Below are 54,365 nucleotides of genomic sequence, written 5' to 3'. Positions count from 1 at the left end.
CCGCCCACGCGGGCCAGGGCCACCACAGTCAACAGCGGCAGGCCGACACCGGTCAGCAAAAAACCAATGGCGGCAGGAAGCAGGTTCTCCCCCGCAGCCAGGCCGGCACTAGGCGGGAAGATGATATTGCCTGCGCCGAGAAACAACGCAAATGTCATGAAGCCGAGGGCCAGGAGGTCCGAGCCTTTCAAACGAGTCATAAAGGGAAATACCACAGACAGGAAATCGAAAAGTTGCGGGGTTTCCTTGAGGGATCGGGGAAACGTCGCCCGAGCGTTTGGCTCGAACCACTGTAGGCATCGCCAGGCGCTTGTGGCGCAACGGACACGATAAGGCGCGCATACTAACGAAAAGCGCCCATCAACAGCACAGTTGACGGACGAGCTGTCGAACTGGCGTAACTGACTGTCGCATCGACAAAAAACATCGAAAATCTGACCACCACACTTGCGAAACTCTGCCGCCGTCACCGGAAACGCCAGTAACAGACTCAGCAACTCACTCGCAACGTAGAAGTCATCTCAGCGACAAAGGCCGCTTTCCAGCGGCCTTTGTCGCTGAGCATCACCCTTACTCGGCCAGGCGCCAGGTGGTGCCGCCCTTGCCGTCTTCCAGCACCACGCCCATGGCAGTGAGCTGGTCGCGGATGCTGTCGCTTTCTGCCCAGTTCTTGTCGGCACGGGCCTGCAGGCGCGCGGCGATCAGCGCCTCGACTTCGGCGGCATCGACCTTGCCGGCAGCTCCGGCCTGGAGGAATGCATCGGGTTCGAGCTGCAGCACGCCAAGCACGCTGGCCAGTTGCTTGAGCTGGGCGGCCAGGCCAGCAGCAGCCTGCACGTCGGATTCACGCAAGCGGTTGACCTCGCGGATCATCTCGAACAACACCGCACAGGCTTCTGGTGAATTGAAATCGTCGTCCATCGCCGCGCCGAAACGCTCGACGAAGGCTTCTCCACCAGCAGGCGTAGCTTCCGGCAGGCCTTTGAGGCCGTTGTAGAAACGCTCCAGGGCGCCCTTGGCTTCCTTGAGGCTCTCCTCGGAGTAATTGATCGGGCTGCGGTAGTGGCTGGACACCAGCAGGTAGCGCACCACCTCCGGGTGGTACTTCTCCAGCACCTCACGGATGGTGAAGAAGTTGCCCAGGCTCTTGGACATCTTCTCGCCATCCACACGGACCGCGCCGGCGTGCATCCAGGCATTGGCGTACTGCTTGCCGGTGGCCGCCTCGCTCTGCGCGATTTCGTTCTCGTGGTGCGGGAACACCAGATCCGGGCCGCCGCCGTGGATGTCGAAGGTCTCGCCCAGGCAGCAGGTGGACATCACCGAGCACTCGATATGCCAGCCCGGGCGCCCTGCGCCCCAAGGCGACTCCCAGCTCGGCTCGCCCGGCTTGACGCCCTTCCACAGGACGAAGTCCAGCGGGTCTTCCTTGGCCTCGTCGACCTCGATGCGCGCACCGATCTTCAGGTCTTCGATCTTCTTGCGCGACAGCTTGCCGTAACCAACGAACTTGCCGACGCGGTAGTACACGTCGCCATTACCCGGCGCGTAGGCAAAGCCCTTGTCGATCAGGGTCTGGATCATCTGGTGCATGCCGGCGATATGGCCGGTGGCGCGCGGCTCGATGTCCGGGCGCAGTACGTTCAGACGACCTTCGTCCTCGTGCATCGCCGCGATCATGCGCTCGACCAGCGCCTCGAACGGCTCGCCGTTCTCGTTGGCGCGTTTGATGATTTTGTCGTCGATGTCGGTGATGTTACGCACATAGGTCACCTCGTAACCGCGCTGACGCAGCCAGCGGGTGACCACGTCGAAGGCGACCATCACCCGGGCGTGACCAATGTGGCAGAAGTCATAGACAGTCATGCCGCACACGTACATGCGCACGCTGTTGCCTTCTAGCGGCTTGAACGGCTCTTTGACCTTGCTCAGGGTGTTGTAGATGGAAAGTGCCATTTACTGTCCCCAGGAATCGCGCAGGGTGACGGTACGGTTGAACACCAACGCATCGGCAGTCGAGTCCTTGTCCAGGCAGAAGTAGCCTTCGCGCTCGAACTGGAAACGATCCTCGGCCGCTGCCTTGGCCAGCGACGGCTCGGCGCGGCAACCGGTGAGCACCACCAGCGAATCCGGGTTGATGTTGTCGAGGAAGCTACCGCCCTCTTCCGCTTTCTCGGGGTTGGCCGAGCGGAACAGACGATCGTACAGGCGCACTTCGCACTCAACGCTCTCGGCCGCCGGCACCCAGTGGATCACACCCTTGACCTTACGGCCTTCGGGGTTCTTGCCCAGGGTGTTCTCGTCGTAAGAGCAACGCAGCTCGACGATATTGCCGGCAGCGTCCTTGATGGCCTCGTCAGCACGAATCACGTAGCTGCCACGCAGGCGCACCTCACCACCTGGGATCAGGCGCTTGAAGCCGTCCGGCGGGGTTTCCTCGAAATCGCTGGCGTCGATGTAGATCTCGCGGGAGAACGGCAGCACGCGGGTGCCGATGTCCTGCTTGGGATGGCGCGCCAGCTCCAGGTTCTCCACCTTGCCTTCCGGATAGTTGGTGATCACCACTTTCAGCGGCTTGAGCACGCACATGGCGCGCGAGGCGTTGGCGTCCAGATCGTCACGGATGGCGAATTCCAGCATACCGATGTCCACCAGGCCGCCGGCGCGGTTGACGCCGATCATGTCGCAGAAAGCGCGGATCGAAGCCGGGGTATAGCCACGGCGACGGTAACCGGACAGCGTCGACATGCGCGGGTCGTCCCAACCGCTGACGTGCTTCTCGTCCACCAACTGCTTGAGTTTGCGCTTGCTGGTGATGGTGTAGTTCAGGTTCAGCCGGGCGAATTCGTACTGACGCGGCTGCGCCGGTACCGACAGGTTGGTCAGGAACCACTCGTACAGCGGGCGATGGTCCTCGAACTCCAGGGTGCAGATGGAGTGAGTGATGCCCTCGATGGCGTCCGACTGGCCGTGGGTGAAGTCATAGCTCGGGTAGATGCACCACTTGTCACCGGTCTGGTGGTGATGGGCGTGGCGAATGCGATAGAGAATCGGGTCGCGCAGGTTGATGTTCGGCGAAGCCATGTCGATTTTGGCACGCAGCGAACGGGCGCCATCGGGAAACTCACCGGCCTTCATGCGGGCGAACAGGTCGAGGTTCTCTTCGACGCTGCGCTCACGGAACGGGCTGTTCTTGCCTGGCTCGGTCAGGCTGCCGCGATATTCGCGCATCTCTTCGGCATTGAGGTCGCAGACGAAGGCCTTACCGGCCTTGATCAGCTCGATGGCCCAGGCATGCAGTTGCTCGAAATAATCGGAGGCGTAACGCTCCTCACCGGCCCACTTGAAGCCCAGCCACTCGACGTCGGCCTTGATGGCGTCGATATATTCCTGGTCTTCCTTGGCCGGGTTGGTGTCGTCGAAGCGCAGGTTGCACTGGCCGCCGAACTCTTCGGCCAGGCCAAAGTTCAGGCAGATGCTCTTGGCATGGCCGATGTGCAGGTAACCGTTAGGCTCCGGCGGGAAGCGGGTCACGATCTTGGCGTGCTTGCCGCTGTCCAGATCAGCCTGGACGATGGGGCGCAGGAAGTTGGCAGCTTTTTCGACGGTAGGCTTGCTCATGGTGTCCTTAACAATACTGGCGCGGCACAGGGTAGGCCGCTTCGGGCAAAGTCCGTATCATAACCAACCTGTCAAGCCCCTGACAGGGTGCATACCACCCTGACAAGCGCTGTTCACCCCCGAGCCATCGGCTCGAACCTGCCCCATCACGGATACGATCATGATCAAACTGCACACCAACCACGGCGTCATTACCCTGAACCTGTTCGCCGACAAGGCCCCGGAAACCGTAGCCAACTTCGAGCAATACGTGAAGGAAGGCCATTACGACGGCACCATCTTCCACCGCGTGATCGGCAACTTCATGATCCAGGGCGGCGGTTTCGAGCCGGGCATGAAGCAGAAGCCGACCCGCGCACCGATCAAGAACGAAGCCAACAACGGCGTCGCCAACAAGATCGGCACCGTCGCCATGGCCCGCACCATGGAGCCTCACTCGGCCAGTGCGCAGTTCTTCATCAACGTTGCCGACAACGCCTTCCTCAACCACAGCGCGCCGACCGTTCAGGGCTGGGGCTACGCCGTATTCGGTGAAGTGGTCGAAGGCATGGACGTGGTCGAGAAGATCAAGGGCGTCGCCACCACCATGAAATCCGGCCACCAGGACGTACCGGTGGACGACGTGATCATCGAGAAGGCTGAAGTCGTAGCCGAGTAAGTCGATGATCCTGCTGATCTCCGATCTGCACCTCGAAGAGAAACGCCCGGACATCACCCGGGCGTTTCTGCATTTTCTCGCCACCCGCGCGCGTCAGGCCGAGGCGCTGTACATCCTCGGTGACTTCTTCGAGGTCTGGATAGGCGACGACGGCATGACGCCCTTCCAGCACGAGATCGCCCGTGCCCTGCGCGAACTGAGTAATGCCGGCACGCGCATCTACCTGATGCATGGCAATCGCGACTTCCTTATCGGCAAGGCGTTCTGCCGCGCGGCGGGCTGCACCTTGCTGAGCGACCCGCACAAAGTGCAGATGGGCGGCGAGTCGGTCCTGCTGATGCACGGCGATAGCCTGTGCACCCTCGATGTCGGCTACATGAAGCTGCGCCGCTGGCTGCGCAATCCGCTGTCGCTGCTGATCCTGCGTAACCTGCCGCTCACTACCCGGCAGAAGCTGGCGCGCAAGCTACGCAACGAAAGCCGCGCACAGACGCGGATGAAAGCCAGCGAGATCGTCGATGTCACGCCCGAGGAAGTGCTCAAGGTGATGGACGAATACGGCGTGCGCACGCTGATCCATGGCCACACCCATAGGCCAGCCGTGCACGAACTGGAAGTGAACGGCCAACCGGCACGCCGTATCGTGCTGGGCGACTGGGATCGTCAGGGCTGGGCATTGCAGGCCGATGAACAGGGCTTCAACCAGGCACCGTTCGAGCTCACGCCTGCAAACGTCTCCAAGCCGTAGCCCATAAAACGGTTGCAGGAGCGGCTTCAGCCGCGAAAAGCCACGATGTAGGGCGGGTGAAACCCGCCATTTCCCTCGCGGCGGGTTTCACCCGCCCTACTACCCGTCTATTGCAGTGTTCGCGGCTGTTTTATGCGGGCACGCCACTATGGAAACGGAACTGCTCATCTGGCGTAGTGATCAGTTCCTGCTCCACCGCGCGCACCACCTCGATACGCGCATCCACGTCGGCAGCATCACCATACAGATAGGCAAGCTTGAGGTAACCGCGGTAGTGGCGCCCTTCGCTCTCCAGCAATCCGGCGTAGAACTTGGCCAGCTCGGCATCCAGTCGCGGCACCAGCGCGGCAAAGCGCTCGCAGGAGCGCGCCTCGATGAACGCACCGACCACCAGCACATCCACCAGCCGCTCCACTTCGCCACCACGCAACAGCGCACGCAGGCCGGCGGCGTAGCGCGAAGCGGATACATGGCGGACCTCGATACCGCGCCCGCGGATGATCTTGCTCACCTGCTCGAAGTGCACCAGTTCCTCACGGGCCAAACGCGACATTCTCGCGGTCAATTCGGTCTTGGTCAGGTAGCGCCCCATCAGGCTCAGTGCCGTCTGTGCCGCTTTGTATTCCAGGTTGCGGTGATCGAGCAGGAGGATCTCCTGCTGGCGCAGGGCCTCGTCCAGCCAGGTCTCAGGGGTAGCGACGCCACCGAGAAACTCGAGAATTTCCTGCAGGATCGTTACAGGTTCCTCGCCATTACTCGGAACATGCTTGGTAATTGACATCATATTTGAAGCGCTCTCGGTGCTGGCGAGGTTGGAAATGGCGGGCCATTATACGAGTGGCAGGCCGGACGACCAGCATGCTGTTGATACAGGTCAACATGCCGCTGATAACGACCCGCCTATAGTTGGATAACTGCCATTCACGCTCAGGGAGATGACCATGCAAGCGATCCGCAGCATTCTGGTGGTGATGGATCCCCAACACCCAGAAGCCCTCGCACTGAAACGGGCAAAACTGATAGCCGGGGTAACCCAATCACACCTGCACCTGCTGGTCTGCGAGAAGAAAGGCGACCACAGCGCGTGGCTCAACGATCTCAGCAGCAGTCTCGCCGGGGAAGGTTTCAGCGTCTCCACCCAGCAGTCCTGGCATGAAAACCAGCACCAAACCATCATCGCCGTGCAGCAGGCCGAGGGCTGCGGCCTGGTGATCAAGCAGCACCTGCCGGACAACCCGCTGAAAAAGGCCCTGCTCACCCCGGAAGACTGGAAGTTGCTGCGCTATTGCCCAGGCCCGGTGCTGATGGTCAAGACCGAGCGCCCCTGGACCGGCGGCAACATCCTCGCTGCCGTGGACGTCGGTAACGCCGATGGCGAGCACCGCACCCTGCATGCCGGCATCATCAGCCATGGTTACGATATCGCTGGCCTGGCTAAGGGCACGCTGCACGTGACCACCGCGCATCCGACCCCGATGCTGTCGGCTGCCGATCCGACCTTCCAGCTCAAGGAAACCATCGAGGCCCGCTATCGCGAGCAATGCCGCAGTTTCCAGGCCGAATACGACATCAGCGACGAGCGCCTGCATGTGCTGGAAGGCCCAGCTGACGTGGTAATTCCGCAAGTTGCCCACCAGCTCGATGCGGCTGTCACGGTGATCGGCACCGTGGCGCGCACCGGGCTCTCCGGCGCACTGATCGGCAATACCGCCGAGGTCGTACTCGACGCACTGGAAAGTGACGTGCTGGTGCTCAAGCCTGACGAGATCATCGCCCACCTCGAAGAGCTGGTGGCGCAACGCTGAGCCAGCTCCCGAAACGAAAATGCCGCTCTGCATGAGCGGCATTTTTCTTTCCCTCCGGGCCGGACTAGACTCGCAGCTCCAGACCTTCCCGCAGAAACTTCGGCGCGATGTAACGCTCGTAGTGCGCTTCAGAGAGCAGGAAGAATTCGCGATCGATGGCGTCACGCAATTCGGGCAGCGCCCAATTGCGGAACTCAGGCAGTACGACCATGCCGTACGCCTCCAGCTGATTGATCATCCGCGCACCACGTGCGATCAGCTGATAGGCCCAGCAGTAAGGCGACTGTTGCGGTACGAAACGAATCTGCCGCTGCTCCAGCTGACTACGTAGACGCTGCTCATCGAATACCTCGACCTTGCCCGCCATCACCTGCACCAGCAGCACTTCCAGACGCGTCCAGACGGCGCGCTTCTCATCGTCGTTGTAGCTGTTCCAGTTGATCACCTCATGATGGAAGCGCTTGCAACCACGGCACACGACATCGCCGTAAACGGTTGAGCACAGCCCCACGCAGGGCGTCTTGATGCGCTGATTGGACATGGCGAAACAACATAAACAGCAAAACGGCCTGGCATCTTAGCCCTTTGTCTAATCCAGATCACCCCTGCCGATACGGGGACATCGACTTAACTTTATTCGCGTTTTCCATTAGAATCGGCCCGCCTTTTAAGGCGCCAATGTCCGTTGGAAGCTGTTTTCAAAGCGTCACGAGCACAGTCGATCCTGCAGGTACGATGGCGGCGCAGCCACTTGGAGTCCCCCCGAGCGTCTGCGTCAGCCCTCATCAGAAACCGTCCTGCCGGCGTAAAACTTTGAAAGCAGCTTCTACAAGAGACTCATGAAACCTCGGCTGCTCGGCTCATAAAGTCGAAAAGCGCCTGGTTCATGAGTATCTGGATCGCGTCCCGGACAACCCTTTGGGACCACTGATGAGGGTAATAACTGTGCTTGAAGCCTATCGCAAACACGTAGCAGAGCGTGCCGCTCAGGGTATCGTGCCCCAGCCGCTGAACGCCGAACAAACCGCAGGCCTGGTCGAGCTGCTGAAAAACCCGCCGGCTGGCGAAGAAGAATTCCTCGTAGACCTGATCACCAACCGCGTACCGCCAGGCGTCGATGAAGCCGCCTACGTCAAGGCCGGTTTCCTCTCTGCCGTTGCCAAGGGCGAAGCCACTTCCCCGCTGATCAGCAAGCAACGCGCCGTTGAGCTGCTGGGCACCATGCAAGGCGGCTACAACATCGCCACCCTGGTCGAACTGCTGGACGATGCCACCCTGGGCACCGTTGCCGCCGAACAACTCAAGCACACCCTGCTGATGTTCGACGCCTTCCACGACGTCGCCGAGAAAGCCAAGGCTGGCAATGCCAACGCCAAGGCCGTGCTGCAGTCCTGGGCCGACGGCGAGTGGTTCACCGCCAAGCCAGCCATCGCCGAGAAATACAGCCTGGCTGTGTTCAAGGTGCCTGGCGAAACCAACACCGACGACCTGTCCCCTGCCCCGGACGCCTGGTCGCGCCCTGACATCCCGCTGCACGCCCTGGCCATGCTGAAAATGGCTCGCGACGGCATCGTGCCGGAGCAACAAGGCGCCATCGGCCCGCTGAAGCAGATCGAAGAGATCAAGGCCAAGGGTTTCCCGGTCGCCTACGTCGGTGACGTGGTCGGTACCGGTTCTTCGCGTAAGTCCGCCACCAACTCGGTGCTGTGGTTCTTCGGTGACGACATTCCGTACGTTCCGAACAAGCGCGCTGGCGGCTTCTGCTTCGGCACCAAGATCGCCCCGATCTTCTACAACACCATGGAAGATGCCGGCGCCCTGCCGATCGAGTTCGACGTGTCGAACATCAACATGGGCGACGTGATCGATGTCTACCCCTACGCCGGCAAAGTCTGCAAGCACGGCACCGACGATGTCATCACCACCTTCGAACTGAAGACCCCGGTGCTGCTCGACGAAGTCCGCGCTGGCGGCCGTATCCCGCTGATCGTCGGCCGTGGTCTGACCGAGAAAGCGCGTGCCGAATTGGGCCTGGGCGCTTCCGATCTGTTCAAGAAGCCGGACCAGCCTGCTGCCAGCACCAAGGGCTTCACCCTGGCACAGAAGATGGTCGGCAAGGCCTGCGGCGTCGAAGGCGTACGTCCGGGCACCTACTGTGAACCGAAGATGACCACCGTCGGCTCCCAGGATACCACCGGCCCGATGACCCGCGACGAGCTGAAAGATCTGGCGTGCCTGGGCTTCTCGGCTGACCTGGTGATGCAGTCTTTCTGCCACACCGCGGCCTATCCGAAGCCGATCGACGTCACCACCCACCACACCCTGCCGGATTTCATCCGCACCCGTGGCGGCGTGTCGCTGCGTCCAGGCGACGGCATCATCCACAGCTGGCTGAACCGCATGCTGCTGCCGGACACCGTTGGTACCGGTGGTGACTCGCACACCCGTTTCCCGATCGGCATCTCCTTCCCGGCCGGTTCCGGCCTGGTCGCCTTCGCCGCTGCCACTGGCGTCATGCCGCTGGATATGCCGGAGTCGGTGCTGGTGCGCTTCAAGGGCAAGCTGCAACCGGGCATCACCCTGCGTGACCTGGTACACGCCATCCCTTACTACGCCATCCAGAAGGGCCTGCTGACCGTCGAGAAGAAAGGCAAGATCAACGCCTTCTCCGGCCGCATCCTGGAAATCGAAGGCCTGGACGAACTGACCGTCGAGCAAGCGTTCGAACTGTCCGACGCCTCTGCCGAGCGCTCCGCTGCAGGTTGCACCATCAAGCTGCCGGAAAAAGCCATTGCCGAGTACCTGAAGTCGAACATCACCCTGCTGCGCTGGATGATCAGCGAAGGCTACGGCGATGCACGCACCATGGAGCGTCGTGCCCAAGCAATGGAAGCATGGCTGGCCAACCCGGTCCTGCTCAGCGCCGACAAGGACGCTGAATACGCCGAAATCATCGAAATCGACCTAGCCGACGTCAAGGAGCCTGTGCTCTGCGCGCCGAACGACCCGGACGACGCGCGTCTACTGTCGACCGTTCAGGGCGAGAAGATCGACGAAGTGTTCATCGGTTCGTGCATGACCAACATCGGCCACTTCCGCGCTGCCGGCAAGCTGCTGGACAAGGTCAAGGGTTCCATCCCGACCCGTCTGTGGCTGTCGCCGCCGACCAAGATGGACGCTCACCAGCTGACCGAAGAAGGCTACTACGGCATCTACGGCAAGGCCGGTGCCCGCATGGAAATGCCGGGTTGCTCGCTGTGCATGGGTAACCAGGCACGTGTGGCGGCGAACTCCACCGTGGTATCGACCTCGACGCGTAACTTCCCGAACCGTCTGGGTGATGGTGCCAACGTGTACCTGGCTTCCGCCGAGCTGGCCGCTGTCGCGTCCATCCTGGGCAAGCTGCCGACCGTCGAGGAGTACATGGAGTACGCGAAGAACATCGACAGCATGGCTGCCGACGTTTACCGCTACCTCAGCTTCGACCAGATCGCCGAGTTCCGCGAAGCCGCGGCGAGCGCCAAGATCCCGGTCGTTCAGGCCTGATCAAAGCGCAGTGAAAGGAGCCCCGCCTAGTGCGGGGCTTTTTATATTTAAGCCAAATGGCCTTTTGCCGCCCCCGGCTTGCAGCCGATGCGCCACCGTCTACCTTCTGAAATGGGGAATTCCCCAGAGAACCATTCAGGAGCCCATCATGAAGTCATGGATCATCGTCGCCCTGTGCCTATTTGGACTGGCCGGCTGCGCCAGCGAATACATCATCACCACCACCGATGGCCAGATGCTAACCAGCGATGGCAAGCCGGAACTGGACAAGGACACCGGCATGCTCGAATTCACTGATAGCGAGGGTCGCAAGCAACAGATTCCGCAAAGCAGCGTCAAGCAGATGCTCGAGCGCTGAGGTCTGAACGCGCACTGGCATATGCCTTGCTTTATCTCACTGCAAAAGGCCCTTCCAACGTCGGAAACGGCTTGATCGACAACGGCGTCGTATCGAATCCCGGAGCTTTCGCGCCTGGATCTGGTACGACGCTTTTTTATGGGCAGCCGCCCATGAATCAACGTTTTTTGCGTGAAGGTAAGGAAGCAGCATGAGCGAACACGACACCCCGCGCGACGATGCCCTGGCCTGGGCCTGGGGCAGCGACGCCCCGGAGAAGAGCATGCTGAACATCGGTTTCATGGCACTGAGCGATTCAGCCTCGGTGATCGTCGCCGCGACTCAGGGCTTTGCCGAGAAGTACGGTCTGAGCCTCAGGCTGCAACGTCAGACGTCCTGGGCCAGCTCGCGCGACCGCCTGCTCAGCGGCGAGCTGGACGCCGCCCACAGCCTGTATGGGCTGATCTATGGCGTGCAGCTGGGCCTTGGCGGTGCCGCGGCCACGGATATGGCCGTGCTCATGGGGCTGAACCAGAACGGCCAGAGCATCAACCTGTCGCACACCCTGCAAGCCGCCGGCGTGACCTGCGGCGAAGCACTGCGCCAATACGTGCACCAGCATGAAGCACGCCTGACCTTCGCCCAGACCTTTCCCACCGGCACCCACGCGATGTGGCTTTACTACTGGCTGGCCAGCCAGGGCATTCATCCACTGCGCGACGTCGACAGCGTGGTGGTGCCGCCGCCGCAGATGGTCGAGCACCTGGAGGCCAAGCGCATCGATGGTTTCTGCGTTGGCGAACCCTGGACCGCCAAGGCCGTCGATGAACAGCTCGGCTGCACCGTCACCACCATTCAGGCGATCTGGCCGGATCACCCGGAAAAGGTGCTGGGCTGTACCCGCGCCTTCGCCGAGCAGAACCCCAATACCGCCCGAGCCCTGATCATGGCGGTGCTCGACGCGGCACGCTTCATCGATGAGAGCGAAGAAAACAAACGCAGCACCGCCCTGCTGCTCAGCGGTAGCGAATACGTCAACGCACCGGTTTCGGCGATCACCCCGCGTTTTCTCGGCCACTATCAGGACGGCCTCGGCCATGCCTGGCAGGACGAGCATCCGCTGCGCTTTCATGCCGGCGGGCTGGTCAACCACCCCTATCTGTCCGACGGCATGTGGTTCATGACCCAGTTTCGTCGCTGGGGCCTGCTGCGTGGCGATCCCAACTATCTGGGGGTGGCCCGCCAGGTCCAACAACTGGCCCTGTACCGCGAGGCCGCGTCGACGCTGGGCATACCGGTGCCGGGCGAAATGCGCAGTTCCATCCTGCAGGACGGCACGTGTTGGGACGGCAGCGACCCGGCCGCCTACGCGCGCAGCTTCCGCCTCCATGCCCTGGCCGACAGCCCGGCTGTCGCCCTGTAATTACCGGGAGAGCGTCCGATGCTGCGTATCCTTCTGATCAACGACACCCCGAAGAAGGTCGGCCGCCTGAAATGCGCCCTGATCGAAGCGGGTTTCGAGGTGATCGACGAATCCGGCCTGACCATCGACCTGCCTGAGCGGGTCGAGGCGGTGCGCCCTGACGTCATCCTGATCGACACCGAATCACCCGGCCGCGACGTGATGGAACAGGTGGTACTGGTCAGCCGCGACCAGCCACGGCCGATCGTGATGTTCACCGACGAGCACGACCCCGGCGTGATGCGCCAGGCGATCCAGAGCGGCGTCAGTGCCTATATCGTCGAGGGCATTCACGCCCAGCGCCTGCAGCCGATCCTCGACGTGGCCATGGCCCGCTTCGAGAGCGATCAGGCGCTGCGTGCACAGTTGCAGGCGCGCGACGCACAGCTGGCCGAACGCAAGCGCGTGGAGCTGGCCAAGGGGCTGCTGATGAAGATGAAGAGCTGCAACGAGGAAGAGGCCTACACTTTGATGCGGCGCCAGGCCATGAGCCGCCAGCAGAAACTGATCCAGGTGGCCGAGCAGATCATTGCGATGCACGACATGCTCGGCGGCTGAGCAACTGTACCGCTGAAACAGTTCACTGTATCGGTACGGACTGTATCACTCGGGCAACTGTTGCAGCCGCCTTCGTTGGCGCCTGTGTATGCCGCGCTCTGCAGGGCTCGGCTAGGGTAGACAGCCCCTAGCCGAGGATTCCCTCATGACCGAACACGACCTGCTGGCCGAAGCCGACCGCCGCGCCCTGGCCTACCTCGACGGCATTCCCACGCGCCGGGTCTTCCCCGACGCCTCAGCCATCGCCGCCCTGGCCACCTTCGACCAGTCCCTGCCAGAGCAAGGCCACGCTGCCGATCAGGTACTCTGCCAGCTCGACGAAATTGGCTCACCGGCTACCGTGGCAAGTAATGCCGCGCGTTACTTCGGTTTCGTCATCGGCGCGACACTGCCAGTGGCAGCAGCTGCGGAACGCCTGGTACTGGCCTGGGATCAATGCGCCTCGTCCTTCGACAATTCGCCAGTCACTGATCGGCTGGAGAGGATTGCCGGACGCTGGGTCTGCCAAGCACTGGGGCTACCGGATCAGAGCGCCGTGGGGTTTGGCACCAGTGCGACCGCCTGCACCCTGGCCTGTATTTCTGCCGCACGGCGCGTGTTGCTGGCACGCCAGGGCTGGGATTTTGATGGCGACGGATTACTCGGCGCACCGCAGATCCGCGTCGTACTCGCAGAAACGGCGCACATCACGGTGAAGAAAGCACTGCGCGTGCTCGGCTTCGGCATGAACCACCTGCACTATGCGCCAGTGGACCAGTACGGGCGTATCGACCCGGCCCGACTGCCTGAGCTGGATCAACGCACGCTATTGATATTGCAGGCCGGAGAGGTCAACACCGGCGAGTTTGACCGTTTTGCCGAACTGATTGCCATCGCCCACGAGGCTAACGCCTGGGTGCATGTCGATGGCGCATTCGGTCTATGGGCACGAGCCTCATCCTCAGCGCATTTGCTTGAGGGCGTCGAGTTGGCAGATAGCTGGACGACCGATGGACACAAGTGGCTGAACACCCCTTACGACAGTGCCATGGCGATCTGCCGTGACGCCGATGCACTGGCCGCCGCGATGAACAGCGATGCTGCCTACGCCTCGGCAAGCAAGGATGCGCAGAAGAACCTGACACTGGAGTTCTCTCGCCGCGCCCGTGGCATCGCCATATGGGCGGCTCTGGCCAACCTGGGCCGCACCGGCCTGCAAGCGATGATCGACCGCCATATCCGCCAGGCTGAAGAGCTGGCCAGCACATTACGCAACGCCGGCTATCAGGTACTAAACCGGGTTGTGCTGAACCAGGTACTGGTGCGTGGCGACACGGACGAACAGACCATCGCCATTCGCCAAGCAGCCCAGGCATCTGGCGAAGTCTGGTTCGGCCCCACTGTCTGGCAGGGCCGCCCCGCCTTTCGCCTGAGCCTCTGCTCCTGGCGCACCGAAGACGCCGATGTGGAGGCACTGGGTGCCTTGCTGCTGCGCTTGAAAGATGAGTTGAGCTGAAGCGACTGATTCGCTGTTTTAGCCCGCAACTGCGCTGGACAGCGCAGTTCGGCAGCCCTTATCTTTAGCGCCGGCCACCGCAGTGGCCAACGTCGCTCGGACGGTTCCGGGCGCTTACGTATCCGAGGAAATCATGGCTGACAACGCCAAGCGTCGCTTTGCGCGCATCGATCGTCTCCCCCCCTACGTCTTCAACATCACCGCCGAACTGAAGATGGCCGCACGCCGTCGCGGTGAAGACATCATCGACTTCTCCATGGGCAACCCCGACGGTGCGACTCCGCCGCACATCGTCGAGAAGCTCGTGCAGGTCGCCCAGCGTGAAGACACCCACGGATACTCCACCTCCCGCGGTATTCCTCGCCTGCGCCGTGCTATCTCGCGCTGGTACAAGGACCGCTACGACGTGGAGATCGATCCGGAAAGCGAAGCCATCGTCACCATCGGCTCCAAGGAAGGTCTGGCGCACCTGATGCTGGCCACCCTGGACCACGGCGATACCGTGCTGGTGCCCAACCCCAGCTACCCGATCCACATCTACGGCGCGGTGATCGCCGGCGCTCAGGTGCGCTCCGTACCGCTGGTGCCGGGCGTGGACTTCTTCGCCGAGCTGGAACGGGCGATTCGCGAGTCGATTCCCAAGCCGAAGATGATGATCCTCGGCTTCCCCTCCAACCCCACCGCACAGTGCGTGGAGCTGGATTTCTTCGAGCGCGTAGTCACCCTGGCCAAACAGTACGACGTACTGGTGGTGCACGATCTGGCCTACGCCGACATCGTCTACGACGGCTGGAAAGCGCCGTCGATCATGCAGGTACCGGGCGCCAAGGACATCGCGGTGGAGTTCTTCACCCTGTCCAAGAGCTACAACATGGCCGGCTGGCGGATCGGCTTCATGGTCGGCAACCCGGAGTTGGTCAGCGCCCTGGCGCGGATCAAGAGCTACCACGACTATGGCACCTTCACCCCGCTGCAGGTGGCGGCCATCGCCGCGCTGGAAGGTGACCAACAGTGCGTGCGCGATATCGCCGAACAGTACCGGCAACGCCGCAACCTGCTGGTCAAGGGCCTGCACGAGATCGGCTGGATGGTGGAGAAGCCCAAGGCCTCGATGTACATCTGGGCCAAGATTCCCGACGCCTACGCTCATCTTGGCTCGCTGGAGTTCGCCAAGAAGCTGCTGGCAGAAGCCAAGGTCTGCGTCTCGCCTGGCCTGGGTTTTGGTGACTATGGCGACGACCATGTGCGCTTCGCCCTGATCGAGAACCAGGACCGCAGCCGCCAGGCACTGCGAGGCATCAAGGCAATGTTTCGCGCCGACGGTTTGCTGCCAGGCAAGCCGGCCAAGGCAGAGACCGAGTAAGCATTGAAGGGCGCCGTGAGGCGCCCTTTCTACATGGGTATGGAAACCGACAAGTTCTGCGACAATTCAGGACGTTACGCACGCCAAGCGGTGGTTTCGAGCAATTGCCCGGCAAAGTGAACGCCCGTACACTGCGCGCCCCTTCCCTGACGGTTCTCCCCAATGCTCTTCGTTTTGCGCATGCTGTTGATGGGCGTGCATTTCATCCTGGCCGGCCTGCTCGGCCTGCTGCTCGGCCTATGCCGCCCGTTCAACCCGGACAACAGCCGCCTCTGCGCCCGTCTTTATTCGCTGCCCGCCCTGTGCCTGCTGCGCCTGAAGCTGAAGACCGACGTACGCCCGCTGCTGGAGCACCAGCGTTCCTGCGTGATCATCGCCAACCACCAGTCCAACTTCGATCTTTACGTGCTTGGCCGCGTGGTACCGAAACGTACCGTGAGCATCGGCAAGAAGAGTCTCAAGTGGGTGCCATTCTTCGGTCAGCTCTACTGGCTGGCCGGCAACGTGCTGATCGATCGCAGCAATGCCGTCGCCGCCAAGCGCGCGATGCTCACCACCACCGAAACCCTGCGCAATCGCGACACCTCGATCTGGGTGTTCCCGGAAGGCACGCGCAACCTCGGTCGCGGTCTGCTGCCATTCAAGAAGGGGGCATTTCAGATGGCAATCGCGGCCGGCGTACCGATCATCCCGGTGTGCGTGAGCAACTACAGCCAATCCATGCGTCTGAATCGCTGGAACAGCGGCCGCATCATGATTCGCTCGCTGCCGGCCATCCCCACTGCCGGCCTGAGCCTGGATGACATGCCCGCGCTGATCGAACGCTGCCAGCAAGCCATGAGCGAATGCATCAGTAGCATGGACAAGGAACTGGCCTCGGCATGAGGCCTGACGCGGGGCGCGATCGCGAGCAGGTAGCTCGCGCCAGTCATCAAACCTATCGATAGTTACTCTGCCGCGCATCCATTACTCAATCGAAATGACTTAGGCGATTCTGTGCCCACGCCAACTCCTGACCTGGAGCACAGAACATGTCCCGCCTATCTCAAGCCGCCCGCAACGGCGCTCTCGCTGCCATCGGCCTGTACCTGATCAGCACCTCGACGGTGCTGGTCGTGAGTTACGCCGCCGTCCAGCCAAGCACCCCGACCTTTGCACAAGCAGGCCCACTGCAGAGCCTGATCACTCATCTGCCCGCCCTGCTCGGCGCGCGCTCGCAAGGTTGAGTGAACGGCCATGATCAAAAATCACCGCACCCGCCTGCTGGTGCTCGCCAGCCTGTCGCTGCTGACCACCTTGCTGGCCCTCAGTGGCATCGGCAAAGGCTCGGCTGGCGCCGTGGCGCGCAACATCGAATGCAGCCACAAACTGGCTCATCACCTGGATCTGGCCGAGAGCCTCAAACGGCAACGCAGCAGCCCGCCACCGAACAGAAGCGAACGGCTCTCGCATTACTTCGTGCTCACTCAGCAGACATGAAAAAGCCCGGCTAACCGGGCTTTTTCATATCTCGATATCAGACTCAGGCCTTGGCTTGCTTGCCCTGAGCGACAAAACGCATCATCCACTCCGCCACAGCACTGCCCTGCTGCGAGTGTTTGAGGCTATCCACGCCCTGCTGATAGATCTGCTCGCCAAGATGCTGCTGACGCAGCTCAAGCAGCGCCCGCGAGTAATCGTGAACAAACTCCGGGTGCCCCTGGAAGCACAACACCTGATCCTCGATGTGGTAGGCACCAATCGGGCAGAAGTCGCTGGAAGCCAGCAGCGTGGCCTTTTCCGGCAGGCGAGTGACTTGGTCCTGATGGCTGATCAGCAACTGCAGCTCATCCAGCTCTGGGCTCATCCACTCGGGCTTGCCCGCCAGACGATAGCTATGCACGCCCACGCCCCAGCCCTGCTCTGCACGCTCAGCCTTGCCGCCGAGCAGCAACGCCAGTAGCTGGTGACCAAAGCAGATGCCCAGCAGCTTGTCGCCACGCTTGTAGCGCTCGAGCAGATACTCCTTGAGCGTCTGAATCCAGGGGTCGCTGCCGAAAGAGTCAGCCTTGCTGCCCGTCACCAGATAGGCATCGAATTTCTCGCTATCGGGCGGGTAATGACCATCCACCACGTTGTAGACACTGAACTCCGCCGCAACCGGCTGCTGAGCGAACAACTGCTCGAACATGCGGCCATAGCCCTGATACTGGTCAACCAGTTCGGGACGGAGGATGTCAGTTTCCAGAATACAGATACGCAGTGGCATGAGGTTTCCTGTGGTGAACACACGGGCGGGTAATTTGTGCGTTTTTCTTAACATATGAATTCGCACAAATAAATAGCCAACCCTGATTTTCAAGCAGATCCGCGATTATCGGCGCTGTGCAATGCCACGAACAGTCGTCAATTAAAATTGACGAAACTTTACCCTTTCAGTGTTTGGCGACGCTTCATCAGCCGCTTCGATAGTTACCATGCACGCCATTCACTTCTGTGATTGCACGCCCGCAGCGAACATCGCCACATCGGGCAGTCGCCCTCATCGCACAGAAGGAAATCGACCATGAGCATCTACGCCGCACTCGCCAGCTTCGCCGCCGCTTCCGCCTTCCAAACCGTCGCACCGGTTCGTCCCGAGCAGGCTGCCGCCGCAGCCCGCGACGTTCGTCCGAGCTGACACAACTCAGGAGAGCCGCCATGCACAGCCAACTCAGCCTGGACGCCTACGGCGTCACCTACGCCCACCTGCAAGATGGCAGCCTGCAGTTCGAAACCGAAGCCGCCCTGCAACTCGATGATGGCAGCATGTTGACCCTGCGCATGCCAACTCGCCACAGCGAGATGCTGGCGATCCACGAAGCCGTGTGCATCCGTCAGGGCTGGTGCCAGGCGGCGTGAGAAAGCGATGGTCTAGACTCCTCGTGACATTCACGGAACGAGGAACTGGCCCCATGCAAACACGCACTCTGATCACCCTGTTCGCCGGCAGCCTGTTGCTTGCTGGCAACGCTCTCGCGGATCGCCCCGGCAGTGACTGGATCAGCATCGACGAGGCGCTGAGCAAAGCACGTGCAGCTGGCTACACGGAGCTACACAAGATCGAAGCCGACAATGACGGTTACTGGGAAGGCGAAGGCCTGAAACAGGATGGCCGTCTTCACGAATTTCGTATCGACGGCAAGAGCGGTGCAGTGATTCGAGACCAGTTGGACGATTGACTCAGCCAGCCAATGAGAAACGGCCCTTTCGGGCCGTTTCTGCATCCGTAGGGTGCGCCGTGCGCACCGGGGACACTCCGCTTAAGCGGTGCGCATGGCCTGGGCGGCCCCGCGACACCCTACAAGGTAGGCTCAGAACGCCTCTCCCTTGGCGGCCTTTTCCAGCAACAGCGCAGGCGGCAGGAAACGCTCGCCGTACTGCTCAGCCAGGTACTGCGCACGGGCGACGAAGTCTTTCACCCCGTACTGGTTGATGAACTGCAGCGCACCGCCGGTCCAGGCGGCGAAGCCGATACCGAAGATCGAGCCGATATTGGCATCAGCCACTGACGTCAAGACGCCCTCTTCCACGCAGCGCACCGTCTCGATGGCCTGGATGAACAGGATGCGGTCGCGCACGTCCTCCTGCGAGATCTGCGCATCGGCCTTCTCGAAACGTGCCTTGAGCTCGGGCCACAGGTGCTTCTTGCCTCCTACTGGGTAGTCGTAGAAGCCCATGCCCGCCGCTTTGCCCGGACGCTTGTACTCGTTTAGCATCAGGTCGATCACGGCAAAGGCCGGGTGTTCTGGGATGGATTTGCCCTCGGCCGCCAGATCCTTGATGGTCTGCTGGCGGATGTGATTCATCAGGCTCATCGACACTTCGTCGCTGATCGCCAGCGGGCCGACCGGCATGCCGGCCTTGCGCGCCTCGTTCTCGATCATCGCGGCGCTGACGCCCTCACCGAGCATGGCCAGGCCTTCGTTGGTGAAGGTGCCGAACACCCGCGAGGTAAAGAAGCCGCGACTGTCGTTGACCACGATGGGCGTCTTCTTGATCTGCATGACGTAGTCGAAGCCGCGCGCCAGCGTCTCGTCGCTGGTCTGCTCGCCACGGATGATCTCCACCAGCGGCATCTTGTCGACCGGGCTGAAGAAGTGCAGACCGATGAATTTCTCCGGTTTGGCCACGGCAGTCGCCAGGCCGGTGATCGGCAGCGTCGAGGTGTTGGAGGCGATCACCGCATCGCTCAGTGCAGCAGCTTCGGCGGCAGCAGTGACCTTGCCCTTGAGCGCACGATCCTCGAATACGGCTTCGATGATCAGGTCGCAACCGGCGAAATCCGCCTCACTATCGGTAGCCTTGATCAGCGCCAGGAAAGCCTCACGCTGCTCGGCCGTCATGTGGCCCTTGGCGACTTTCTTGTCGAGCAGCTTGGCCGAATAGCTCTTGCCCTTCTCGGCCGCTTCGACGGACACGTCCTTGAGCACCACCTCGATACCGGCCGCCGCCGACACATAGGCGATGCCGGCGCCCATCATGCCGGAGCCGAGCACGCCGACTTTCTTGACCTGGCTCTTCGGATAGCCCTGTGGGCGCGATCCGCCAGCGTTGATTTCGTTGAGCTGGAACCAGAAGGTGCCGATCATGTTCTTCGCCACCTGGCCGGTGGTCAGTTCGGTGAAGTAGCGCGCCTCGATGATCTGCGCGGTGTCGAAGTCGACCTGCGCACCCTCGACGGCGGCGCACATGATCTTCTCCGGCGCCGGGAAGCAGCCCTTGGTCTTGTCGCGCAACACGCTCGGGGCGATGGCCAGCATCTGCGCCACGTTGGGCGAGCTGGGCGTGCCACCGGGAATCTTGTAGCCCTGCACGTCCCACGGCTGCTTCGCGGACGGGTTGGCGGCGATCCAGGCGCGGGCCTTGCTCAGCATCTCGTCGCGATCACTGGCCAGGTCGTGAACCAAACCGGCCTTGAGCGCCGCGTCCGGGCGCACCTTCTTACCTTCGGCCAGATACGGTAACGCCTTTTCCAGACCGAGCAGGCGCACCATCCGCACTACCCCGCCGCCGCCCGGCAACAGACCGAGGGTGACTTCCGACAAACCGAGCTGCACGTGGCTTTCGTTCAGGGCGATACGGTGATGACAGGCCAGGGCAATTTCCCAGCCGCCACCCAGCGCCGCACCGTTGATGGCGGCAACCACCGGTTTGCCCAGGGTTTCCAGGCGGCGTAGCTGGCCCTTGATCTTCAGGATCATCTCGTAGAAACCCTGAGCATCGGCCTTGGTAACCTTGATCAGCTCATTGAGGTCACCGCCGGCGAAGAAGGTCTTCTTCGCCGAGGTGACGATCACCCCGGCAAGCGAATCCTTTTCCGCTTCCAGGCGGTCGACGATCTGGCCCATAGCCTCGCGGTACACCGCGTTCATGGTGTTGGCGCTCTGGCCGGGCATGTCCATGGTCAGGACGACGATATTGTCCTGGCCTTTTTCGTAACGGATGGCGTCAGTCATTCTTCTTATCTCCGCCTCAAACTCTTTCAATAATCGTTGCGATACCCATGCCGCCGCCGACGCACAATGTGGCCAGGCCGTAGCGCAGCTGGCGCTTCTCCAGCTCGTCGAGCAGCGTGCCGAGAATGGCGCAACCAGTGGCGCCGAGCGGATGGCCCATGGCGATGGAGCCACCGTTCACGTTGACCTTGTCCTCGCTCACGCCCATGTCCTTCATGAACTTCATCACCACCGAGGCGAAGGCCTCATTGACCTCGAACAGGTCGATGTCGTCGATGGACAGCCCCGCCTTGGCCAGCGCCTTGCGCGTGGCCGGTGCTGGGCCGGTGAGCATGATGGTCGGGTCAGTGCTGGTCACCGCCGCCGCGACGATGCGCGCGCGTGGCTTCAGGCCCAGCTCCTTTCCCTTGGCCTCGGAGCCGATCAGCATCAGCGCCGCACCATCGACGATGCCCGAGCTGTTGCCGGGCGTGTGCACGTGCTCGATACGCTCGACATGGCTGTAGACGCGCAGCGCGGTGGAGTCGAAGCCCATCTGCCCCATCATCTCGAAGCTCGGCTTGAGCTTGCGGAGGCCTTCCAGAGTCGAATCGCCACGAATGAACTCGTCATGGTCGAGCAGCACGATGCCGTTCTGATCGGCGACCGGCACCAGCGACTTGGCGAACGACCCATTGCCGCTGGCACGCGCTGCCTTCTGCTGCGAACGCAGGGCGAAGGCGTCGACATCGGCGCGGCTGAAGCCTTCCAGGGTGGCGATCAGGTCGGCGCCGATACCCTGCGGCACGAAATTGCTGTGGATGTTGGTTTCCGGGTCCATCACCCAGGCGCCACCGTCGGAGCCCATGGGGATGCGCGACATGGATTCCACACCGCCGACCACCACCAGATCTTCGAAGCCGGAGCGCACCTTCATCGCCCCCAGGTTCACCGCCTCCAACCCAGACGCACAGAAACGGTTGAGCTGCACACCTGCCACGCTGACGTCCCAGTCCGCGACCATGGCAGCGGTCTTGGCGATATCGGCGCCCTGATCACCCACCGGCGTCACGCAACCGAGGACGATGTCGTCCACCTGACTGGTATCCAGATCATTGCGCACTTGCAGGGCGTTCAGTAGGCCGGCAACCAGTTGAACAGGCTTGACGCTGTACAGCGCGCCGTCCTTCTTGCCCTTGCCACGGGGCGTGCGCACCGCGTCGAAAATATATGCTTCGGTCATGGCGTCCTCGGAGACTATTACGGCACTGGCGGAACATCACGCCCCGACCACACCTGTTCTTATTGAGCCTGCTTACCATAGCGCCGAGGCGCCGTGGCTCAATGACCGAAGCGCTCAGCGCTATTGACCACTGAGCTCAGACGAACGGTCGGTTGCCGGGTTAGCAGTGGCCTCAGCAAGCAAGCGCTCTGTCTCAAGGCCTGCGGCATGTCCTGCGAAGGCGCACATAGCTCGAAAGTTTTAACAGGCCTCGGCTAGAAACCAAGTCATCTAAGGAAGTTGTGACACCAACCCTAGAGTTACACATGCGCCCTTGCACAAAGCGGCGCAGGGAGCCGCCGCCGGGTCATGCCGGGGCGGTGAGTCAGAACAACGCCCAGGTGTGACGCAGCGACCCACCAGGCAGTACGGCAGGCGCTCGACGCCACACCCATAACAACAAAAGGCATACGGCCATGTTCAAACAGCCGAAATACCGCCAGGCTGGCGTCATCCTTTTCGCCACAGCGGTCATCCTGATCCTTCCCAATCTGAACCGTCTGGTCAGTTGATCCCCACCGTCCCCGCAACTGCGCAGACGCCGTAGCGCGCTCAGCGCAGTGCGGGTATCCACCACGCCAACAGCAGCGGAATCAGCACGAAGGCCAGCAGTGTCGAGCACAACACCAGACTCGCGACTTGCTCAGGTGAACGGCCTGCGCGCACCGCGAACAGGTAATTGAACACCGCCACTGGCATCGACGACTGCAGCACCAATACAGCGTGCGCCAACGGCTGCAAGCCGATTATCCAGCCGATGATCCAGCCCAGCGCCGCGCCACAGAGAATGCGCAGCAATCCCAGCACCAGGCCGTTACCCAGGTGCTGCACGCGGATACTGGCCAGTGACACACCCAGCGTGATCAGCATCAGCGGGATGGTCATGCCGCCCAACAGGTCGACGGTATTGGCCAGCCAGCGCGGCAATTCAACATCGAGAAACAGCACTGGCAACACCAGCGCCAGGCTGATCATGATCGGGTTGAGCAACAGTCCCTTAACTGAAGCCGCGGCTCCGGAGAGCAGCATGCCGATGCTGAAATGCCCCACCGACAGCACCAGAAAAAACGCTACCGCCAATGCCAGGCCAGGCTCACCGAAGGCGAACAGCGCCATGGGCAGGCCCATGTTGCCCGAGTTCGGGAACAGGTAGGCTGGTACCAGCACTTTCCAGTCCAGGCCGAACAGGCGACTCAACAGCCAGCCGGCCAGCCCCATGCATGAGGTCACCAGCACGCAGGCCAGGGCCATCTGCGAGAAAGCCCCCACATCCAGCTCGGCACGGCTCAGGGTAGACAGCACCAGGCAAGGCGTACCGACATTGAGCACCAGGCGCGCGATGAAATCAGTGGGGTACTGGTGACCGCTGCGCACCCAGCCGTAGCCGATGCCTGCCGCAATCAGTACCGGAGCCAGAACGGCGAACAACTCGGCTAACATCTACTACCCCCGTCACGTCGAGCGAGGCATCCTAGACTGCACAAAAGGCTCGGGCAATGATGCCGGGCCCATCAATCCGCTCTGGGGTCTGCCATGCGCCTGATTCTCCTGCTCACCAGCCTGTTCGCTCTGCTCACTGCCCATGCCGGTGAAATCGATCAGGCCGCCGCCATCTCCTCCTTGCAGCGCAGCGACAGCCTGCTGATCGACGTGCGTAGCGCCGAAGAATTCGCAGAAGGTGCACTGCCCGGCGCCATCCGTATCGGCCACGAAGATATCGCCGCACAGATCGCCAGTGTCGCTCCGGACAAAGATCGCCCCCTGGTGCTCTACTGCCGCAGCGGTCGCCGCTCCGCCATCGCCCAGCAAAGCCTGGAGGAAATGGGCTACCGCCAGGTGATCAATGCCGGCGCCTATGACGAACTACGACCACTGCTGGAGCATCGCGAATGAGAGCTGCCCTGCTGCTGATTTTGGTCATCCTGAGCGGCGTGACCCAGGCGGCCGAGTTCGAGGTGCAACTCAACGATGGCCGACGCGCCTGGAGCAGCAGCGAACTGCTCGAGCACCCGCAAGCGCGCGATATCGAGATCATCGATGACGTCAGCTACAAGCGCCCCATGCACTACCGCGCCGTGCCGATCAGTACGCTGCTGGAGGGTATAGAGCCCGGCGACCATCTCCAGGCCGTGGCGCTCGACGGTTTTGCCGCGGAACTGCCAGCCTCGATTCTCTTGGCCAAGGAAGGAGCAAAAGCCTGGCTGGCCATCGAAGATCCCGAGCATCCCTGGCCGCCGCTGGCACAGGGCAAACCCAGCGCAGGACCTTTCTACCTGGTCTGGACCGATCCTTCTGCCAGCCAGATCGGCCCCGAGCAGTGGCCCTTTCAGGTCGCCCGGATTCGTCAGCTGGCCGCTGTGGAACAGCGCTTCCCCGCCCTGCTCCCGGCGACGGATGCCAATGCTGAAGTGCAGGCGGGTTTCGCCGTCTACCAGAAGAACTGCATGGCCTGTCATCGCCTCAATGGCGCGGGTGATTCCGAGTTCGGCCCGGACCTGAACATTCCGCACAACCCGACCGAATATTTCACAGGCGATTTTCTACAACGCTACATCCGCGACCCACAGAGCTTGCGGCGCTGGCCGCAGGGGCGTATGCCCGGCTTCAGCGAGCAGGTACTGCCACCTGCCGAACTGCAGCGCTTGATCGCCTACCTGCGGCACATGGCCCAGCGCAAGAGCGACACGAGCCCGTAGAACGATTTGGGAAGGGTGCGCCGTGCGCACCGGGATTTTGGCGGGGTAAACCGAGGTGCGCATGGCGCACCCCACGAAAGGCCGTCAGTCTGGGGCGCGCGGCGCCCCTATGCCACCAGCGCCTATTGGCGCATCACTGCTGACGCACCTGCAGAAGTGGCGCCACCTGCACCTGCGCATGCATTTGCTCGCAACCGCCACCGCGGCGCATGCCACGTACCGGGCAGGCATCGAGGTAATCCAGGCCGACTGCCAGCTTCAGATGTCGCTCCGGGCGCGCCAGGCAGTTGGTCACGTCGAAGCTGTACCAGGCATCGCCGACCCAGGCCTCGGCCCAGGCGTGGCTGGCCAGGTGCTCGGCATCGTCGGTATAGAGGTAGCCCGACACATAGCGCGCCGGCACGCCCAGGCTGCGCGCGCAGGCGAGGAAGGCATGAGTGTGATCCTGGCAGACGCCACGGCGGCTGGCGAAGGCCTCAGCGGCACTGGTGTCCACTTCGGTGGTACCGGGCTGATAGGCAATGTGGGCATTAAGCGCATGCATCAGGTCGATCAGGCCAGTGCGATCCACGCGCGCCTTGCTTTGCTGCGCGGCGAACTCACGAATGGCCTCATCGGCCTGAGTCAGGCGGGTGAAGCGCAAGAACGGCAGCGCTGACTGGCGCTCGTGCTCGGCTTCGCAGGTTTCGTCGATCTCCACCTGGCCGCGGGCGCCGATGACGATGGACTCGTGCGGCTCGTCCAGGGTCAGCACGTGCAGAATGTTGCCGTAGGGGTCGAGCTGGGCGTGCACCGGGCGCGGCAGATCGAGCTGCCAACTGAGCACCTGCTGGCGTTCGCTGTCATGCGGGGTCAGGCGCAGGTACTGGATACTGGCGCGTACCTGGTCATCGTAGCGGTAGGTGGTGTCATGACTGATCGAGAGTCTCATGCGACCTCCAGGTAGGACGTATGGATGGTATTGCCCAGCTGGCGCACCAGCAGGATGAAATCGGTAAGCCAGGCATGCAGGCCTTCGTCGAGCACTTCGTCGATGCTGGTGTAGCGCAGTCGCGCATCCAGCTCGGCGGCCAGGCGCTGCGCCGGTCGACCGTTCTCCCCCGGTAGACCCGCGAGCATCAGGTTGAGTTCTTCCATACAGGCTCGCAGCGAGCGCGGCACGTCCGGACGCAGCAGCAGCAGTTCGGCGACCTTGCGCGTACGTGGCGAGCCTCGATAGCTCTCGGCAAATGCCTCGAACGAGGACAACGCCCGCAGCAGCGCACTCCATTGGTAGTAGCTGCGCGCGGTGCGCTCCTCCAGCTCGTCGATCTCCTCGCCGAGCATTTCGTAGCGCGCATCGAGCAGGCGCAGGGTGTTATCGGCGCGCTCAATGAAAGTGCCCAGGCGGATGAAGCGGTAGGCCTCACCGCGCATGATGGTGCCGAAGGTGGCACCACGGAACAGGTGCGAACGCTCCTTGACCCACTCGCAAAAGCGGCTGATGCCGTAGCGGCCAAGGCCCTGCTCGGCGATCCCGCGCATCTCCAGCCAGCTGGCGTTGATGTTCTCCCACATGTCGGCGGTAATTCGGCCGCGCACCGCATGAGCGTTGCTGCGCGCCGCCTGCAGGCAGCAGTAGATACTGCCTGGGTTGCTCGCATCGAGGGCGAAGAAGTGCAGCATGCGCTCGGCATGCAACGGGCCGTGGCGCTCCAGGTAGTCGTCCAGGGTGCCGGTGATCAGCAGCGGCATGGCCAGTTCGTCGAGGCCATCGCCACGGCCGTCCTGCGGCATCAGCGACAGCGAATAGCTGACATCGAGCATACGCGCGAGATTTTCGGCACGTTCCAGGTAGCGCGACATCCAGTACAGATCGGAGGCAGTTCTCGAAAGCATGGTCAGTCCTCCACCACCCAGGTGTCCTTGGTCCCGCCGCCTTGCGACGAATTGACCACCAGCGAGCCTTCGCGCAGTGCCACACGCGTCAGACCGCCAGGCACCAGGCGGGTTTCGCGGCCGGTCAGAACGAACGGGCGCAGGTCGATATGGCGCGGTGCGATGCCACGCTCGACGAAGGTCGGGCAGGTCGACAAGCACAGCGTCGGCTGAGCGATGTAAGCCTCCGGTTTGGCGATCAGTCGCGCGCGGAAGTTCTCGATCTCGGCCTTGCTCGCCGCCGGGCCGACCAGCATGCCGTAGCCGCCGGAGCCCTGGGTTTCCTTGACCACCAGCTCGGACAGATTGGCCAACACGTGGGACAGTTCTTCCGGTTTCCGACACTGCCAGGTTGGCACGTTCTTGAGGATCGGCTCCTCGTCCAGATAGAAGCGGATCATGTCACCGACGTAGGGGTAGACCGACTTGTCGTCGGCCACGCCAGTGCCGATGGCGTTGGCCAGCACCACGTTGCGCGAACGATAGGCCGACAACAGCCCAGCGACACCGAGCATCGAGTCGGGGTTGAAAGCCAATGGATCGAGGAAGGCGTCGTCAAGGCGGCGATAGATCACGTCCACCTGGCGCGCACCGGCAGTGGTGCGCATGTAGACCTTGTCGTCGCGGACGAACAGGTCAGCGCCTTCCACCAGCTCCACGCCCATTTCACGGGCGAGGAACGCGTGTTCGAAGTAGGCGCTGTTGAAGCGCCCTGGGGTCAATACCACGACCGTGGGGTTGTCCAGCGGGCTGGAGCTCTTCAGCGCATCGAGCAGCAGGTTCGGGTAGTGGTCCACCGGCGCCACGCGTTGCGCAGCGAACAGTTCGGGGAACAGGCGCATCATCATCTTGCGGTCTTCGAGCATGTAGCTCACACCGCTGGGCGTGCGCAGGTTGTCTTCCAGCACGTAGTAGCTGCCGTCGCCGTCACGTACCAGGTCGACCCCGGCGATGTGTGCGTAGATGTCGCGATGCAGGTCAAGGCCCTGCATGGCCATCTGGTAACCCTCGTTGGCCAGCACCTGCTCGGCCGGGATGATCCCCGCTTTGATGATGCGCTGGTCGTGGTAAAGGTCGGCGAGGAACAGGTTGAGCGCCTGCACACGCTGGATGCAGCCGCGTTCGACGATACGCCATTCGCTGGCGGGGATGGAACGGGGAATTATGTCGAAGGGGATCAGTCGCTCGGTGCCCTGATCATCCCCGTAGAGGGTGAAGGTGATACCGGCGCGGTGGAACAACAGGTCGGCTTCTCGTCGGCGCTGAGCCAGCAGATCGTCCGGCGTCTCTGCCAACCAGCGGGCAAATTCGCGGTAGTGCGGGCGGACAGCGCCGCTCGCGTCGTACATCTCGTCATAAAAGGTGCGGGCCATGCCGTACTCCTTGTCACCCGGACTTGCAGCATCCTCTGCAAGGCCCGAGCCAGCACAATTAATCCTTTAAAATCAAAAACCTACCTATCAATCAAAAACATTACGCACCATTACAGTGCAATACGGTGTTTCCGTCATGACGCACCGCCCCATTGCGTGGCACAGCGTGCCGTGCAGGGCAGCCATCCGCTTACCCATGCAGGTAAAAAGCCTGCAATGCCCGCACTGAAACGGGCCCGGACACTCAGCTGTCACATTGCGTGACCAAGCGGTCAAGCGCAACCGCTTTTACAGCGGCCGCGCGAGGAAAAAGTGTCCGAATACGAGCGCGCGGCCGGCCTCGGATCAGTGCTGCATTCGCCCAAGAAACGCCGCAATCTGCCCCGCTGCAGTGGCGAGATGCTGCTCATGGCTGAAGCCGGACGCCTTCAACGGCTTGAGGTCATGGTCGGCGGCCTGCAGCCAGTGCAGCTCGATGGCCGCTGACAGCTCATAGCCGGCAACGGCCTCGCGATTGCCCAGTGCATCGCGTTCGCCCTGGATGATCAGCGTTGGCGTGCGCAGCTCGGCGAGATGAGCGACTCGCGGCTTCTCGGGCTTGCCGGCGGCATAGAAGGGATAGCCGAGGCAAACCAGAGAGGAAGCCTCCAACTCGTCAGCCAGCAAACTGGCCATGCGCCCACCCATGGACTTGCCGCCGATGGCCACGGGGCCTGTGACCCGATGGCGCACCTGTGCATGCACATCACGCCATTGCTGCAGCAGTTGCGCCTGCGGATTGGGCGGCCGTTTACGCCCGTCTACCCGCCGCTGCGCCATGTAGGTGAACTCGAAACGCACTACTCGCACGCCCCGCTCTGCCAGACCCTGAGCCATGGCCTGCATGAACGGGCTGTCCATCGGCGCACCGGCCCCGTGCGCGAGGATCAGCGTGCTCGATGCCGCCTGCGGCGGTTCGTCCCACTGCCAGGGCAGTCCCTGCTCGCATTGATCAGCGTCAATAAATCCAGATGGCCCTTTGCTCATGCTTGCCTCGCGTCGATATCCGTGGTGTCCGTGGCCTGCTCATGCCTGCGGCCACCACGGTTATCGGCCGCTCTGCCATAACCGTGGATGGAAGCCCAGACATGAACACAACAACCCGTTCCGCCTACAACTACAGGGTGGTTCGCCAGTTCGCCATTATGACGGTGGTTTGGGGCATCGTCGGCATGGGACTCGGCGTATTCATCGCTGCCCAGCTGGCCTGGCCCGAACTCAACTTCAACCTACCGTGGACCAGCTTCGGCCGCCTGCGCCCGCTGCATACCAATGCGGTGATCTTCGCCTTCGGTGGCTGCGCCCTGTTCGCCACCAGTTACTACGCGGTGCAACGCACCAGCCAGACCACGCTGTTCGCACCGAAACTGGCGGCCTTCACCTTCTGGGGCTGGCAACTGGTGATCCTGCTTGCAGCCATCACCCTGCCCCTGGGCTGGACCAGTTCCAAGGAATACGCCGAGCTGGAATGGCCGATCGACATCCTGATCACCATCGTGTGGGTGTCCTACGCCATCGTCTTCTTTGGCACGGTGATGCAGCGCAAGGTCAGCCACATCTACGTGGGCAACTGGTTCTTCGGCGGGTTCATCCTCACCGTGGCCATCCTGCACGTGGTCAACAACCTAGAGATTCCGGTCACCCTGACCAAGTCCTACTCGCTGTATGCCGGCGCCACCGATGCGATGATCCAGTGGTGGTACGGCCATAACGCCGTGGGCTTCTTCCTCACCGCCGGCTTCCTGGGGATGATGTATTACTTCGTGCCCAAACAGGCCGGTCGCCCGGTCTACTCCTACCGCCTCTCCATCGTCCACTTCTGGGCGCTGATCGCGGTATACATCTGGGCCGGCCCGCACCACCTGCATTACACCGCGCTGCCGGACTGGGCACAGAGCCTGGGCATGGTGATGTCGCTGATCCTCCTGGCCCCGAGCTGGGGCGGCATGATCAACGGCATGATGACCCTCTCCGGTGCCTGGCACAAACTGCGTACCGACCCGATTCTGCGATTTCTGGTGGTGTCCCTGGCCTTCTACGGCATGTCGACCTTCGAAGGTCCGATGATGGCCATCAAGACCGTCAACGCCCTGTCCCACTACACCGACTGGACCATCGGCCACGTGCACGCTGGCGCCCTCGGCTGGGTCGCCATGGTGTCCATCGGCTCGCTGTATCACCTGATTCCGAAGGTGTTCGGTCGTGAGCAGATGCATAGCATCGGCCTGATCAACGGCCACTTCTGGCTGGCCACCATCGGCACCGTGCTCTACATCGCCTCGATGTGGGTCAACGGCATCACCCAGGGCCTGATGTGGCGCGCAGTCAACGAAGACGGCACCCTCACCTACTCCTTCGTCGAAGCGCTGGAAGCCAGCCATGTCGGCTTCGTGGTGCGGGTGATCGGCGGCGCCATCTTCTTCGCCGGCATGCTGCTGATGGCCTGGAACGTCTGGCTGACCGTACGCAGCGCGAAATCCACCGAGATGGAAGCCGCTGCGCAGTTCTCGGTAGAAGGAGCCCACTGATGAAACACGAGATTCTCGAGAAGAACATCGGCCTGATGGCGCTGGTGATGATCCTGGCGGTCAGCATCGGCGGTCTGACCCAGATCGTCCCGCTGTTCTTCCAGGACGTCACCAACGAGCCGGTGGATGGCCTCAAGCCTTACAACGCGCTGCAACTGGAAGGCCGCGACATCTACATCCGCGAAGGCTGCGTCGGCTGCCATTCGCAGATGATCCGCCCGTTCCGCGCCGAAACCGAGCGCTACGGCCACTACTCCGTCGCCGGCGAAAGCGTCTGGGATCACCCCTTCCTGTGGGGTTCCAAGCGTACCGGCCCGGACCTGGCTCGCGTCGGCGCGCGCTACTCGGACGAGTGGCATCGTGCTCACCTGTACAACCCGCGCAACGTCGTGCCCGAGTCGATCATGCCCGCCTACCCCTGGCTGGTGGAGCACGCCCTCGACGGCAAGGACACCGCCAAGAAGATGAGCGCGTTGCGCATGCTCGGCGTGCCCTACAACGACGACGACATCGCCGGGGCCAGCGACGCGGTCAAGGGCAAGAGCGAGATGGATGCTCTGGTCGCCTACCTGCAGGTGCTTGGCACCGCCGTGAAGAACAAGAGGTGAGTGCCATGTTCGAGCTTATCGATATCGGCACCCTGCGCGGCCTAGGCACCGCGCTGGTCCTGATCGCCTTCACCGCCGTCACCCTCTGGGCCTACAGCGGCAAACGCCGCGACGCCTTCGCCGAAGCCGCCAACCTGCCCTTCGCCGATGAGCCCAAGCCCGCCGTTTCGAGGACCCAAGCATGACCACCTTCTGGAGTTGGTACATCACCCTGCTGACCCTCGGCACCATGGTCGCCCTGTTCTGGCTGATCTTCGCCACTCGCAAGAGCGAGGTGCACAAAAGCCCGACCGAACAGACCATGGGCCATGCCTTCGATGGCATCGAGGAATATGACAACCCACTGCCGAAGTGGTGGTTCATGCTGTTCCTCGGCACCCTGGTGTTCTCCGTGGGCTACCTGCTGCTGTATCCCGGCCTGGGCGACTTCAAGGGTCTGCTGCCGGGCTATGAGGACGGCTGGACCCAGGTCAACCAGTGGCAGCGCGAGATGAACCGTGCCGATGAGCAATACGGGCCGATCTTCGCCAAATATGCCGCCATGCCCATCGAGGAAGTAGCCAAGGACGAGCGCGCGCTAAAAATGGGCGGTCGCCTGTTCGCCTCCAACTGCGCGGTTTGCCACGGCTCCGATGCCAAGGGCAGCTATGGCTTCCCCAACCTGGCCGACAGCAGTTGGCGCTGGGGCGGCGAGCCGGAAACCATCAAGACCACCATTATGCATGGCCGTATGGGCATGATGCCGGCACAAGGCCCGGTGATCGGCGAAGATGGCGTACGCAACGTGGCTGCCTACGTCCTCACCGAACTCGGTGGCCGTGAACTGCCGGACGATGCCCAGGCCGACGTCGCCGCCGGCAAGCAGATCTTCGCCACCATCTGCTCCGCCTGCCACACCCCGGCCGGTACCGGCATGCAGGCGATGGGCGCACCGAACCTGACTCAACCCAGCGCGTTCATCTACGGCAGCAGCTTCGCCCAACTGCAACAGACCATTCGCTACGGACGCAGCGGCAACATGCCAGCTCAGGGCGACTTCCTCGGCAATGACAAGGCCCACCTGCTGGCCGCCTACGTGCTCAAGCTGAGCCAGGGCGAAAACAAGTAACCTCCCCCTGCATTACCGGCGACCGAATCGCGGTCGCCGGCCCCTCCTCACACCTGTGCGACTCAGTGTCGCACCCGCCGACCAATAGCCCTGCAATTTCCTTGATCTGGGCTAAGCTGCCTTTCAGTCGCCATCTGTCACAACTCTAAGGCGATCCTTTCTTAGCGCTGCGCAAACTGGTTGCGCCAAAAGCTGACAGAGCTGTTTCCGAGGCCGTTGCAAACGGCTCGCGAAAAGCCCTGAAACCCTATTCGTGTCGGCACGTTGCGTTGCAATGGCTACCTGCTTTCTACATACTTGCCGCCGATTTTTGCCCCATAAAACTCCATTAACCGTGGAACCCCTAGCATGAGCACAGCAATCAGTCAGACTGCTTATAACTATAAGGTGGTCCGCCAGTTCGCCATTATGACGGTGATCTGGGGGGTCATTGGCATGGGTCTAGGCGTGTTCATCGCCGCACAACTCGTGTGGCCGGAACTCAACCTGGGCCTGCCGTGGACGAGCTTCGGCCGTCTGCGCCCGCTGCACACCAACGCGGTGATCTTCGCCTTCGGCGGATGCGCACTGTTTGCGACCTCGTATTACGTGGTCCAGCGCACCTGTCAGACGCGCCTGATCTCCGACGGTCTGGCTGCCTTCACCTTCTGGGGCTGGCAAGCGGTCATCGTCCTGGCGGTGATCACCCTGCCGATGGGCTACACCAGCTCCAAGGAATACGCCGAGCTCGAGTGGCCGGTCGATATCCTTCTGGGCATCGTCTGGATCACCTATCTGCTGGTGTTCTTCGGCACCATCGTCAAGCGCAAGACCAAGCACATCTATGTGGGCAACTGGTTCTTCGGTGCGTTCATCCTCGTGACCGCCATGCTGCACATCGTCAACAGCGCCGCCATGCCGGTAAGCCTGTTCAAGTCGTACTCGGCCTATGCCGGCGCGACCGACGCGATGATCCAGTGGTGGTACGGCCACAACGCCGTGGGCTTCTTCCTGACCACCGGCTTCCTGGGGATGATGTACTACTTCGTACCCAAGCAGGCCGAGCGTCCGATCTACTCGTATCGCCTGTCCATCGTGCACTTCTGGGCGCTGATCACCCTGTACATCTGGGCCGGTCCGCACCACCTGCACTACACCGCACTGCCGGATTGGGCTCAGTCCCTCGGTATGGCCATGTCGGTCATTCTGCTGGCTCCAAGCTGGGGCGGCATGATCAACGGCATGATGAGTCTGTCTGGCGCCTGGCATAAGCTGCGCACCGACCCAATCCTGCGCTTCTTGGTGGTCTCCCTGGCCTTCTACGGCATGTCGACCTTCGAAGGCCCGATGATGGCCATCAAGACCGTCAACGCCCTGTCCCACTACACCGACTGGACCATCGGCCACGTGCACGCCGGCGCCCTTGGCTGGGTTGCGATGATCTCCATCGGCTCGCTGTATCACCTGCTGCCGAAAGTATTCGGTCGCGAGCAGATGCACAGCATCGCCCTGATCAACACCCACTTCTGGCTGGCTACCATCGGTACCGTGCTGTACATCGCCTCGATGTGGGTCAACGGCATCACCCAGGGTCTGATGTGGCGCGCAGTCAACGAAGACGGCACCCTCACCTACTCCTTCGTCGAAGCCCTTGAAGCCAGCCATGCAGGCTATGTCGTACGCATGATCGGCGGCGCCTTCTTCGTCACCGGCATGCTGCTGATGGCCTACAACACCTTCCGCACCGTGCGTGCCGCCAAGCCGGCTGAATACGAAGCGGCTGCGCAGATTCCCGCCGGAGTAGCTCACTGATGAAACACGAAATCATCGAGAAGAATATCGGCCTGATGGCGCTGCTGATGGTGATTGCCGTCAGCATCGGCGGCCTGACCCAGATCGTCCCGCTGTTCTTCCAGGACGTCACCAATGAGCCGGTGGAAGGCCTCAAGCCCTACACCGCGATGCAGCTGGAAGGTCGCGACATCTACATCCGTGAAGGCTGCGTCGGCTGCCACTCGCAGATGATTCGTCCGTTCCGCGCCGAAACCGAGCGCTACGGCCACTACTCCGTCGCCGGCGAAAGCGTCTGGGATCACCCCTTCCTGTGGGGCTCCAAGCGTACCGGTCCGGACCTGGCCCGCGTTGGCGGTCGTTACTCGGACGAGTGGCATCGTGCCCACCTGTACAACCCGCGCAACGTCGTGCCTGAGTCGAAAATGCCTGCCTACCCGTGGCTGGTGGAGAACAAGCTCGACGGTCGCGACACCGCCAAGAAGATGGAAGTCATGCGTGGCTTCGGCATCCCCTACACCGACGAAGATATCGCCGGTGCTCGCGATGCAGTGAAAGGCAATACCGAAATGGACGCGCTGGTTGCGTATCTCCAGGTTCTCGGTACTTCCATCAAGAACAAACGGTAAGACGCTATGGACATCGGGATAATTCGCGGCATCGGCACGGCGGTCGTTTTCATCGCCTTCATTGGCGTGGTGCTCTGGGCCTACAGCAGCAAGCGCAAATCGAGCTTCGACGAAGCAGCCAACCTGCCCTTCGCCGACGATCCCAAGCCCGAGTCCAAGCGCGATCAAGACTCTTCCAGGAGCAATAACCAATGACCACGTTCTGGAGTTGGTACGTAACCATTCTGTCTCTGGGCACCATCTTCGCCCTGACCTGGCTGATCTTCGGCACCCGCAAGGGCCAGCGCCAGGAAACCACCGAAGAGACCGTCGGCCACAGCTTCGACGGCATCGAGGAGTATGACAACCCGCTGCCGAAGTGGTGGTTCATGCTGTTCGTCGCGACCATCATCTTCGCCCTCGGCTACCTCGCCCTGTACCCGGGCCTGGGTAACTGGAAAGGCCTGCTGCCGGGCTACGACTACGTCGACAGCGAAAAGGAAACGCCTTTCGCTGCTGGTGTACAGATCGCTGACGGCTCCATGCGTCACACCGGCTGGACCGGTGTGCACCAGTGGGAAAAGGAAATGGCGCGCGCCGATGAGCAGTACGGTCCGCTGTTCGCCAAATACGCCGCCATGCCGATCGAGGAAGTGGCCAAGGACGAGCAAGCCCTGAAAATGGGTGGTCGTCTGTTCGCCTCCAACTGCTCCGTTTGCCACGGCTCCGATGCCAAAGGCAGCTACGGCTTCCCCAACCTGACCGACAACGAGTGGCGTTGGGGCGGCGAGCCGGAAACCATCAAGACCACCATCCTCAAAGGTCGCGAAGGCGCCATGCCGGCTCAAGGCCCGGCCATCGGCGAAGACGGTGTACGCAACGTCGCTGCCTACGTGCTGACCCAACTGGGCGGTCGTGAACTGCCGGAAGGCGTGGAAGCCGATATCGAAGCAGGCCAGAAGGTCTTCGCCGGTACCTGTTTCGCCTGCCACGGTGCTGACGGCAAGGGTACCGCGGCCATGGGTGCACCGAACCTGACCAACCCGGCAGCGTTCATCTACGGCAGCAGCTACGCACAACTGCAGCAGAGCATCCGTTACGGTCGTCACGGCAAGATGCCGGCCCAGGAAGAATTCCTCGGTAACGACAAGGTGCACCTGCTGGCTGCCTACGTGTACAGCCTGTCGCACAAGGCCGAAGAGCAGTAAGCACAGACGACTCTTTTGACAAGGGTCAATGAACGCCCGGGTCGCGACTGCTGGTCGCACCCGGGCGTTGTCTTTCAGGCGTACCATATAGTGATCGTGAACTGACCCTGACCGGCACGCATCGGCCCGGGCTGCCAACCAACCGCCGTGGTATGCACTGATGAGCGAACAGATTCCCGTCCAGGACGTCACCCCTCCTCCTGCCAAGAATGCCAGCGTCGATCTCTACGCCAGCCGCGAGAAGATCTACACCCGCGCGTTCACCGGCCTGTTTCGCAACTTGCGAGTCGCTGGCGGCGCCCTCCTCTTCATTCTCTTCTTCGGCACGGTGTGGCTGAGCTGGAACGGCCGCCAGGCGGTCTGGTGGAACCTCCCCGAACGCAAGTTCTACATTTTCAGCGCCACTTACTGGCCGCAGGACTTCATGCTGCTGTCTTGGTTGCTGATCATCTGCGCCTTCGGCCTGTTCTTCATCACCGTGTTCGCTGGCCGCGTCTGGTGCGGCTACACCTGCCCGCAAAGCGTGTTCACCTGGGTATTCATGTGGGCGGAAAAAGTCACCGAAGGTGACCGCAACCAGCGCATGAAGCTGGACAAGCAGCCCATGAGCGGCAAGAAATTCGGGCGCAAGCTGGCCAAGCATGGCATCTGGGTTGGCGTGTCACTGCTGACCGCGATCACCTTCGTTGGCTACTTCACGCCGATTCGCGACCTGGTGATCGAGATTTTTACCGGTGAAGCCAGCGGCTGGGCCTATTTCTGGATCGGTTTCTTCACCCTCGCCACCTACGGCAACGCCGGCTACCTGCGTGAGCAGGTGTGCATCTACATGTGCCCCTACGCACGCTTCCAGAGCGTGATGTTCGACCAGGACACCCTGATCGTCTCCTACGATCCGCGACGCGGCGAATCGCGCGGGCCGCGCAAGAAGGACGCCGACTACAAGGCGCAGGGCCTCGGCGACTGCATCGACTGCAAGATGTGCGTGCAGGTCTGCCCCACTGGCATCGACATCCGTGATGGCCTGCAGATCGAGTGCATCGGCTGCGCCGCGTGTATCGACGCCTGCGACGACATCATGGACAAGATGAACTACCCCAAAGGGCTGATCAGCTACACCACTGAACACAACCTGTCTGGCCGCCAGACCCACCTGCTGCGCCCGCGCCTGATCGGGTACGCTGTCGCGCTGGTCGCCATGATCGGCCTGTTCGCCTGGGCCGTGGCCAATCGCCCGCTGGTGGAGCTGGACGTGCTCAAGGACCGCGTGCTCTTCCGTGAGAACGAGCGCGGCCACATCGAGAACGTCTACACCCTGAAGATCATGAACAAGTCACAACGCGACATGACCTACGTGATCAGCGCCGACGGCCTCGATGGCCTGGTCTACGAAGGCAAGCGCGAAGTGCGGGCCCTGGCGGGCGAGGTGTATTCCTTCCCGGTAGAGCTGTCCATCGCACCGGAGAAGCTGCCGTCGAGCGCCAACAACATCGTCTTCCACGTACAATCCGCGGATGACTCCAGTATCAAGAACGACGCCGACAGCCGCTTCATTGGCCCAAGCGTCCGCTGACAACGGAAAACGCATGACCGAGCAAACCCAATCGCCCGTCAAACCCTGGTACAAGCAGTTCTGGCCCTGGTTCATCCTGTTCCTGCTGGGCTACTCGGTGGTGCAGGGTCTGACCCTGCTGACCATCGCCACCAAGAACCCGCCAGGGCTGATCTCCGACGACTACTACGACGTCGGCAAGGGCATCAACCAGTCGCTGGAACGCGAAAAGCTGGCCGAGCGTCTGCAACTGCATGGCGAGCTGGTGCTGGACAACACCACCGGTGTCGCCACCCTGTCGCTGGAAGGCAACAGCAGACCGCAGCAGATCGTCCTCAACCTGATCTCGCCAACCCAGCCGGAGCGCGACCGCCGCGTGATCCTGCAGCCCAATGCCGATGGCCAGTACCATGGGCAGATGGTCGATCAAGTCAGTGGTCGCCGCTTCGTCGAACTGCTCGGCCAGGAAGGCAGCCAGAACTGGCGCCTGTTCGAGGAAGAGAACATCACCGATGGCCAGACCATCATGATCGGTGACAACCCCTCCTACTGACCCCGCCAATGCCCGCCCCGACTCCCTGCTACCACTGTGGCCTGCCGGTTCCTGCCGGCAGCCAGTTCCGCGCCGACGTGCTCGGCCAGACTCGCGAGATGTGCTGCCCCGGCTGCCAGGCCGTGGCCGAAGCCATCGTCGCCGGCGGCCTGGAGCACTACTACAGCCATCGCAGCGAAAACGCCGCCAACCCTCAGGCGCTGCCCGCCGCGCTGCCTGACGAACTGGCGCTGTACGATCGCAGCGACGTACAGCAGCCCTTCGTCCAGCACGAAGGCGAGCTGAGTGAAACCCAGTTGCTGATCGAGGGCATCAGCTGCGCCGCCTGCGGCTGGCTGATCGAGAAACACCTGCGCGGCGTGCCAGGCGTGGCCGAAGCGCACCTGAACCTGTCCAACCACCGCCTGCAAGTGCGCTGGCAGGACAGCCAGATTCCCCTGAGCCAGCTACTCGCCGAATTGCGCCGCATCGGCTATGCCGCGCACCCCTGGCGGGCAGACGAGGCCGCTGAACGCCTGGCTGCGGAAAACCGCCGGCGCATGCGCGAGCTGGGCGTGGCCGGGCTGCTGTGGATGCAGGTGATGATGGCGACCATGGCCACCTGGCCGGAATTCAACATCGACCTGTCGCCGGAGCTGGACAAGATCCTGCGCTGGACCAGCCTGTTTCTCACCACGCCTATCGTCTTCTACTGCTGCGGTCAGTTCTTCCGTGGTGCCCTGCGCGACCTGCGTACCCGCCACCTGACCATGGACGTCTCGGTATCGCTGGCCATCGGCGGTGCCTACGTGGCCGGCATCTGGTCGACCATCACCGGCCAGGGCGAACTGTATTTCGACGCCGTGGGCATGTTCGCGCTGTTCTTGCTCGCCGGACGCTACCTGGAGCGCCGTGCACGAGAACGCACAGCCGCCGCTACGGCGCAGTTGGTCAAGCTGCTGCCGGCCTCTTGTCTGCGCCTGAGCGACGACGGCCAGAGCCAGCGCATCCTGCTCAGCGAGCTGCGCGAAGGTGAGCAGGTGCTGGTGCAACCCGGCTCGCTGATTCCCGCCGACGGGCGCATCCTCGCCGGCCAATCCAGTGTCGACGAATCGCTGCTCACCGGCGAGTACCTGCCGCTGCCACGCGGCATCGGCGACAGCGTTACCGCTGGCACGCTGAACGTCGAAGGCCCGCTGACCGTCGAAGTGCAGGCGCTGGGCGATGCCACGCGCCTGTCGGCCATCGTGCGCTTGCTGGATAGGGCGCAAAGCGAAAAACCACGCCTGGCGGAAATCGCCGACCGCGTGTCGCAATGGTTCCTGCTGTTCATCCTGATCGCTGCCGCCGTGGTCGGTTTCGCCTGGTGGGAGATCGACTCCAGCCGCGCCTTCTGGGTCGTGCTCGCCCTGCTCGTGGCCACCTGCCCCTGCGCCCTGGCCCTGGCCACCCCGACTGCGCTGACCACCGCCACCGGCACCCTGCACAAGCTGGGCATGCTGCTGACGCGCGGCCATGTGCTCGAAGGCCTGAACCAGATCGACACCCTGGTGCTCGACAAGACCGGCACGCTGACCGAAGGCCGCCTGACGCTCAAGGCCATCCATCCGCTGCGCGATCTCGACCAGGGCGCTTGCCTGGCGCTGGCCGCCGCACTGGAAAACCGTTCGGAACACCCCATCGCCCGCGCCTTCAGCCAGGCGCCACGCGCGGCGGAATCTGTCGACAGCTACCCGGGCCAGGGCCTGCAGGGCAGCGTCGACGGTCGCCTGCTACGCATTGGTGAGGCCAGCTTCGTCTGCGCCCTCAGTGGCCAGGCAGTACCCGCGATTGCCAGCGAGCACGGCCAATGGCTGCTGCTGGGCGACGAACAGGGGCCGCTAGCCTGGTTCGTCCTCGACGACCGCCTGCGCGAAGATGCGCCTGCGCTGATCGCCGCTGCCCGCGCCCGCGGCTGGCATATTCACCTGCTCTCCGGCGACAGCTCGCCGATGGTGGGCGAAGTCGCCCGCCAACTGGGCATCGAAGCCGCTCGGGGCGGCCTGACCCCGGATGCCAAGCTGGCAGTGCTCAAGCAGTTGCACGGCGAAGGGCGGCGCGTGCTGATGCTTGGCGACGGCGTCAACGACGTACCGGTATTGGCTGCCGCCGACATCAGCGTGGCCATGGGCTCGGCCTCTGACCTGGCGAAAACCAGCGCCGACGCCGTGTTGCTGTCGAACCGACTGAGCAGCCTGGTCGACGGCCTGAAGCTGGCCAAGCGCACGCGCCGTATCATCATCGAGAACCTGGCCTGGGCGACGCTGTACAATGGCCTGGTACTGCCCTTCGCCGCCTTGGGCTGGATCACGCCGATCTGGGCAGCCGTGGGCATGTCCCTTAGCTCGCTGCTGGTGGTGCTCAACGCCCTGCGCCTGAGCCGCACCCCGAACACGTAGGAGCGAGCTCTGCTCGCGAACCGCTTCTTCGCTCGCGATGCTCGCTCCTACCCAGACGCCTCCATGGAGACCGCATGTCCGCCCTCTACATCCTGATCCCCGTCGCCATCGGCCTGGTCGGTTTCGCCATCTGGCTGTTCTTCTGGGCGGTGGACAGCGGTCAGTACGACGATCTCGACGGCCCAGCGCACAGCATTCTGTTCGACGACGAAGATCCACTGCACAAGGCTGGCGTCGAGCAGGCCGAGGACCACAGCAAGCAGGGCAAACCTGATGCTTGAGCTGGCACCGCTGTTGGTGTCGGCGCTGATTCTCGGCTTGCTCGGTGGCGGTCATTGCCTCGGCATGTGCGGCGGCCTGATGGGCGCGCTGACTCTGGCGATTCCCCCCGAGCAACGCGGCAAGCGTCTACAGCTGCTGCTGGCTTACAACCTCGGGCGCATTCTCAGCTACAGCCTTGCAGGCTTGCTCCTGGGACTGGCCGGCTGGGCCATTGCCGGCAGCAAGGCCGAAGTGGCGATGCGCACAATGGCTGCCTTGCTGCTGATTGCCATGGGTCTTTATCTGGCCGGCTGGTGGAGCGGGCTGACACGCATCGAAGCACTGGGCCGCGGCCTGTGGCGGCATATCCAACCGCTGACCCGGCGCTTCATGCCGGTCAGCAATCTGCCGCGCGCCCTGGTCCTGGGTGGTTTATGGGGCTGGTTGCCGTGCGGGCTGGTCTACAGCACCCTGCTGTGGGCCTCCAGCCAGGGCAATGCAGTCAACAGTGCCCTGCTGATGCTGGCGTTCGGCCTGGGCACCTGGCCGGTGCTGCTGGCCACCGGGCTGGCAGCAGAACGCATCACAACCCTGCTACGCAAGCGCGGCGTGCGCATGGCTGGCGGCCTGCTGGTCATCCTGTTCGGTATCTGGACCCTGCCCGGCCCACACCAGCACTGGCTGATGGGGCACTGAGGCGTAGCCCGGATGTAATCCGGGAGCAAAACGCCCAACATCCCCGGATTGCATCCGGGCTACGCCGCGACAACACCTCCAGTGCTCAACGTGCCCTTGATTCAGGTCAAGGCCACCCCCTACGCGCATCCCTAGACTGGCCGCACAGCCTGTCCAGGATTATTTCCCATGCTCGACGCCATCCAGTGGGATGCCGACCTGATCCGCCGCTACGATCTCGCCGGCCCGCGCTACACCTCCTACCCGACTGCCGTACAGTTTCACGACGATATCGGCCCGTTCGACCTGCTGCATGCCCTGCGCGACAGCCGCAAGGCCAAACGTCCGCTGTCGCTATACGTGCACGTGCCGTTCTGCGCGCACATCTGCTACTACTGCGCCTGCAACAAGGTCATCACCAAGGACCGCGGCCGCGCCCTGCCCTATCTGGAAAAGCTCGAGCGGGAAATCGAGATCATCAGCCGCTACATCGACCGCAACCAGCCAATCGAACAGCTGCATTTCGGTGGCGGTACACCGACCTTCCTCAGTCACGACGAACTACGTCGGCTGATGCAGCACCTGCGCCAGCATTTCAACCTGCTGGATGACGACTCCGGCGACTACAGCATCGAGATCGACCCACGCGAGGCTGACTGGTCGACCATGGGCCTGCTGCGTGAGCTGGGCTTCAATCGCGTCAGCCTCGGCGTGCAGGACCTCGACCCCGAGGTGCAACGCGCGGTCAATCGCCTGCAGACCCTGGAGGAAACCCGCGCCATCGTCGAGGCGGCGCGTACCCTGCAGTTCCGCTCGGTGAACATCGACCTGATCTACGGCCTGCCCAAACAAACGCCAGAGCGCTTCGCCCGCACCGTGGCCGAGGTCATCGCCCTGCAGCCGGATCGCCTGTCGCTGTTCAATTACGCGCACCTGCCGGAACGCTTCATGCCGCAACGGCGCATCAGTGCCGACGACCTGCCGAGCCCGGCGGACAAGCTGGCCATGTTGCAGAACAGCATCGAGCAGCTGACGCGCGCCGGGTATCGTTACATAGGCATGGACCACTTCGCCCTGCCCGACGACGAACTGGCCATCGCCCAGGAAGAAGGCACACTGCAACGCAACTTCCAGGGCTACACCACCCACGGCCACTGTGACCTGATTGGCCTGGGCGTCTCTGCCATCAGCCAGATCGGTGATCTGTACAGCCAGAATGACAGCGATATCGCCAGCTATCAGCAGACCCTGGGCAATGGCCAGTTGGCAACGCGTCGCGGCGTGCACTGCAATGCCGACGACCGCCTGCGCCGCGCCGTGATCCAGCAGCTGATCTGCCACTTCGAGCTGCGTTTCGCCGACATCGAACAGGCCCACGGCGTGGTATTCCGCGACTACTTCGCGGCGCTTTGGCCACAACTTCAGCAGCTCGACCGTGACGGTTTGATCGAGCTGGGTGCAGAAGGGATTCAGGTGCGCCCGGCCGGGCGTCTGCTGGTGCGCTCGCTATGCATGCTGTTCGACCGCTATCTCAACGATCAGGTACGCCAGCGTTTTTCTCGGGTGATCTGAACACCAGTAGCCTGCGCCAGTGACGGACTCCGTCACTGGCTGACGCATCACCCCATCGCCAGCGTGGCGGCGGTCTGCATCTGCTCGTTCGACAGGCCGTTCTCACGCATGAGCTTGATCAGGTTGGCATTGGCCGCAGTCAATGCGCTGTTGAGCGACGCCAGCTCGGTCTGCAGTCCTTCAAGCTGCTGGCGCTTGGTTTCCGCATCGAGGCTCTGATCGCTCATGATCGCCTCTATCTGCGCCTGCTTCTCGACGATCTGCGCACGCAACTCGCGGATCATCTTGAGCAGGTCCTTGATCGCCTTGGGCAGATCGCTGTTGTCGATGTCCTCGTTCTTGTCGGACTTGGCCGACATGCTCTTGCCCAACTCGGACAGACTCACACGGAGCCCCTCGCGCACCTCCTCGGGGCTCCGCTCGACTGCGGTAAATTGTCGCTGAACGCCCTGCACCAGATTATTCAGCGGCCCACTGGATGGTATGCGCATCGCGCTGCTCCCTGCTTTGGACTATGGTTCTACAGTCTGGATCGGCACCCAGAAGCTAAACTTGAGCGCTCGGTCAGCCCTTATATGGCTGGCCGCCACCCGAGCCCTGCGGTACCCTTACGAATATTGCGTGTATATCCGGGAAGCCCAACGATGTCCGAGAGCATCAAGCTGCACAAGCAGCATCAAGCCCATTGCAAGGATTGCAGCCTGGCCAGCCTGTGCCTGCCGATCTCGCTGAACATGGAAGACATGGACGCGCTCGACGACATCGTCAAACGCGGCCGTCCGCTGAAAAAGGGCGAATTCCTGTTCCGCCAGGGCGACACCTTCGGCTCTGTGTTCGCCGTGCGCTCCGGCGCCCTGAAGACCTTCAGCCTGAGCGATGGCGGTGAGGAGCAGATCACCGGCTTCCACCTGCCCAGCGAGCTGGTCGGCCTGTCCGGGGTCGACGGCGAGCGCTACCCGGTTTCCGCGCAGGCACTGGAAACCACCTCGGTCTGCGAGATTCCCTTCGAGCGCCTCGACGACCTGGCCCTGCAGCTGCCGCAACTGCGCCGCCAGCTAATGCGTATCATGAGCCGCGAGATCCGCGACGATCAGCAGATGATGCTGTTGCTGTCGAAGAAGACCGCCGACGAACGCATCGCCACCTTCCTGGTCAACCTTTCCGCCCGCTTCCGCGCACGCGGTTTCTCGGCCAACCAGTTCCGTCTGTCCATGTCGCGCAACGAAATTGGTAACTATTTGGGCCTTGCGGTGGAGACGGTGTCTCGCGTATTTACCCGCTTCCAACAGAACAAGCTGCTCGAAGCCGAAGGCAAGGAAGTGCACATCCTCGACCCGATCGAGCTGTGTGCTCTGGCAGGCGGCAATCTCGACGTTTGAGTTCGCACAGTTTTCGCGGGCTCAACGCATTAGGACCCCACGATGATCTTTGACGAATTCAGCATCAAGACCCTGATCCGCCCGGTACCGGACTTCCCCAAGCCGGGCGTCATCTTTCGCGACATCACCCCGCTGTTCCAGTCGCCGCGCGCCCTGCGCATGGTCGCCGACAGTTTCATCCAACGTTACGTGGAGGCTGAGTTCAGCCATATCGGCGCCATGGACGCGCGCGGCTTCCTGATCGGCTCGATCATCGCCTACGAACTGAACAAGCCTCTGGTGTTGTTTCGCAAGCAGGGCAAACTGCCGGCGGACGTCCTCAGCGAGGGTTACCAGACCGAATACGGCGAAGCCTTTCTCGAAGTGCACAGCGACAGCCTCTGTGAGGGCGATTCGGTACTGATCTTCGATGACCTGATCGCAACCGGCGGTACCCTGATCGCCGCAGCCAACCTGGTACGACGCATGCGTGCAACGATCTTCGAGGCCGCCGCGATCATCGACCTGCCTGAGCTGGGTGGCTCACAGAAGCTGCAGGACGCCGGCATCCCCACCTTCACGCTGACGGCCTTCGCCCTCGACGATCACTGAGCCGAAGCGCCTGCCAACCCACAAGTGGGTTGATGATTCTGCCGGGCAATGCCCGGCATCACCGATGACCTTGACCAGACTCCCATGCACGAACTCGAACTGAATCCATCCAGCGACTGGCGTCAACGCCTGGGCGCTGTCATGGACGGCGCCATCATTCAGCGCCTGATCACTCTGCTGATCGTCATCAATGCCGTGATTCTCGGCCTGCAGACGTCACCGTCGATCATGACCGACTGGGGCACGCCGCTGCTGATCCTCGATACCTTCATCCTCACCTGCTTCGTCATCGAGCTGGCGCTGCGCTTCACCGCCCGTGGCGTCGGTCTGCTACGTGACCCCTGGGCCGTATTCGATTGCCTGGTGGTGGGCATCGCCCTGATACCCGCCAGCGGCCCCTTCGCCGTGCTACGCGCCTTGCGCGTGCTGCGGGTATTGCGACTGGTGTCGATCAACCCAAGCATGCGTAAGGTGGTGCAGGCGCTGCTCGCCTCGCTACCCGGCATGGGCAGCATCGTCATGCTGATGGGGTTGGTGTTCTATGTCGCCGCTGTGATGGCCACCCAGCTGTTCGGTGAGAGCTTTCCAGAGTGGTTCGGTAACATCGGTGCCAGCCTGTACACCCTGTTCCAGGTAATGACCCTGGAAAGCTGGTCGATGGGCATCGTGCGACCGGTAATGGAAGAACATCCGCTGGCCTGGCTGTTCTTCGTGCCCTATATCCTCGTCGCCACATTCATGATGCTCAACCTGTTCATCGCCGTTATCGTCAACGCGATGCAGAACACCCACGAGCCAAATGCCGAGGAGCAAGCCGCAGTAGCTCGCGAACAGGCAATTCTCGACGAGCTGCGCGCACTGCGCAGCGAAGTGGCCGAGCTGCGCCGTAACGCGCCGTAACCCCCGCCACCAGCGCAATCCGCCGTCTCTGGCACGGCGGGTTGCACGTCCTCTCCCCCTGTGTCTGCCCATCAGACCCGCCTTAAGTTGGCGGCGCTCAGCGTCCGCACGCCCGATAGTTACATCGTTCAATGACACAGTTGGTCTGTCGAGATTGACCACCTGCGACGCCGAGTGCTGCCAACGAGAGCCGCACGACACTTGGGAGTTCCAACTCGGAAGAGGACTCGAACGATGAGCGCCAGTACCGCCCTACCGCAGCCAAAATCCAACTTCCCCGTGCGTCGCATGGACTTCAGTTTCAGCGAAACACCGAAATACTGGTTCTATAACGACCCCTTCATGAGTCATTTCATGAACAACCTGTCGTCGCTGTTCCCTTACGGCGAGAAGTTCTTCGTCGACAGCGTGCGCGCCGTACGCGACCAGGTCAGCGAGCCGCAGCTGAAAAAGGACATCAGCGCCTTCATCGGTCAGGAGGCCATGCACTCCAAGGAGCATGCGGCCTACAACGACTACGCCAACGAGCACGATATCGACCTGGAACGCCTCGAGCTGCGCATCAAGGTGCTGCTGGAATGGGTCACCCGTTTCAGCACCAAGAAGCAGCGCCTGGCCGCCACCTGTGCCCTGGAACACTTCACCGCGACCATGGCCGAGCAACTGCTCAAGCGTGAAGACCTCACCACGCAGATGAACGACCCGAAGCTGTATCAACTGTGGATGTGGCACGCCATCGAGGAAAACGAGCATAAGGCCGTGTGCTACGACGTCTACCAGGAGGTCTACGGCGGCTACTTCACCCGCACGTTGGTGATGCTGCTGACCACTGCGCTGTTCTTCGGCGTGATCGGCTGGTTTCAGATCCATCTGCTGCGCAAGGACGGCCAGCTCTTCAACTGGCGCAGCTGGGGATTCGGCCTGACGAAGCTGTTTGGCCCGCGCAACGGTTTCTTCACCAAGCTGCTTGGTCCGTACCTGGACTATTACCGCCCGGGCTTCCACCCCAAGGATCACGACACCGACAAACTGGAAAATCGTTGGCGCGAGCGCCTCGGTTTCAGTAACTGACGTCCCTTGGCGTGCAGACACCAACAAGAACGACAATCAGGAGCTCAGCCATGAATGCGCCCGTGTCACCCCCTACCGCCGCCCGTCATTGCAAAATCGCCATTCTTGGCAGCGGTTTCTCCGGCCTGGGCATGGCCATTCGCCTAAAGCAGCAGGGTGAGCAGGACTTCCTGCTGTTCGAGAAGGAAGCCGGCGTTGGCGGCACCTGGCGGGTGAACAACTACCCGGGCTGCGGCTGCGACGTGCAATCACACCTGTATTCCTTCTCCTTCGAGCCGAACCCGAACTGGACGCGGATGTTCGCCAGGCAGCCGGAAATCACGGCGTATCTGCAAGGTTGCTGGGAGAAGTACCGCCTGCAGGACAAGACCCTGCTGGACACAGAAGTGGTGCAGATGCGCTGGGACGAGCACGCCGAGCGGTGGCATCTGCTGGATCGCGCCGGCAACCAGTACAGCGCGCAGTTCGTGGTCTCCGGCATGGGCGCGCTCTCTACCCCGTCGATTCCCAAGCTCAAGGGCCTGGAGAACTTCACCGGCGAGGTGTTCCATTCACAGCAGTGGAATCACGACTACGACCTGACCTGCAAGCGCGTGGCGGTGATCGGTACCGGCGCCTCGGCCATCCAGTTCGTGCCGCAGATACAAAAGCAGGTTGCGCAGCTCGATCTCTACCAGCGCACGGCACCGTGGATCATGCCCAAGCCGGACCGCGCCATTCGCGATGATGAACGCGAGCGCTTCAAGCGCTTCCCTCTGGCGCAGAAACTCTGGCGCGGCGCCCTGTACAGCATCCTCGAAAGCCGGGTCATCGCCTTCGCCTTCGCCCCTCGCCTGCTGCGCATGGCCCAGGGCATCGCCAAGCTGTACATCAACAAGCAGATCAAGGACCCGGTACTGCGCGCCAAGGTGACCCCGGACTACACCATGGGCTGCAAGCGCGTGCTGATCTCCAACGATTACTACCCGGCACTGGTTCAGCCCAATGTCGAGGTGATCACCGATAGCGTCACCGAGATCCTGCCGCATGGCGTACGCACGGCCGATGGCCAGGAACGCGAGGTGGACGCCATCATCTTCGGTACCGGCTTCACTCCCAGCGACCCGCTGCCACGCGGCACGGTGTTCGGCCGTGGCGGCATCGACCTGCTCGACACCTGGCCCGAGGGCCCGGAAGCCTACAAGGGCACCATGACCGCTGGCTTCCCCAATCTGTTCTTCCTCATGGGGCCGAACACCGGCCTGGGCCACAACTCCATGGTCTATATGATCGAGTCGCAGATCACCTATGTGCTTGGCGCCCTCAAGCAGCTTGAAGAGGGCCAGCTGCAGAGCCTGGAGCCCAAACGCGAGGCGCAGGACGCCTTCAACAGGAAGATTCAAGGCACTCTCGGTAGCACCGTATGGAACACCGGCGGATGCATGAGCTGGTACCTGCACCCGGTCAGTGGCCGCAACTGCACGGTGTGGCCGGGCTTCACCTGGCGCTACCGCATGCTGACGCGTCACTTCGATCCCCCTGCCTACCACTTCAGCCGCAAGCAGGCCGCTCACCCGGCACAGAGCAACGCCATCGCCCTCGATGTGCAGGAGACCAGCGCATGAAATCCTTCGAGAACAAGGTAGCCGCCATCACCGGCGCCGGCTCCGGTATCGGCCGCGCCCTCGCCTATCAGCTGGCACGCCAGGGCTGTCACCTGGCGCTGTCCGACGTCAACGTCGAGGGTCTCCGAGAGACTGCCGAGCAGGCGCGCAAACTTGGCGTCACGGTCAGCGAACAGCGCGTCGACGTCGCCGACCGCGCAGCCGTCGAGGCCTGGGCCGAGCAGATCGTCAGCGAATTTGGCCGGGTCAATGCCATCTTCAACAATGCCGGCGTGGCTCAGGGTGGCACCGTGGAAGGCAACGATTACGCCGACTACGAGTGGATCATGAACATCAACTTCTGGGGCGTGATCAACGGCACCAAGACCTTCCTGCCTTATCTCAAGGCGGCTGGCCAGGGCCATGTGGTCAACGTCTCCAGTGTCTTCGGCCTGTTCTCCCAGCCCGGCATGAGTGCCTACAACGCCAGCAAATTCGCCGTGCGTGGCTTTACCGAGTCACTGCGACAGGAGTTGGACATGGCCGCTTGCGGGGTGTCCGCCAGTTGTGTGCACCCCGGCGGCATCCGCACCAACATCGCCAAAACCGCGCGCATGAACGACAGCTTGGCCAAGGTCACCGGCCAGGCCGCCGAACAGGCGCGTCAGCAATTCAACGACCAGCTGCTGCGCACCACGCCGGAACAGGCGGCGAAGGTCATCGTAAATGGCGTGCTGGCCAACAAGCGGCGCATCCTCATCGGCGCCGATGCCCACGCTCTGGACTGGGTGCAGCGCAGCATGCCGGCTCTGTATCAGCGCCTGGTCACCGTCTCGATGCGCTTGGCCGCCCGCTTCGCGCCCAAGCCACGAAACGCGGACAAGGCGCGCGAGGCGACCGAGTAGCCTCACGGCAAGCACCACTCAGGGCCGGCCAATGCCTGCCCTGTGCGTTTGTCGGACCAAGCTCGCTGCTGCGCCAACTGGGCTAAGGTAGGAGAACAGACGCATCACTCATCCAAGCGGCGCCGCTACCGGCTCCCGGCTGGAACTTCGGTGTGGCGTCGACGCCGAGGGCGGCGCCTCGATCTACGAGGTGGCCTCATGAGCGCGCTTACCTGCACCCACCGCGACCACACCATCCGTGCCAGCGTCATGGAACACCCTGGCCTGCCGACACCCTGGGCCGGTGGTTGCCAGATCACCGATCCCGACGGCAACACCAGCAAACGCAAGACGCTACCGCTGGATTACGCCTTCATGGACGACCTGAGCAAAGCCCAGCACGCGTCCATCGCACACGGCAAATGGCTGGTGGACCAGAAGCTGGATCACGGGCGCAACTGGCATTGAGATGACGGCATTACCGTAGGGTGTGCTGTGCGCACCTCAATTCCTGCACGCGCACGCTGATGCGCATGGCACACCCGACGGCTTACGCATTCTTTCGCAGCGGGTCTAGCAGCGGCTTGAGGCCGTTGTGGTCGATCTCCTGCATCAGCGCCAACAACTGGCCCAACTCGCCCTTGGGGAAGCCCGTGCGAGCGAACCAGTTGAGGTAGTGCCCCGGCAGATCGGCGATCAGCCGATCCTTGTACTTGCCATAAGGCATTCGGCGGGTCACCAGGAGTTTCAATGCTTCGGGGTTCATCGGGTACTCGAACGGCCGGACAATAATCCAGCCATTGTGCCAGGCATCAGGCCCTGTACGAAAAGCACCTAGGCGCGAAGGGCTTCGCGAACGAAATCCAGGCGATCCTGGCCAAAGAACATCTCATCGCCGACGAAGCAGGTCGGTGCACCAAATACGCCGCGCTTGACCGCCTCCTCGGTAGTCGCCTTGAGTGCGTCCTTGACTGCCGGCTCAGCGATCTGCGCCTGCAACTGCGCCGCATCGAAGCCAGCGGCCACCAGCACGCCTGCCACTTTGGCCGGATCGCCCATGTTCACCCCATCGACCCAGATAGCCCGGAATAGCGCCTGCAGGGCATCGTCGAAGCGCTCCGGCTGATGCAGTTGGACGGCTACCAGCAAGCGCATCAGCGTCAGAGTATTGATCGGGAAATGCGGGTTGAAACGCATCGGTACGCCGTAACGCTCGGCAAAACGTGCCAGGTCGCGAATCATGTAGCGGCCCTTGACCGGAATCATCGCTGGCGACGTGTTGCCGGTGGCCTGGAACACGCCGCCGAGCAGCATCGGCCGATACACCAGCGCGGCGCCGGCCTCGCGGCACAGACCGAGTAACTGGGTATAGGCCAGGTAGGACGCCGGGCTGCCCAGGTCGAAGAAGAACTCCACCGTCTTGCTCATCAGGTTCACTCGCTCTTTATCGTTATCGTGGGTTCAACGCAGGTTACCAGCGCTCCATCCACGGCCGCAGGTCCAGCTCGAAGGTCCAGGCATCACGCGGCTGGCTGTGCAGAAACCAGTAACTGTCGGCGATGTGCTCGGGATCGAGAATGCCATCCTGATCCTTCTTGGCGTAGAGCTCCGGAAAGCTGTCACGGATGAACGCGGTATCGATGGCACCATCCACCACCACATGGGCGACATGCACGTTCAGCGGCCCCAGCTCACGCGCCATGCTCTGCGCCAGGGCCCGGATACCGTGCTTGGCCCCGGCGAACGCAGCAAACCCGGCAGCGCCACGCAAACCCGCAGTGGCGCCAGTGAACAAAATGGTGCCACGGCCACGGCCGACCATGCGTCTGGCCACCGCCTGACTGGTCAGGAAGCCGGAGAAGCAGGCCATTTCCCAGATCTTGAAGTACTTGCGCGCGGTTTCCTCGAGGATGCTGCAAGGCACGTTGGCGCCGATATTGAACACCATTACCTCGATGGGGCCGATGTCACGCTCGATGTTCTCGACCAGTTCAGCCACCTGCTCCTCACGCCGTGCATCGGACGCGAAACCGTGCGCCTCACCGCCCTCGCCGCGGATTTCCTCCAGCAGCGGTTGCAGTTTGTCCAGGCTACGACGGGTGACGCAGGCGACATACCCCTCGCGGGCGAAACGCCGGGCGATGGCTCCGCCCGTGGCGTCACCGGCGCCAATGATCAACGCGACTTTCTTGTTTTCGTTCATGGCTTTCTCCATTAACTAACGATCGTTAGCTGAACGAACGTTATGCTACGATCTCAGGCAGGTCAACCCAGCATAGAACGGAGCCATCCATGCGTTATTCCGCCGAACACAAGGCCGAAACCCGCGAGCGCCTGCTCGCCAGCAGCGGCGCGATTGCCAAGCAGCAAGGTTTTGCCGTGACCGGCGTGGATACGCTGATGAAGACCATCGGTCTGACCGGCGCGGCCTTCTACAGCCACTTTCCGAGCAAGGACGACCTGTTCGCCGAACTGATCGAGCGCGAGTTGCGCAACAGCCTGAGCCGCCTTGGCGGCGAAGCGGGTGACGCCGGGCGCGATAAACTCCAGCGCTGCCTGGCAGCCTATCTCAGCCTGGCGCATGTCGAGCAGCCGGACAAAGGCTGCGTGCTGCCAACACTGGGCGCGGAAATCGCCCGCGCCGATGAGCGCGTCAGGCTGCGTACCGAACAGCAGATCCTGCAGCTGCAAAGCACCTGGGCCGAGATCATCGGCGACCCGCAACTGGCCTGGACGATTCTCGCGCAATGCCTCGGTAGCCTGCTGCTGGCACGCATGATGGCCAGCGAGGAATCGCGCCAGCAGGTACTCGGCGCCAGCCTGGACATGCTCGAACACACATTGAAGCCTGTCAGCTGAGCGCGGATGCCGTTAACCTAGGCAGGTTCTTCCTGCCAGGATCGATCCATGTCGCACACCCCATCCCCGCTGGTTGGTGAAACTCCGCTGCACGCTGTCGAGGTACGCATCCTCGGCTGCTTGATCGAAAAGCAACTGACCACACCGGAAACCTACCCGCTGACGCTCAATGCCGTGCAACTGGCCTGCAACCAGAAGACCAGCCGCGAACCGCTGATGAACCTGGAAACCGGTGAAGTCGGGCGCTACCTGCGCAGCCTCGAAGGTCGCCAGCTGGTGCACCTGGTGATGGGCAGCCGTGCCGATCGCTGGGAACAGCGTTGCGACAAGCATCTGGAGTTGGTCAAGCCACAGACGGTGCTACTCGGCCTGCTAATGCTGCGTGGCCCGCAAACGCTCAACGAGCTGCTCACGCGCAGCAACCGCATGCACGACTTCGACGATGTCGCAGAAGTCCAGCATCAACTGGAGCGCCTGATCGGTCGCGGGCTGGCCCTGCTGCTGCCGCGCCAAAGCGGTCAGCGCGAGGATCGCTACATGCATCTGCTCGGCGAGCCTGCCGATCTGGAGAGCCTCCTGGCGAGCCGCCCAGCTGCTCGCGGGGAAGCTGCGGCACCTAACGAAGATCGACTGGTCGAACTGGAAGCGCGCATCGCAGCGCTGGAAGAACGCCTGGCACGCCTAGAAGGCGCGCAATGACCGCTACACCTATGGAAAAGGAGCCCAACGCGTTGAACTTCAATACTCGTTTCAGCCTGATTCTCACCGCTGCACTACTCGCCGCCGGCTGCAGCAGCAACGCCGAGAAGCCGACCTCCGCAGCCGCACCGAGCGGCGCAACGCCGGATAGCTGCACCTCGTCCGCTGCCGAACACTTCAAAGGCCAGGCCGCGACGCCCGAACTGCTCGAGCAGGCACGCCAGCAAGCCGGAGCCAGCACCGCCCGCATTCTCACGCCCGACAGCGTGGTGACCTTGGAATACAATGGGCAACGCCTTAACCTTAACGTCGATGATCAGCGAATGATCACCCGTGTATCCTGCGGCTGAGTCACCAGAGGTGCGGGTTGCCCGCACCACTTGCCGACAACGCCAACCACCCTTGCACAGGCCAATGCCATGACCTCCCAAGTGGAACCCTGCGCCGAGCTGATGCTGGATAACCAGCTGTGCTTCGCCCTCTATTCCACCTCGCTGATGATGACCAAGACCTACAAGCCCCTGCTGCAGGCGCTCGGTCTCACCTATCCGCAATACCTGGCCATGCTGGTGCTGTGGGAAAACGAGGGCATCACCGTCAGCGAGATCAGCGCACGCATGCTGACCGATCCGGGCTCATTGACACCTCTGCTCAAGCGCCTAGAAAGCGAAGGCCTGTTGCAACGCCAGCGCAGCAGTCAGGATGAACGTGTGGTGCAGCTGTACCTGACCGACAAAGGTCGCGCCCTGCACGAACAAGCCAAAGCATTGCCTGCCTGCATCCTCAAGGCTTCAGCGTTGAGTGTGGAACAGTTGAGCAAGCTGCGTGATGACCTGATCGAATTACGCGGCCACCTGCAAGACGCCCTCTGACGCCTGGCGATGCCAGTCATCGCCTGCTCCCGCAGAACCCTGGCCCTTCCCCTCTTTGGGCGAAACGCCGCGTGCGTCGTACCCAGCGACCTCACTGTGTATACGCGCCCACTCAAGCCCAACCAATGCTGAGCTGTAGCAGCCTCTGAATCGGGCAAATTCCCCCTGGTGTCGTCCGTAAGGCATGGATACATCCCTTGCCGGCCGTGCTTATTCCTGAAAAACAAATCCCTATAACAAAATCTTCCATACATTTATCTTGTACGCTAATGTTTTGCGCAATATAGTTCGCTCCATGGAAACGGTTAGCG

General features: G+C 62.3%; 60 protein-coding genes (1 of these 60 running past the window's edge). 42 read left to right on the top strand and 18 right to left on the bottom strand.

Annotation, left to right across the window (positions count from 1 at the left end):
* The 3 genes from brnQ to CXP40_RS00280 all read right to left on the bottom strand — a co-directional run.
* On the bottom strand, positions 1-200 hold the 5' end (the start) of the coding sequence (brnQ, locus tag CXP40_RS00290) for a branched-chain amino acid transport system II carrier protein (protein WP_106732128.1). Its footprint begins 1,117 nt before the window's first position; only the first 200 of its 1,317 coding nucleotides appear in the window; the start codon lies at positions 198-200; its stop codon lies off the left edge, out of view.
* A gap of 370 nt (positions 201-570) precedes the next feature.
* Positions 571-1,956, bottom strand: coding sequence for a cysteine--tRNA ligase (gene cysS, locus CXP40_RS00285; RefSeq protein ID WP_106732127.1), 1,386 nt, complete (start codon positions 1,954-1,956; stop codon positions 571-573).
* The gene (locus CXP40_RS00280; RefSeq protein ID WP_106732126.1) at positions 1,957-3,621 is read right to left on the bottom strand and encodes a glutamine--tRNA ligase/YqeY domain fusion protein; all 1,665 of its coding nucleotides are present in this window, start codon (positions 3,619-3,621) and stop codon (positions 1,957-1,959) included. It lies immediately after the preceding gene.
* 160 nt (positions 3,622-3,781) lie between these two features.
* Between CXP40_RS00280 and CXP40_RS00275 the strand changes: the two genes are divergently transcribed.
* Both CXP40_RS00275 and lpxH read left to right on the top strand, forming a co-directional pair.
* Positions 3,782-4,279, top strand: coding sequence for a peptidylprolyl isomerase (locus CXP40_RS00275; RefSeq protein WP_106732125.1), 498 nt, complete (start codon positions 3,782-3,784; stop codon positions 4,277-4,279).
* A gap of 4 nt (positions 4,280-4,283) precedes the next feature.
* Entirely contained in the window at positions 4,284-5,027 is a 744-nt protein-coding gene (gene lpxH / locus CXP40_RS00270) for a UDP-2,3-diacylglucosamine diphosphatase (protein ID WP_106732124.1), read from the top strand.
* A gap of 130 nt (positions 5,028-5,157) precedes the next feature.
* On the opposite strand, the gene CXP40_RS00265 is transcribed toward lpxH, so the two are convergent.
* The gene (locus CXP40_RS00265; RefSeq protein ID WP_106732123.1) at positions 5,158-5,811 is read right to left on the bottom strand and encodes a tRNA-(ms[2]io[6]A)-hydroxylase; all 654 of its coding nucleotides are present in this window, start codon (positions 5,809-5,811) and stop codon (positions 5,158-5,160) included.
* A gap of 157 nt (positions 5,812-5,968) precedes the next feature.
* Here CXP40_RS00265 and CXP40_RS00260 point away from each other — a divergent pair, with 157 nt between their 5' ends.
* Positions 5,969-6,832: a universal stress protein gene (locus CXP40_RS00260; RefSeq protein ID WP_106732122.1), complete on the top strand. Its 864-nt coding sequence runs from the start codon at positions 5,969-5,971 to the stop codon at positions 6,830-6,832.
* A 64-nt stretch (positions 6,833-6,896) separates the two neighbouring features.
* On the opposite strand, the gene CXP40_RS00255 is transcribed toward CXP40_RS00260, so the two are convergent.
* Entirely contained in the window at positions 6,897-7,373 is a 477-nt protein-coding gene (locus CXP40_RS00255) for a DUF1289 domain-containing protein (RefSeq protein ID WP_106732121.1), read from the bottom strand.
* 404 nt (positions 7,374-7,777) lie between these two features.
* On the opposite strand from CXP40_RS00255, the gene acnB reads away from it, so the two are divergent.
* The 9 genes from acnB to CXP40_RS00210 all read left to right on the top strand — a co-directional run bounded on the left by acnB (position 7,778) and on the right by CXP40_RS00210 (position 17,072).
* Complete coding sequence (gene acnB / locus CXP40_RS00250; RefSeq protein ID WP_106732120.1) at positions 7,778-10,378, top strand: bifunctional aconitate hydratase 2/2-methylisocitrate dehydratase; 2,601 nt, start codon at positions 7,778-7,780, stop codon at positions 10,376-10,378.
* 148 nt (positions 10,379-10,526) lie between these two features.
* Positions 10,527-10,736, top strand: a complete 210-nt coding sequence (locus CXP40_RS00245) for a YgdI/YgdR family lipoprotein (protein WP_106732119.1) — start codon at positions 10,527-10,529, stop codon at positions 10,734-10,736.
* A gap of 190 nt (positions 10,737-10,926) precedes the next feature.
* Positions 10,927-12,138 (top strand): CmpA/NrtA family ABC transporter substrate-binding protein, encoded by a 1,212-nt coding sequence (locus CXP40_RS00240; protein ID WP_106732118.1) that lies wholly within the window; start codon positions 10,927-10,929, stop codon positions 12,136-12,138.
* 18 nt (positions 12,139-12,156) lie between these two features.
* Entirely contained in the window at positions 12,157-12,735 is a 579-nt protein-coding gene (locus CXP40_RS00235; protein ID WP_036999951.1) for an ANTAR domain-containing response regulator, read from the top strand.
* Positions 12,736-12,880: 145 nt separating this feature from the next.
* Positions 12,881-14,230, top strand: a complete 1,350-nt coding sequence (locus CXP40_RS00230) for an aminotransferase class V-fold PLP-dependent enzyme (protein WP_106732117.1) — start codon at positions 12,881-12,883, stop codon at positions 14,228-14,230.
* Between the two features lie 133 nt (positions 14,231-14,363).
* A complete protein-coding gene (gene alaC / locus CXP40_RS00225) occupies positions 14,364-15,593 on the top strand; it encodes an alanine transaminase (RefSeq protein ID WP_106732116.1) in 1,230 nt (409 codons plus the stop codon).
* 162 nt (positions 15,594-15,755) lie between these two features.
* On the top strand, positions 15,756-16,478 hold the full coding sequence (locus CXP40_RS00220) for a 1-acylglycerol-3-phosphate O-acyltransferase (protein WP_099523713.1): 723 nt from the start codon (positions 15,756-15,758) through the stop codon (positions 16,476-16,478).
* 146 nt (positions 16,479-16,624) lie between these two features.
* A complete protein-coding gene (locus tag CXP40_RS00215) occupies positions 16,625-16,819 on the top strand; it encodes a hypothetical protein (protein ID WP_106732115.1) in 195 nt (64 codons plus the stop codon).
* A gap of 10 nt (positions 16,820-16,829) precedes the next feature.
* Positions 16,830-17,072, top strand: a complete 243-nt coding sequence (locus CXP40_RS00210) for a hypothetical protein (protein ID WP_106732114.1) — start codon at positions 16,830-16,832, stop codon at positions 17,070-17,072.
* A 43-nt stretch (positions 17,073-17,115) separates the two neighbouring features.
* On the opposite strand, the gene CXP40_RS00205 is transcribed toward CXP40_RS00210, so the two are convergent.
* Entirely contained in the window at positions 17,116-17,841 is a 726-nt protein-coding gene (locus CXP40_RS00205; RefSeq protein ID WP_099523709.1) for an amidotransferase, read from the bottom strand.
* 297 nt (positions 17,842-18,138) lie between these two features.
* Between CXP40_RS00205 and CXP40_RS24095 the strand changes: the two genes are divergently transcribed.
* Genes CXP40_RS24095 through CXP40_RS00195 form a run of 3 tightly spaced genes read left to right on the top strand, consistent with a single transcriptional unit; the run spans position 18,139 to position 18,793 of the window.
* The gene (locus CXP40_RS24095; RefSeq protein WP_279922230.1) at positions 18,139-18,252 is read left to right on the top strand and encodes a PA2485 family small membrane protein; all 114 of its coding nucleotides are present in this window, start codon (positions 18,139-18,141) and stop codon (positions 18,250-18,252) included.
* A gap of 20 nt (positions 18,253-18,272) precedes the next feature.
* A complete protein-coding gene (ptrC, locus tag CXP40_RS00200; RefSeq protein WP_003461392.1) occupies positions 18,273-18,473 on the top strand; it encodes a type III secretion system co-regulatory protein PtrC in 201 nt (66 codons plus the stop codon).
* 53 nt (positions 18,474-18,526) lie between these two features.
* Complete coding sequence (locus CXP40_RS00195; RefSeq protein ID WP_106732113.1) at positions 18,527-18,793, top strand: PepSY domain-containing protein; 267 nt, start codon at positions 18,527-18,529, stop codon at positions 18,791-18,793.
* Between the two features lie 132 nt (positions 18,794-18,925).
* Here CXP40_RS00195 and CXP40_RS00190 read toward each other — a convergent pair whose 3' ends face one another.
* From CXP40_RS00190 to CXP40_RS00180, 3 genes are all read right to left on the bottom strand, one after another.
* On the bottom strand, positions 18,926-21,070 hold the full coding sequence (locus CXP40_RS00190; protein ID WP_106732112.1) for a 3-hydroxyacyl-CoA dehydrogenase NAD-binding domain-containing protein: 2,145 nt from the start codon (positions 21,068-21,070) through the stop codon (positions 18,926-18,928).
* Between the two features lie 16 nt (positions 21,071-21,086).
* Positions 21,087-22,292, bottom strand: a complete 1,206-nt coding sequence (locus CXP40_RS00185) for an acetyl-CoA C-acetyltransferase (protein WP_106732111.1) — start codon at positions 22,290-22,292, stop codon at positions 21,087-21,089.
* 591 nt (positions 22,293-22,883) lie between these two features.
* Positions 22,884-23,771, bottom strand: coding sequence for an AEC family transporter (locus CXP40_RS00180; protein ID WP_106732110.1), 888 nt, complete (start codon positions 23,769-23,771; stop codon positions 22,884-22,886).
* 93 nt (positions 23,772-23,864) lie between these two features.
* Here CXP40_RS00180 and CXP40_RS00175 point away from each other — a divergent pair, with 93 nt between their 5' ends.
* A complete protein-coding gene (locus CXP40_RS00175; protein ID WP_106732109.1) occupies positions 23,865-24,224 on the top strand; it encodes a rhodanese-like domain-containing protein in 360 nt (119 codons plus the stop codon).
* Positions 24,221-25,027 (top strand): cytochrome c, encoded by an 807-nt coding sequence (locus tag CXP40_RS00170; protein ID WP_106732108.1) that lies wholly within the window; start codon positions 24,221-24,223, stop codon positions 25,025-25,027. Before CXP40_RS00175 ends, CXP40_RS00170 begins: the two co-directional genes overlap by 4 nt.
* A 133-nt stretch (positions 25,028-25,160) precedes the next feature.
* Here the strand turns inward: CXP40_RS00170 and CXP40_RS00165 are convergent, their stop codons facing one another.
* From CXP40_RS00165 to CXP40_RS00150, 4 genes are all read right to left on the bottom strand, one after another.
* On the bottom strand, positions 25,161-25,958 hold the full coding sequence (locus CXP40_RS00165; protein WP_099523693.1) for a transglutaminase family protein: 798 nt from the start codon (positions 25,956-25,958) through the stop codon (positions 25,161-25,163).
* Entirely contained in the window at positions 25,955-26,905 is a 951-nt protein-coding gene (locus tag CXP40_RS00160; protein WP_061239121.1) for an alpha-E domain-containing protein, read from the bottom strand. The genes CXP40_RS00165 and CXP40_RS00160 overlap by 4 nt, the downstream gene beginning before the upstream one ends.
* 2 nt (positions 26,906-26,907) lie before the next feature.
* Positions 26,908-28,317 (bottom strand): circularly permuted type 2 ATP-grasp protein, encoded by a 1,410-nt coding sequence (locus CXP40_RS00155; RefSeq protein WP_099523691.1) that lies wholly within the window; start codon positions 28,315-28,317, stop codon positions 26,908-26,910.
* A gap of 345 nt (positions 28,318-28,662) precedes the next feature.
* Complete coding sequence (locus tag CXP40_RS00150) at positions 28,663-29,343, bottom strand: alpha/beta fold hydrolase (protein ID WP_371916908.1); 681 nt, start codon at positions 29,341-29,343, stop codon at positions 28,663-28,665.
* Between the two features lie 101 nt (positions 29,344-29,444).
* Between CXP40_RS00150 and ccoN (CXP40_RS00145) the strand changes: the two genes are divergently transcribed.
* The 14 genes from ccoN (CXP40_RS00145) (at position 29,445) to hemN (ending at position 43,216) form a co-directional block, all read left to right on the top strand.
* Positions 29,445-30,884: a cytochrome-c oxidase, cbb3-type subunit I gene (gene ccoN, locus CXP40_RS00145; protein ID WP_099523689.1), complete on the top strand. Its 1,440-nt coding sequence runs from the start codon at positions 29,445-29,447 to the stop codon at positions 30,882-30,884.
* Entirely contained in the window at positions 30,884-31,492 is a 609-nt protein-coding gene (gene ccoO, locus CXP40_RS00140) for a cytochrome-c oxidase, cbb3-type subunit II (protein ID WP_106732107.1), read from the top strand. Before ccoN (CXP40_RS00145) ends, ccoO (CXP40_RS00140) begins: the two co-directional genes overlap by 1 nt.
* Before the next feature lie 5 nt (positions 31,493-31,497).
* Positions 31,498-31,677, top strand: a complete 180-nt coding sequence (locus CXP40_RS00135; RefSeq protein WP_017677201.1) for a CcoQ/FixQ family Cbb3-type cytochrome c oxidase assembly chaperone — start codon at positions 31,498-31,500, stop codon at positions 31,675-31,677.
* Positions 31,674-32,600, top strand: a complete 927-nt coding sequence (gene ccoP / locus CXP40_RS00130; RefSeq protein WP_106732106.1) for a cytochrome-c oxidase, cbb3-type subunit III — start codon at positions 31,674-31,676, stop codon at positions 32,598-32,600. Before CXP40_RS00135 ends, ccoP (CXP40_RS00130) begins: the two co-directional genes overlap by 4 nt.
* Positions 32,601-32,948: 348 nt before the next feature.
* Complete coding sequence (ccoN, locus tag CXP40_RS00125; RefSeq protein WP_099523684.1) at positions 32,949-34,391, top strand: cytochrome-c oxidase, cbb3-type subunit I; 1,443 nt, start codon at positions 32,949-32,951, stop codon at positions 34,389-34,391.
* Positions 34,391-34,999 (top strand): cytochrome-c oxidase, cbb3-type subunit II, encoded by a 609-nt coding sequence (gene ccoO, locus CXP40_RS00120; protein ID WP_013715226.1) that lies wholly within the window; start codon positions 34,391-34,393, stop codon positions 34,997-34,999. Before ccoN (CXP40_RS00125) ends, ccoO (CXP40_RS00120) begins: the two co-directional genes overlap by 1 nt.
* Before the next feature lie 6 nt (positions 35,000-35,005).
* Positions 35,006-35,194 (top strand): cbb3-type cytochrome c oxidase subunit 3, encoded by a 189-nt coding sequence (locus CXP40_RS00115; protein ID WP_099523682.1) that lies wholly within the window; start codon positions 35,006-35,008, stop codon positions 35,192-35,194.
* Positions 35,191-36,186 (top strand): cytochrome-c oxidase, cbb3-type subunit III, encoded by a 996-nt coding sequence (gene ccoP / locus CXP40_RS00110; RefSeq protein ID WP_106732105.1) that lies wholly within the window; start codon positions 35,191-35,193, stop codon positions 36,184-36,186. The genes CXP40_RS00115 and ccoP (CXP40_RS00110) overlap by 4 nt, the downstream gene beginning before the upstream one ends.
* 160 nt (positions 36,187-36,346) lie before the next feature.
* Positions 36,347-37,759 (top strand): cytochrome c oxidase accessory protein CcoG, encoded by a 1,413-nt coding sequence (gene ccoG / locus CXP40_RS00105; RefSeq protein ID WP_106732104.1) that lies wholly within the window; start codon positions 36,347-36,349, stop codon positions 37,757-37,759.
* A 13-nt stretch (positions 37,760-37,772) separates the two neighbouring features.
* Positions 37,773-38,291, top strand: coding sequence for a FixH family protein (locus CXP40_RS00100; RefSeq protein WP_099523675.1), 519 nt, complete (start codon positions 37,773-37,775; stop codon positions 38,289-38,291).
* Between the two features lie 8 nt (positions 38,292-38,299).
* On the top strand, positions 38,300-40,708 hold the full coding sequence (locus tag CXP40_RS00095) for a heavy metal translocating P-type ATPase (protein ID WP_106732103.1): 2,409 nt from the start codon (positions 38,300-38,302) through the stop codon (positions 40,706-40,708).
* A 74-nt stretch (positions 40,709-40,782) separates the two neighbouring features.
* Complete coding sequence (gene ccoS, locus CXP40_RS00090) at positions 40,783-40,989, top strand: cbb3-type cytochrome oxidase assembly protein CcoS (protein ID WP_106732102.1); 207 nt, start codon at positions 40,783-40,785, stop codon at positions 40,987-40,989.
* Positions 40,982-41,665 carry a sulfite exporter TauE/SafE family protein gene (locus tag CXP40_RS00085; RefSeq protein WP_104726956.1) on the top strand — a complete coding sequence of 228 codons (684 nt, stop codon included), beginning with the start codon at positions 40,982-40,984 and terminating at the stop codon, positions 41,663-41,665. The genes ccoS and CXP40_RS00085 overlap by 8 nt, the downstream gene beginning before the upstream one ends.
* Positions 41,666-41,833: 168 nt before the next feature.
* Positions 41,834-43,216, top strand: a complete 1,383-nt coding sequence (hemN, locus tag CXP40_RS00080) for an oxygen-independent coproporphyrinogen III oxidase (protein ID WP_106732101.1) — start codon at positions 41,834-41,836, stop codon at positions 43,214-43,216.
* A gap of 47 nt (positions 43,217-43,263) precedes the next feature.
* Here the strand turns inward: hemN and CXP40_RS00075 are convergent, their stop codons facing one another.
* Positions 43,264-43,707, bottom strand: a complete 444-nt coding sequence (locus tag CXP40_RS00075; protein WP_017677213.1) for a hypothetical protein — start codon at positions 43,705-43,707, stop codon at positions 43,264-43,266.
* Between the two features lie 153 nt (positions 43,708-43,860).
* Between CXP40_RS00075 and fnr the strand changes: the two genes are divergently transcribed.
* From fnr to CXP40_RS00040, 7 genes are all read left to right on the top strand, one after another.
* Entirely contained in the window at positions 43,861-44,595 is a 735-nt protein-coding gene (gene fnr, locus CXP40_RS00070; protein WP_106732100.1) for a fumarate/nitrate reduction transcriptional regulator Fnr, read from the top strand.
* 42 nt (positions 44,596-44,637) lie between these two features.
* On the top strand, positions 44,638-45,186 hold the full coding sequence (locus CXP40_RS00065; RefSeq protein WP_003460975.1) for an adenine phosphoribosyltransferase: 549 nt from the start codon (positions 44,638-44,640) through the stop codon (positions 45,184-45,186).
* 84 nt (positions 45,187-45,270) lie between these two features.
* A complete protein-coding gene (locus tag CXP40_RS00060) occupies positions 45,271-46,086 on the top strand; it encodes an ion transporter (RefSeq protein ID WP_106732476.1) in 816 nt (271 codons plus the stop codon).
* 234 nt (positions 46,087-46,320) lie between these two features.
* The gene (locus CXP40_RS00055) at positions 46,321-47,157 is read left to right on the top strand and encodes a metal-dependent hydrolase (RefSeq protein ID WP_106732099.1); all 837 of its coding nucleotides are present in this window, start codon (positions 46,321-46,323) and stop codon (positions 47,155-47,157) included.
* A gap of 50 nt (positions 47,158-47,207) precedes the next feature.
* Complete coding sequence (locus CXP40_RS00050) at positions 47,208-48,761, top strand: NAD(P)/FAD-dependent oxidoreductase (RefSeq protein ID WP_106732098.1); 1,554 nt, start codon at positions 47,208-47,210, stop codon at positions 48,759-48,761.
* Entirely contained in the window at positions 48,758-49,645 is an 888-nt protein-coding gene (locus CXP40_RS00045) for an SDR family oxidoreductase (RefSeq protein ID WP_106732097.1), read from the top strand. Before CXP40_RS00050 ends, CXP40_RS00045 begins: the two co-directional genes overlap by 4 nt.
* A 198-nt stretch (positions 49,646-49,843) precedes the next feature.
* Entirely contained in the window at positions 49,844-50,092 is a 249-nt protein-coding gene (locus tag CXP40_RS00040) for a hypothetical protein (protein ID WP_106732096.1), read from the top strand.
* A gap of 82 nt (positions 50,093-50,174) precedes the next feature.
* Here the strand turns inward: CXP40_RS00040 and CXP40_RS00035 are convergent, their stop codons facing one another.
* The 3 genes from CXP40_RS00035 to CXP40_RS00025 form a co-directional block, all read right to left on the bottom strand.
* Positions 50,175-50,390, bottom strand: a complete 216-nt coding sequence (locus CXP40_RS00035; RefSeq protein WP_099523655.1) for a DUF3820 family protein — start codon at positions 50,388-50,390, stop codon at positions 50,175-50,177.
* 68 nt (positions 50,391-50,458) lie between these two features.
* Complete coding sequence (locus CXP40_RS00030; protein WP_106732095.1) at positions 50,459-51,052, bottom strand: 2-hydroxychromene-2-carboxylate isomerase; 594 nt, start codon at positions 51,050-51,052, stop codon at positions 50,459-50,461.
* Positions 51,053-51,095: 43 nt separating this feature from the next.
* Positions 51,096-51,827 (bottom strand): SDR family oxidoreductase, encoded by a 732-nt coding sequence (locus tag CXP40_RS00025; protein ID WP_099523651.1) that lies wholly within the window; start codon positions 51,825-51,827, stop codon positions 51,096-51,098.
* An 89-nt stretch (positions 51,828-51,916) separates the two neighbouring features.
* Between CXP40_RS00025 and CXP40_RS00020 the strand changes: the two genes are divergently transcribed.
* The 4 genes from CXP40_RS00020 (at position 51,917) to CXP40_RS00005 (ending at position 54,054) form a co-directional block, all read left to right on the top strand.
* Positions 51,917-52,483 carry a TetR/AcrR family transcriptional regulator gene (locus CXP40_RS00020; RefSeq protein WP_106732094.1) on the top strand — a complete coding sequence of 189 codons (567 nt, stop codon included), beginning with the start codon at positions 51,917-51,919 and terminating at the stop codon, positions 52,481-52,483.
* 48 nt (positions 52,484-52,531) lie between these two features.
* The gene (locus CXP40_RS00015) at positions 52,532-53,182 is read left to right on the top strand and encodes a YceH family protein (protein WP_106732093.1); all 651 of its coding nucleotides are present in this window, start codon (positions 52,532-52,534) and stop codon (positions 53,180-53,182) included.
* An 11-nt stretch (positions 53,183-53,193) separates the two neighbouring features.
* The gene (locus tag CXP40_RS00010; RefSeq protein WP_166432397.1) at positions 53,194-53,532 is read left to right on the top strand and encodes an I78 family peptidase inhibitor; all 339 of its coding nucleotides are present in this window, start codon (positions 53,194-53,196) and stop codon (positions 53,530-53,532) included.
* Positions 53,533-53,601: 69 nt separating this feature from the next.
* Complete coding sequence (locus CXP40_RS00005) at positions 53,602-54,054, top strand: MarR family winged helix-turn-helix transcriptional regulator (RefSeq protein WP_099523645.1); 453 nt, start codon at positions 53,602-53,604, stop codon at positions 54,052-54,054.
* Between the two features lie 112 nt (positions 54,055-54,166).
* Here the strand turns inward: CXP40_RS00005 and CXP40_RS23850 are convergent.
* A partial coding sequence (locus tag CXP40_RS23850; protein WP_218238940.1) for a hypothetical protein occupies positions 54,167-54,365 on the bottom strand: 199 nt, incomplete at its 5' end.

The organism is Pseudomonas sp. YY-1, assembly GCF_002843095.1.
GTDB classification, from domain to species: domain Bacteria; phylum Pseudomonadota; class Gammaproteobacteria; order Pseudomonadales; family Pseudomonadaceae; genus Aquipseudomonas; species Aquipseudomonas sediminis_A.
The sequence above is the reverse complement of the archived record's forward strand: the minus strand, read 5'-3'. Positions and strand labels throughout refer to the sequence as shown.

What these genes read in the sequence shown, in the direction of transcription:
- lpxH (WP_106732124.1), top strand. Translation starts at nt 4,284, where the DNA reads ATGATCCTGCTGATCTCCGATCTGCACCTCGAAGAGAAACGCCCGGAC.
- CXP40_RS00275 (WP_106732125.1), top strand. Translation starts at nt 3,782, where the DNA reads ATGATCAAACTGCACACCAACCACGGCGTCATTACCCTGAACCTGTTC.
- CXP40_RS00005 (WP_099523645.1), top strand. Translation starts at nt 53,602, where the DNA reads ATGACCTCCCAAGTGGAACCCTGCGCCGAGCTGATGCTGGATAACCAG.
- ccoN (WP_099523684.1), top strand. Translation starts at nt 32,949, where the DNA reads ATGAGCACAGCAATCAGTCAGACTGCTTATAACTATAAGGTGGTCCGC.
- CXP40_RS00215 (WP_106732115.1), top strand. Translation starts at nt 16,625, where the DNA reads ATGTCCCGCCTATCTCAAGCCGCCCGCAACGGCGCTCTCGCTGCCATC.
- CXP40_RS00010 (WP_166432397.1), top strand. Translation starts at nt 53,194, where the DNA reads ATGGAAAAGGAGCCCAACGCGTTGAACTTCAATACTCGTTTCAGCCTG.
- CXP40_RS00210 (WP_106732114.1), top strand. Translation starts at nt 16,830, where the DNA reads ATGATCAAAAATCACCGCACCCGCCTGCTGGTGCTCGCCAGCCTGTCG.
- CXP40_RS00045 (WP_106732097.1), top strand. Translation starts at nt 48,758, where the DNA reads ATGAAATCCTTCGAGAACAAGGTAGCCGCCATCACCGGCGCCGGCTCC.
- CXP40_RS00205 (WP_099523709.1), bottom strand. Translation starts at nt 17,841, where the DNA reads ATGCCACTGCGTATCTGTATTCTGGAAACTGACATCCTCCGTCCCGAA.
- CXP40_RS00220 (WP_099523713.1), top strand. Translation starts at nt 15,756, where the DNA reads ATGCTCTTCGTTTTGCGCATGCTGTTGATGGGCGTGCATTTCATCCTG.
- cysS (WP_106732127.1), bottom strand. Translation starts at nt 1,956, where the DNA reads ATGGCACTTTCCATCTACAACACCCTGAGCAAGGTCAAAGAGCCGTTC.
- hemN (WP_106732101.1), top strand. Translation starts at nt 41,834, where the DNA reads ATGCTCGACGCCATCCAGTGGGATGCCGACCTGATCCGCCGCTACGAT.
- CXP40_RS00015 (WP_106732093.1), top strand. Translation starts at nt 52,532, where the DNA reads ATGTCGCACACCCCATCCCCGCTGGTTGGTGAAACTCCGCTGCACGCT.
- CXP40_RS00095 (WP_106732103.1), top strand. Translation starts at nt 38,300, where the DNA reads ATGCCCGCCCCGACTCCCTGCTACCACTGTGGCCTGCCGGTTCCTGCC.
- CXP40_RS00025 (WP_099523651.1), bottom strand. Translation starts at nt 51,827, where the DNA reads ATGAACGAAAACAAGAAAGTCGCGTTGATCATTGGCGCCGGTGACGCC.
- CXP40_RS00085 (WP_104726956.1), top strand. Translation starts at nt 40,982, where the DNA reads ATGCTTGAGCTGGCACCGCTGTTGGTGTCGGCGCTGATTCTCGGCTTG.
- CXP40_RS00240 (WP_106732118.1), top strand. Translation starts at nt 10,927, where the DNA reads ATGAGCGAACACGACACCCCGCGCGACGATGCCCTGGCCTGGGCCTGG.
- CXP40_RS00245 (WP_106732119.1), top strand. Translation starts at nt 10,527, where the DNA reads ATGAAGTCATGGATCATCGTCGCCCTGTGCCTATTTGGACTGGCCGGC.
- ptrC (WP_003461392.1), top strand. Translation starts at nt 18,273, where the DNA reads ATGCACAGCCAACTCAGCCTGGACGCCTACGGCGTCACCTACGCCCAC.
- CXP40_RS00230 (WP_106732117.1), top strand. Translation starts at nt 12,881, where the DNA reads ATGACCGAACACGACCTGCTGGCCGAAGCCGACCGCCGCGCCCTGGCC.
- CXP40_RS00155 (WP_099523691.1), bottom strand. Translation starts at nt 28,317, where the DNA reads ATGGCCCGCACCTTTTATGACGAGATGTACGACGCGAGCGGCGCTGTC.
- CXP40_RS00280 (WP_106732126.1), bottom strand. Translation starts at nt 3,621, where the DNA reads ATGAGCAAGCCTACCGTCGAAAAAGCTGCCAACTTCCTGCGCCCCATC.
- CXP40_RS00065 (WP_003460975.1), top strand. Translation starts at nt 44,638, where the DNA reads ATGATCTTTGACGAATTCAGCATCAAGACCCTGATCCGCCCGGTACCG.
- CXP40_RS00235 (WP_036999951.1), top strand. Translation starts at nt 12,157, where the DNA reads ATGCTGCGTATCCTTCTGATCAACGACACCCCGAAGAAGGTCGGCCGC.
- CXP40_RS00115 (WP_099523682.1), top strand. Translation starts at nt 35,006, where the DNA reads ATGGACATCGGGATAATTCGCGGCATCGGCACGGCGGTCGTTTTCATC.
- CXP40_RS00035 (WP_099523655.1), bottom strand. Translation starts at nt 50,390, where the DNA reads ATGAACCCCGAAGCATTGAAACTCCTGGTGACCCGCCGAATGCCTTAT.
- ccoS (WP_106732102.1), top strand. Translation starts at nt 40,783, where the DNA reads ATGTCCGCCCTCTACATCCTGATCCCCGTCGCCATCGGCCTGGTCGGT.
- CXP40_RS00260 (WP_106732122.1), top strand. Translation starts at nt 5,969, where the DNA reads ATGCAAGCGATCCGCAGCATTCTGGTGGTGATGGATCCCCAACACCCA.
- ccoN (WP_099523689.1), top strand. Translation starts at nt 29,445, where the DNA reads ATGAACACAACAACCCGTTCCGCCTACAACTACAGGGTGGTTCGCCAG.
- CXP40_RS00040 (WP_106732096.1), top strand. Translation starts at nt 49,844, where the DNA reads ATGAGCGCGCTTACCTGCACCCACCGCGACCACACCATCCGTGCCAGC.
- ccoO (WP_106732107.1), top strand. Translation starts at nt 30,884, where the DNA reads ATGAAACACGAGATTCTCGAGAAGAACATCGGCCTGATGGCGCTGGTG.
- CXP40_RS00020 (WP_106732094.1), top strand. Translation starts at nt 51,917, where the DNA reads ATGCGTTATTCCGCCGAACACAAGGCCGAAACCCGCGAGCGCCTGCTC.
- ccoG (WP_106732104.1), top strand. Translation starts at nt 36,347, where the DNA reads ATGAGCGAACAGATTCCCGTCCAGGACGTCACCCCTCCTCCTGCCAAG.
- CXP40_RS24095 (WP_279922230.1), top strand. Translation starts at nt 18,139, where the DNA reads ATGAGCATCTACGCCGCACTCGCCAGCTTCGCCGCCGCTTCCGCCTTC.
- CXP40_RS00030 (WP_106732095.1), bottom strand. Translation starts at nt 51,052, where the DNA reads ATGAGCAAGACGGTGGAGTTCTTCTTCGACCTGGGCAGCCCGGCGTCC.
- ccoP (WP_106732106.1), top strand. Translation starts at nt 31,674, where the DNA reads ATGACCACCTTCTGGAGTTGGTACATCACCCTGCTGACCCTCGGCACC.
- CXP40_RS00135 (WP_017677201.1), top strand. Translation starts at nt 31,498, where the DNA reads ATGTTCGAGCTTATCGATATCGGCACCCTGCGCGGCCTAGGCACCGCG.
- CXP40_RS00255 (WP_106732121.1), bottom strand. Translation starts at nt 7,373, where the DNA reads ATGTCCAATCAGCGCATCAAGACGCCCTGCGTGGGGCTGTGCTCAACC.
- CXP40_RS00100 (WP_099523675.1), top strand. Translation starts at nt 37,773, where the DNA reads ATGACCGAGCAAACCCAATCGCCCGTCAAACCCTGGTACAAGCAGTTC.
- CXP40_RS00050 (WP_106732098.1), top strand. Translation starts at nt 47,208, where the DNA reads ATGAATGCGCCCGTGTCACCCCCTACCGCCGCCCGTCATTGCAAAATC.
- ccoP (WP_106732105.1), top strand. Translation starts at nt 35,191, where the DNA reads ATGACCACGTTCTGGAGTTGGTACGTAACCATTCTGTCTCTGGGCACC.
- CXP40_RS00075 (WP_017677213.1), bottom strand. Translation starts at nt 43,707, where the DNA reads ATGCGCATACCATCCAGTGGGCCGCTGAATAATCTGGTGCAGGGCGTT.
- CXP40_RS00190 (WP_106732112.1), bottom strand. Translation starts at nt 21,070, where the DNA reads ATGACTGACGCCATCCGTTACGAAAAAGGCCAGGACAATATCGTCGTC.
- CXP40_RS00160 (WP_061239121.1), bottom strand. Translation starts at nt 26,905, where the DNA reads ATGCTTTCGAGAACTGCCTCCGATCTGTACTGGATGTCGCGCTACCTG.
- ccoO (WP_013715226.1), top strand. Translation starts at nt 34,391, where the DNA reads ATGAAACACGAAATCATCGAGAAGAATATCGGCCTGATGGCGCTGCTG.
- fnr (WP_106732100.1), top strand. Translation starts at nt 43,861, where the DNA reads ATGTCCGAGAGCATCAAGCTGCACAAGCAGCATCAAGCCCATTGCAAG.
- CXP40_RS00060 (WP_106732476.1), top strand. Translation starts at nt 45,271, where the DNA reads ATGCACGAACTCGAACTGAATCCATCCAGCGACTGGCGTCAACGCCTG.
- CXP40_RS00180 (WP_106732110.1), bottom strand. Translation starts at nt 23,771, where the DNA reads ATGTTAGCCGAGTTGTTCGCCGTTCTGGCTCCGGTACTGATTGCGGCA.
- CXP40_RS00055 (WP_106732099.1), top strand. Translation starts at nt 46,321, where the DNA reads ATGAGCGCCAGTACCGCCCTACCGCAGCCAAAATCCAACTTCCCCGTG.
- CXP40_RS00165 (WP_099523693.1), bottom strand. Translation starts at nt 25,958, where the DNA reads ATGAGACTCTCGATCAGTCATGACACCACCTACCGCTACGATGACCAG.
- CXP40_RS00175 (WP_106732109.1), top strand. Translation starts at nt 23,865, where the DNA reads ATGCGCCTGATTCTCCTGCTCACCAGCCTGTTCGCTCTGCTCACTGCC.
- CXP40_RS00170 (WP_106732108.1), top strand. Translation starts at nt 24,221, where the DNA reads ATGAGAGCTGCCCTGCTGCTGATTTTGGTCATCCTGAGCGGCGTGACC.
- CXP40_RS00150 (WP_371916908.1), bottom strand. Translation starts at nt 29,343, where the DNA reads ATGAGCAAAGGGCCATCTGGATTTATTGACGCTGATCAATGCGAGCAG.
- CXP40_RS00195 (WP_106732113.1), top strand. Translation starts at nt 18,527, where the DNA reads ATGCAAACACGCACTCTGATCACCCTGTTCGCCGGCAGCCTGTTGCTT.
- CXP40_RS00265 (WP_106732123.1), bottom strand. Translation starts at nt 5,811, where the DNA reads ATGATGTCAATTACCAAGCATGTTCCGAGTAATGGCGAGGAACCTGTA.
- CXP40_RS00185 (WP_106732111.1), bottom strand. Translation starts at nt 22,292, where the DNA reads ATGACCGAAGCATATATTTTCGACGCGGTGCGCACGCCCCGTGGCAAG.
- alaC (WP_106732116.1), top strand. Translation starts at nt 14,364, where the DNA reads ATGGCTGACAACGCCAAGCGTCGCTTTGCGCGCATCGATCGTCTCCCC.